General features: G+C 71.2%; 54 protein-coding genes, 1 tRNA gene and 2 pseudogenes (2 of these 57 cut by a window edge). 27 read left to right on the forward strand and 30 right to left on the reverse strand.

Going from position 1 to position 55,907, the window contains the following annotated elements:
- A protein-coding gene (locus AQJ58_RS03655) for an alpha/beta hydrolase (RefSeq protein ID WP_067244667.1) crosses the window boundary here: on the reverse strand, positions 1-806 show its 5' portion. Its footprint begins 412 nt before the window's first position; only the first 806 of its 1,218 coding nucleotides appear in the window; it begins with the start codon at positions 804-806; its stop codon lies beyond the left edge, outside the window.
- Between the two features lie 92 nt (positions 807-898).
- Positions 899-1,546: a TetR/AcrR family transcriptional regulator gene (locus AQJ58_RS03660; RefSeq protein ID WP_067244669.1), complete on the reverse strand. Its 648-nt coding sequence runs from the start codon at positions 1,544-1,546 to the stop codon at positions 899-901.
- A 66-nt stretch (positions 1,547-1,612) separates the two neighbouring features.
- Between AQJ58_RS03660 and AQJ58_RS03665 the strand changes: the two genes are divergently transcribed.
- Positions 1,613-3,232, forward strand: coding sequence for an MFS transporter (locus AQJ58_RS03665; RefSeq protein WP_067244670.1), 1,620 nt, complete (start codon positions 1,613-1,615; stop codon positions 3,230-3,232).
- A gap of 273 nt (positions 3,233-3,505) precedes the next feature.
- Positions 3,506-3,802, forward strand: a complete 297-nt coding sequence (locus tag AQJ58_RS03670) for a small hydrophobic protein (protein WP_067244672.1) — start codon at positions 3,506-3,508, stop codon at positions 3,800-3,802.
- A gap of 82 nt (positions 3,803-3,884) precedes the next feature.
- Here the strand turns inward: AQJ58_RS03670 and AQJ58_RS03675 are convergent, their stop codons facing one another.
- Complete coding sequence (locus AQJ58_RS03675) at positions 3,885-4,655, reverse strand: potassium channel family protein (protein WP_067244673.1); 771 nt, start codon at positions 4,653-4,655, stop codon at positions 3,885-3,887.
- Between the two features lie 71 nt (positions 4,656-4,726).
- Positions 4,727-7,474, reverse strand: coding sequence for a pyruvate dehydrogenase (acetyl-transferring), homodimeric type (aceE, locus tag AQJ58_RS03680; protein WP_067244674.1), 2,748 nt, complete (start codon positions 7,472-7,474; stop codon positions 4,727-4,729).
- Between the two features lie 354 nt (positions 7,475-7,828).
- On the opposite strand from aceE, the gene AQJ58_RS03685 reads away from it, so the two are divergent.
- The 6 genes from AQJ58_RS03685 to AQJ58_RS03710 all read left to right on the forward strand — a co-directional run bounded on the left by AQJ58_RS03685 (position 7,829) and on the right by AQJ58_RS03710 (position 12,386).
- The gene (locus AQJ58_RS03685) at positions 7,829-8,266 is read left to right on the forward strand and encodes a DUF3052 domain-containing protein (protein ID WP_067244676.1); all 438 of its coding nucleotides are present in this window, start codon (positions 7,829-7,831) and stop codon (positions 8,264-8,266) included.
- A 111-nt stretch (positions 8,267-8,377) separates the two neighbouring features.
- Entirely contained in the window at positions 8,378-8,836 is a 459-nt protein-coding gene (locus tag AQJ58_RS03690; RefSeq protein ID WP_067244678.1) for a peroxiredoxin, read from the forward strand.
- A 121-nt stretch (positions 8,837-8,957) separates the two neighbouring features.
- On the forward strand, positions 8,958-9,533 hold the full coding sequence (locus AQJ58_RS03695; protein ID WP_067244680.1) for a calcium homeostasis/redox stress adaptation protein: 576 nt from the start codon (positions 8,958-8,960) through the stop codon (positions 9,531-9,533).
- A 118-nt stretch (positions 9,534-9,651) separates the two neighbouring features.
- Complete coding sequence (locus AQJ58_RS03700; RefSeq protein ID WP_067244682.1) at positions 9,652-10,227, forward strand: TerD family protein; 576 nt, start codon at positions 9,652-9,654, stop codon at positions 10,225-10,227.
- Positions 10,228-10,355: 128 nt separating this feature from the next.
- Positions 10,356-11,504 (forward strand): DUF475 domain-containing protein, encoded by a 1,149-nt coding sequence (locus AQJ58_RS03705; protein WP_067244684.1) that lies wholly within the window; start codon positions 10,356-10,358, stop codon positions 11,502-11,504.
- 144 nt (positions 11,505-11,648) lie between these two features.
- Entirely contained in the window at positions 11,649-12,386 is a 738-nt protein-coding gene (locus tag AQJ58_RS03710) for a TerD family protein (protein ID WP_067244686.1), read from the forward strand.
- A 68-nt stretch (positions 12,387-12,454) separates the two neighbouring features.
- Here the strand turns inward: AQJ58_RS03710 and AQJ58_RS03715 are convergent, their stop codons facing one another.
- Positions 12,455-13,201, reverse strand: coding sequence for a TerD family protein (locus AQJ58_RS03715; protein WP_067244688.1), 747 nt, complete (start codon positions 13,199-13,201; stop codon positions 12,455-12,457).
- A gap of 186 nt (positions 13,202-13,387) precedes the next feature.
- Here AQJ58_RS03715 and AQJ58_RS03720 point away from each other — a divergent pair, with 186 nt between their 5' ends.
- From AQJ58_RS03720 to AQJ58_RS03730, 3 genes are read left to right on the forward strand one after another with little or no spacing between them, the layout of a single operon-like run.
- A complete protein-coding gene (locus tag AQJ58_RS03720; protein WP_067244690.1) occupies positions 13,388-14,554 on the forward strand; it encodes an HpcH/HpaI aldolase/citrate lyase family protein in 1,167 nt (388 codons plus the stop codon).
- A gap of 29 nt (positions 14,555-14,583) precedes the next feature.
- On the forward strand, positions 14,584-17,037 hold the full coding sequence (locus tag AQJ58_RS03725; protein ID WP_067244692.1) for a phosphoribosyltransferase: 2,454 nt from the start codon (positions 14,584-14,586) through the stop codon (positions 17,035-17,037).
- Positions 17,037-17,849, forward strand: coding sequence for an HAD family hydrolase (locus AQJ58_RS03730; RefSeq protein WP_067244693.1), 813 nt, complete (start codon positions 17,037-17,039; stop codon positions 17,847-17,849). Before AQJ58_RS03725 ends, AQJ58_RS03730 begins: the two co-directional genes overlap by 1 nt.
- A 6-nt stretch (positions 17,850-17,855) precedes the next feature.
- On the opposite strand, the gene AQJ58_RS03735 is transcribed toward AQJ58_RS03730, so the two are convergent.
- Entirely contained in the window at positions 17,856-18,077 is a 222-nt protein-coding gene (locus AQJ58_RS03735) for an FmdB family zinc ribbon protein (RefSeq protein ID WP_067244695.1), read from the reverse strand.
- 289 nt (positions 18,078-18,366) lie between these two features.
- On the opposite strand from AQJ58_RS03735, the gene AQJ58_RS03740 reads away from it, so the two are divergent.
- The 3 genes from AQJ58_RS03740 to AQJ58_RS03750 all read left to right on the forward strand — a co-directional run bounded on the left by AQJ58_RS03740 (position 18,367) and on the right by AQJ58_RS03750 (position 23,149).
- Positions 18,367-20,544, forward strand: a complete 2,178-nt coding sequence (locus AQJ58_RS03740; RefSeq protein WP_079078726.1) for a transglycosylase domain-containing protein — start codon at positions 18,367-18,369, stop codon at positions 20,542-20,544.
- 44 nt (positions 20,545-20,588) lie between these two features.
- Positions 20,589-21,869, forward strand: a complete 1,281-nt coding sequence (locus AQJ58_RS03745; protein WP_067244697.1) for a polysaccharide deacetylase family protein — start codon at positions 20,589-20,591, stop codon at positions 21,867-21,869.
- Positions 21,870-21,976: 107 nt separating this feature from the next.
- Complete coding sequence (locus tag AQJ58_RS03750; protein WP_199844520.1) at positions 21,977-23,149, forward strand: amidase domain-containing protein; 1,173 nt, start codon at positions 21,977-21,979, stop codon at positions 23,147-23,149.
- On the opposite strand, the gene AQJ58_RS03755 is transcribed toward AQJ58_RS03750, so the two are convergent.
- Both AQJ58_RS03755 and AQJ58_RS03760 read right to left on the reverse strand, forming a co-directional pair.
- Positions 23,137-23,712: a DUF4383 domain-containing protein gene (locus tag AQJ58_RS03755; protein WP_067244699.1), complete on the reverse strand. Its 576-nt coding sequence runs from the start codon at positions 23,710-23,712 to the stop codon at positions 23,137-23,139. The two genes, AQJ58_RS03750 and AQJ58_RS03755, sit on opposite strands and share 13 nt — an antisense overlap.
- A gap of 97 nt (positions 23,713-23,809) precedes the next feature.
- Entirely contained in the window at positions 23,810-25,180 is a 1,371-nt protein-coding gene (locus AQJ58_RS03760; RefSeq protein ID WP_067244701.1) for a hypothetical protein, read from the reverse strand.
- A gap of 167 nt (positions 25,181-25,347) precedes the next feature.
- On the opposite strand from AQJ58_RS03760, the gene AQJ58_RS03765 reads away from it, so the two are divergent.
- The 3 genes from AQJ58_RS03765 (at position 25,348) to AQJ58_RS03775 (ending at position 26,624) form a co-directional block, all read left to right on the forward strand.
- A tRNA-Val gene (locus AQJ58_RS03765) sits at positions 25,348-25,422 on the forward strand.
- Between the two features lie 75 nt (positions 25,423-25,497).
- Positions 25,498-25,887: a DUF6153 family protein gene (locus tag AQJ58_RS03770; RefSeq protein WP_324613729.1), complete on the forward strand. Its 390-nt coding sequence runs from the start codon at positions 25,498-25,500 to the stop codon at positions 25,885-25,887.
- A gap of 89 nt (positions 25,888-25,976) precedes the next feature.
- Positions 25,977-26,624: a DUF305 domain-containing protein gene (locus AQJ58_RS03775; RefSeq protein ID WP_067244702.1), complete on the forward strand. Its 648-nt coding sequence runs from the start codon at positions 25,977-25,979 to the stop codon at positions 26,622-26,624.
- Here the strand turns inward: AQJ58_RS03775 and AQJ58_RS03780 are convergent.
- The 8 genes from AQJ58_RS03780 to AQJ58_RS43725 form a co-directional block, all read right to left on the reverse strand.
- Positions 26,621-26,965 carry a hypothetical protein gene (locus AQJ58_RS03780; RefSeq protein WP_067244703.1) on the reverse strand — a complete coding sequence of 115 codons (345 nt, stop codon included), beginning with the start codon at positions 26,963-26,965 and terminating at the stop codon, positions 26,621-26,623. The two genes, AQJ58_RS03775 and AQJ58_RS03780, sit on opposite strands and share 4 nt — an antisense overlap.
- Positions 26,966-27,051: 86 nt before the next feature.
- Positions 27,052-27,894: a serine hydrolase domain-containing protein gene (locus AQJ58_RS03785; protein ID WP_234359944.1), complete on the reverse strand. Its 843-nt coding sequence runs from the start codon at positions 27,892-27,894 to the stop codon at positions 27,052-27,054.
- An 8-nt stretch (positions 27,895-27,902) separates the two neighbouring features.
- Positions 27,903-28,322: a thiol-disulfide oxidoreductase DCC family protein gene (locus AQJ58_RS03790; RefSeq protein WP_067244707.1), complete on the reverse strand. Its 420-nt coding sequence runs from the start codon at positions 28,320-28,322 to the stop codon at positions 27,903-27,905.
- A 151-nt stretch (positions 28,323-28,473) separates the two neighbouring features.
- Positions 28,474-29,472 (reverse strand): HTTM domain-containing protein, encoded by a 999-nt coding sequence (locus AQJ58_RS03795; RefSeq protein ID WP_067244709.1) that lies wholly within the window; start codon positions 29,470-29,472, stop codon positions 28,474-28,476.
- Complete coding sequence (locus AQJ58_RS03800; protein WP_067244710.1) at positions 29,469-30,107, reverse strand: DUF5819 family protein; 639 nt, start codon at positions 30,105-30,107, stop codon at positions 29,469-29,471. The genes AQJ58_RS03795 and AQJ58_RS03800 overlap by 4 nt, the downstream gene beginning before the upstream one ends.
- A complete protein-coding gene (locus tag AQJ58_RS03805) occupies positions 30,104-30,424 on the reverse strand; it encodes a hypothetical protein (protein ID WP_067244712.1) in 321 nt (106 codons plus the stop codon). The genes AQJ58_RS03800 and AQJ58_RS03805 overlap by 4 nt, the downstream gene beginning before the upstream one ends.
- Positions 30,425-30,533: 109 nt before the next feature.
- Entirely contained in the window at positions 30,534-30,902 is a 369-nt protein-coding gene (locus tag AQJ58_RS03810; protein WP_159056209.1) for a hypothetical protein, read from the reverse strand.
- 114 nt (positions 30,903-31,016) lie between these two features.
- Positions 31,017-31,355 (reverse strand): helix-turn-helix domain-containing protein, encoded by a 339-nt coding sequence (locus tag AQJ58_RS43725; protein ID WP_079078727.1) that lies wholly within the window; start codon positions 31,353-31,355, stop codon positions 31,017-31,019.
- A gap of 206 nt (positions 31,356-31,561) precedes the next feature.
- Here AQJ58_RS43725 and AQJ58_RS03820 point away from each other — a divergent pair, with 206 nt between their 5' ends.
- The gene (locus AQJ58_RS03820) at positions 31,562-31,789 is read left to right on the forward strand and encodes a DUF2277 domain-containing protein (RefSeq protein WP_067244715.1); all 228 of its coding nucleotides are present in this window, start codon (positions 31,562-31,564) and stop codon (positions 31,787-31,789) included.
- Between the two features lie 51 nt (positions 31,790-31,840).
- Here the strand turns inward: AQJ58_RS03820 and AQJ58_RS03825 are convergent, their stop codons facing one another.
- The 5 genes from AQJ58_RS03825 to AQJ58_RS03845 all read right to left on the reverse strand — a co-directional run bounded on the left by AQJ58_RS03825 (position 31,841) and on the right by AQJ58_RS03845 (position 37,809).
- Positions 31,841-32,452, reverse strand: coding sequence for a DedA family protein (locus AQJ58_RS03825; RefSeq protein ID WP_067244717.1), 612 nt, complete (start codon positions 32,450-32,452; stop codon positions 31,841-31,843).
- A 198-nt stretch (positions 32,453-32,650) separates the two neighbouring features.
- Entirely contained in the window at positions 32,651-33,106 is a 456-nt protein-coding gene (locus AQJ58_RS03830; protein WP_067244719.1) for a DoxX family protein, read from the reverse strand.
- Positions 33,107-33,219: 113 nt separating this feature from the next.
- Positions 33,220-35,103 (reverse strand): FAD/NAD(P)-binding protein, encoded by a 1,884-nt coding sequence (locus AQJ58_RS03835; RefSeq protein WP_107121948.1) that lies wholly within the window; start codon positions 35,101-35,103, stop codon positions 33,220-33,222.
- Between the two features lie 208 nt (positions 35,104-35,311).
- Entirely contained in the window at positions 35,312-37,060 is a 1,749-nt protein-coding gene (locus AQJ58_RS03840) for an alkaline phosphatase D family protein (RefSeq protein ID WP_067244723.1), read from the reverse strand.
- Between the two features lie 104 nt (positions 37,061-37,164).
- On the reverse strand, positions 37,165-37,809 hold the full coding sequence (locus AQJ58_RS03845; protein ID WP_067244725.1) for an HNH endonuclease family protein: 645 nt from the start codon (positions 37,807-37,809) through the stop codon (positions 37,165-37,167).
- A gap of 390 nt (positions 37,810-38,199) precedes the next feature.
- Here AQJ58_RS03845 and AQJ58_RS03850 point away from each other — a divergent pair, with 390 nt between their 5' ends.
- Complete coding sequence (locus AQJ58_RS03850) at positions 38,200-38,781, forward strand: TMEM165/GDT1 family protein (protein ID WP_067244727.1); 582 nt, start codon at positions 38,200-38,202, stop codon at positions 38,779-38,781.
- Between the two features lie 310 nt (positions 38,782-39,091).
- Positions 39,092-39,745 carry an HAD family hydrolase gene (locus AQJ58_RS03855; protein WP_067244728.1) on the forward strand — a complete coding sequence of 218 codons (654 nt, stop codon included), beginning with the start codon at positions 39,092-39,094 and terminating at the stop codon, positions 39,743-39,745.
- 44 nt (positions 39,746-39,789) lie between these two features.
- Here the strand turns inward: AQJ58_RS03855 and AQJ58_RS03860 are convergent, their stop codons facing one another.
- A complete protein-coding gene (locus tag AQJ58_RS03860; protein WP_067244730.1) occupies positions 39,790-40,869 on the reverse strand; it encodes a peptidoglycan-binding domain-containing protein in 1,080 nt (359 codons plus the stop codon).
- Positions 40,870-41,022: 153 nt separating this feature from the next.
- Here AQJ58_RS03860 and AQJ58_RS03865 point away from each other — a divergent pair, with 153 nt between their 5' ends.
- Entirely contained in the window at positions 41,023-43,089 is a 2,067-nt protein-coding gene (locus AQJ58_RS03865; RefSeq protein WP_079078728.1) for an MDR family MFS transporter, read from the forward strand.
- Here AQJ58_RS03865 and AQJ58_RS03870 read toward each other — a convergent pair.
- On the reverse strand, positions 43,082-43,573 hold the full coding sequence (locus AQJ58_RS03870; protein WP_067244734.1) for a GNAT family N-acetyltransferase: 492 nt from the start codon (positions 43,571-43,573) through the stop codon (positions 43,082-43,084). The genes AQJ58_RS03865 and AQJ58_RS03870 overlap by 8 nt on opposite strands.
- A 185-nt stretch (positions 43,574-43,758) precedes the next feature.
- Here AQJ58_RS03870 and AQJ58_RS03875 point away from each other — a divergent pair, with 185 nt between their 5' ends.
- Positions 43,759-44,397, forward strand: a complete 639-nt coding sequence (locus tag AQJ58_RS03875) for a hypothetical protein (RefSeq protein WP_234359945.1) — start codon at positions 43,759-43,761, stop codon at positions 44,395-44,397.
- Between the two features lie 6 nt (positions 44,398-44,403).
- Positions 44,404-44,973 (forward strand): hypothetical protein, encoded by a 570-nt coding sequence (locus AQJ58_RS03880; RefSeq protein WP_067244736.1) that lies wholly within the window; start codon positions 44,404-44,406, stop codon positions 44,971-44,973.
- Here the strand turns inward: AQJ58_RS03880 and AQJ58_RS03885 are convergent.
- A complete protein-coding gene (locus AQJ58_RS03885; RefSeq protein ID WP_067244738.1) occupies positions 44,937-45,380 on the reverse strand; it encodes a DnaJ family domain-containing protein in 444 nt (147 codons plus the stop codon). The genes AQJ58_RS03880 and AQJ58_RS03885 overlap by 37 nt on opposite strands.
- Before the next feature lie 123 nt (positions 45,381-45,503).
- Between AQJ58_RS03885 and AQJ58_RS03890 the strand changes: the two genes are divergently transcribed.
- Positions 45,504-45,896, forward strand: a complete 393-nt coding sequence (locus AQJ58_RS03890) for a hypothetical protein (RefSeq protein WP_067244739.1) — start codon at positions 45,504-45,506, stop codon at positions 45,894-45,896.
- A gap of 23 nt (positions 45,897-45,919) precedes the next feature.
- On the opposite strand, the gene AQJ58_RS03895 is transcribed toward AQJ58_RS03890, so the two are convergent.
- On the reverse strand, positions 45,920-46,591 hold the full coding sequence (locus tag AQJ58_RS03895; RefSeq protein ID WP_067244741.1) for an O-methyltransferase: 672 nt from the start codon (positions 46,589-46,591) through the stop codon (positions 45,920-45,922).
- Between the two features lie 118 nt (positions 46,592-46,709).
- Positions 46,710-48,008 (reverse strand): DUF2330 domain-containing protein, encoded by a 1,299-nt coding sequence (locus AQJ58_RS45820; RefSeq protein ID WP_067244743.1) that lies wholly within the window; start codon positions 48,006-48,008, stop codon positions 46,710-46,712.
- A 379-nt stretch (positions 48,009-48,387) separates the two neighbouring features.
- On the opposite strand from AQJ58_RS45820, the gene AQJ58_RS03905 reads away from it, so the two are divergent.
- Together AQJ58_RS03905 and AQJ58_RS44210 are read left to right on the forward strand one after the other, a co-directional pair.
- Positions 48,388-50,439, forward strand: a complete 2,052-nt coding sequence (locus tag AQJ58_RS03905; protein WP_067244745.1) for a bifunctional glycosyltransferase 87/phosphatase PAP2 family protein — start codon at positions 48,388-48,390, stop codon at positions 50,437-50,439.
- A 240-nt stretch (positions 50,440-50,679) separates the two neighbouring features.
- Positions 50,680-50,919: pseudogene (locus AQJ58_RS44210) on the forward strand (hypothetical protein); the annotation flags it as partial.
- A gap of 1 nt (position 50,920) precedes the next feature.
- On the opposite strand, the pseudogene AQJ58_RS03910 reads toward AQJ58_RS44210, so the two are convergent.
- The 4 genes and pseudogenes from AQJ58_RS03910 to AQJ58_RS03925 all read right to left on the reverse strand — a co-directional run.
- Positions 50,921-51,571: pseudogene (locus tag AQJ58_RS03910) on the reverse strand (site-specific integrase); the annotation flags it as partial.
- Between the two features lie 515 nt (positions 51,572-52,086).
- Entirely contained in the window at positions 52,087-52,440 is a 354-nt protein-coding gene (locus AQJ58_RS03915) for a hypothetical protein (protein WP_067244747.1), read from the reverse strand.
- Positions 52,437-52,916 (reverse strand): hypothetical protein, encoded by a 480-nt coding sequence (locus tag AQJ58_RS03920; RefSeq protein WP_067244749.1) that lies wholly within the window; start codon positions 52,914-52,916, stop codon positions 52,437-52,439. Before AQJ58_RS03920 ends, AQJ58_RS03915 begins: the two co-directional genes overlap by 4 nt.
- 603 nt (positions 52,917-53,519) lie before the next feature.
- The gene (locus tag AQJ58_RS03925; protein ID WP_067244750.1) at positions 53,520-54,689 is read right to left on the reverse strand and encodes a steroid 3-ketoacyl-CoA thiolase; all 1,170 of its coding nucleotides are present in this window, start codon (positions 54,687-54,689) and stop codon (positions 53,520-53,522) included.
- A 173-nt stretch (positions 54,690-54,862) separates the two neighbouring features.
- On the opposite strand from AQJ58_RS03925, the gene AQJ58_RS03930 reads away from it, so the two are divergent.
- Positions 54,863-55,907, forward strand: partial view of a cytochrome P450 gene (locus AQJ58_RS03930; RefSeq protein ID WP_067244752.1) — the 5' portion only. 191 nt of this gene lie beyond the right edge of the window; 1,045 of the gene's 1,236 nt are visible here — the first part of the coding sequence; it begins with the start codon at positions 54,863-54,865; its stop codon lies beyond the right edge, outside the window.

The raw sequence follows: 55,907 nt of genomic DNA on the forward strand, positions 1-55,907 counted from the left end.
CAGAACAGGGAGACGGGCGAGGTGCCCGGCAGGGCGCGCAGCAGGGCGGTGAGCCGTACGGCGCCGTTCTCGGCGCGCATCGCGGTCGCCGAGTCGATGCCGAGGCCGTCGGGGGCGGTGTAGTCGGCCCAGGCGATCACGGCGGTCCGGGTCGAGGGGCTCGCCTCGCGCTCGGCCGTGTACAGCGCCTCGGCCATGCCGACGGGCGCCGCATACCTGCGGTTGGTGCGCTGGAAGGTGAGCAGATCGGTGTCGACGCCGGGGACGACGACGGAGATCCGCTCGGCGGTGTCCAGGTCGCCGAAGACCTCGGCGGCCCGGCCCGAGCCCTCCGGGTCGAAGGCGAGGATGTGCCGGGCGGGGTCGCTCAGCGACTCGTAGCGGTGCATGCGCCGCCCGGCCTCCTGCTGTCCGGCGGGCGTGAGCCGGCTGTCGTGCATCCGCCGGCGCTCGACACGGGTCTGCTGGTGCAGCGCGATCCGGTTGGCCCGGTAGCGCAGCTGCACGGGGGCGCCGTTCATGTTGCCCACGGCGAGCGCGTAGTCACGGGCGAGGCCGGTGCGCTCGGCGGCGGTCAGCGAGGCGAAGAAGCGGGAGATCCGGCCCGGTGCCGTGTCCGGGTCGGGCAGGGCGCGGCCGTCGATCCGGCCGTGCTCCCAGGCCGAGCGGGAGGCCTTCAGCGCGGTGGTCCCCTGGTGGTGGCGTACGGCGGTCCAGCCGGTGGTCGCCAGCATCACGAACACCACGGCCAGGGCGGGGAGAGCGCGCCAGAGGCTCAGTTGCGGGGAGGTGTCGAAGGAAGTCACTGGGAGGACACACTAGGAGAACGGGAGGATCTCAGGTTAATAAAGTGGCGGGGATCACGTTTCGACCGGCGTGTCGAGGGTCATAGGACCTTTCAGCCCTTTCGCCAGTCTCCCAGCAGAGCCGGTCCGACCTGGTCGAGGCAGCGGGAGATCACCGTGTGGATGCCGGCGAGGCTGAACTCCCCCTCCGCCTGGGCCACCCACTGCCGCTCGGCCATCCGCATCACTCCGCTGAACACCGCCACCGCGAGCCGCGGCCGCGGATCGGCGTCCACGTCCAGGCCCTCCCGCCCGGCGATGACGCGGGCGAGGGTCTCCTCGACCTCGGTCGACCGCCGAAGATACGCGGCGAGCAGCACCGGCGTCGACTCGATCACCCGGTACATCCGCAGATACAGCTCCACGGGTACGACGGTCTCCACGACCTCGTGGAGGGAGGACCAGCCGTCCAGCACGGCCTGCCGCAGCGCCTCCAACGGCGGCTCGTGCGCCGGACGCTCCCGCACGGCCTGCACGAACCGCTCCACGGTCAGCTCCGCCAGGCCGAGCGCGGCCTCCTCCTTGCCGGCGAAGTAGCGGAAGAAGGTGCGCGGGGAGACGTCGACGGCCTCGGCGACCGCGTCGACGGTGGTGTGCTCGTACCCGCGCGACACGAACAGCTCCACGGCGGCCCGCAGCAGCGCGTCCCGGGTGCGCCGCTTCTTGCGCTCGCGCAGCGTCTGTTCACGCGGTGTCTGCATAGGTGTCAGTTACTGACTTGTGAACTCGTTTGTCAATTGTCAGCGGCTGTCCCTAGCCTCGGGCGCATGACTAGTCAGACCACCATCGACGCGACGGGGTCGGGGGACAAGGCGTCAGCGGCCCCGTCGGACCCGCTCCCGGCCCGGGGGCTGCGCGGCCATCCGTGGTTCACCCTCATCACCGTCGCCGTCGGCGTCATGATGGTGGCCCTCGACGGCACCATCGTGGCCATCGCCAACCCGGCCATCCAGAAGGACCTGGGCGCCAGCTTCGCCGAGGTGCAGTGGATCACCAACGGCTACTTCCTCGCCCTCGCGGTCTGCCTGATCACCGCGGGCAAGCTCGGTGACCGGTTCGGCCACCGCCAGACCTTCCTGATAGGCGTCGTCGGCTTCGCCGCCGCCTCCGGCGCGATCGGCCTGTCCGACAGCATCGCGCTGGTGGTCACCTTCCGCGTGCTCCAGGGCCTCTTCGGCGCGCTGCTGATGCCGGCCGCGCTGGGCCTGCTGCGGGCGACCTTCCCGGCCGAGAGGCTCAACATGGCCATCGGCATCTGGGGCATGGTCATCGGCGCCTCCACCGCGGGCGGCCCGATCCTCGGCGGCGTCCTCGTCGAGCACGTCAGCTGGCAGTCGGTGTTCTTCATCAACGTGCCGGTCGGCCTGGTCGCCCTGGTCCTCGGCGTGCTGATCCTGCTCGACCACCGCGCCGAGAACGCGCCCCGCTCCTTCGACCTGCTCGGCATCGCGCTGCTGTCGGCCGCGATGTTCTGCCTGGTCTGGGCCCTGATCAAGGCCCCGACCTGGGGCTGGGGCGACGCCAAGACCTGGGCCTTCGTCATCGGCTCCGTCGTGCTGTTCGCCGCCTTCGCCCTGTGGGAGACGAAGGTGAAGGAGCCGCTGATCCCGCTGGCGCTGTTCCGGTCCGTCCCGCTGTCGGCGGGCGTGGTCCTGATGGTCCTCATGGCCATCGCCTTCATGGGCGGCCTGTTCTTCGTGACGTTCTACCTGCAGAACGTGCACGGCATGAAGCCCATCGACGCCGGTCTGCACCTCCTCCCGCTCACCGGCATGATGATCGTCGGCTCCCCGCTCGCGGGCGCGATGATCACCAAGCTGGGCCCGCGCATCCCGCTGGCCGGCGGCATGGCGGCCACCGCCATCGCCATGTACGGCATGTCCACCCTGGAGACGGACACCGGCAGTGCCGTCATGTCCCTCTGGTTCGCCCTGCTGGGCCTCGGTCTCGCGCCGGTCATGGTCGGCGCCACCGAGGTCATCGTCGGCAACGCGCCCATGGAGCTGTCGGGCGTGGCGGGCGGCCTCCAGCAGGCGGCCATGCAGATCGGCGGCAGCCTCGGCACCGCCGTCCTGGGTGCCGTGATGGCGTCCAAGGTGGACGGTGACCTGCCGGGCAACTGGACCGCGGCGGGCCTGCCCGCACTCACCCCCGCCCAGCTCGACCAGGCCTCCGAGGCGGTCCAGGTCGGGGTGGCGCCGGTGACGCCGGAGACGCCGGCCGAGGTCGCCGCGAAGATCACCGACGTGGCGCACGACACCTTCATCTCCGGCATGAGCCTGGCGTCCCTGGTGGCGGCCGGGGTCGCGGTCGTCGCCGTGTTCGTCGCCCTGCTCACCAAGCGCGGAGAGAACGCGGAGGCGGGCGCCGGGGTCGGCCACATCTGAGACCGGGCCGGACAGGGGAGATCCGACGGCGGAGATCTGACGGAACTTCAACAAATTTCCCCTATCCGGGTGATGAGGCTAAAGGTGCCTCGCCTCCGGAACGCGCCACAGGTCACAGTTAGTCAAGCCCTCCGGATGGGAGGGCGGCAAGGGCCGCGACGCGCTGCCGGAGGGGGACGGCGCGCCGCGGCCCTGGTCCGCGTCCGGCGGGCATGAACCGCGAGCAGTGGGTACCCGGACATCGAAACATCCCCGGAAACCAGGGAGTTGACGATGGCCGGCTTCGGACACGGCACGCGCAGGTACCCCCGCTCACCTGGCCGCACGAGGTCAGGGACCGGGCCGGATCGCGCGACGCTCGGGATCGTCGGCCTCGTCTGCGCGGTCGCCGGTTTCTTCACCCTGGGCATCGTCCTGGGGCCCGCGGCGATCGTGTGCGGCCGGCTGGCCATGGGCCGCGGGTGGTCGGGTTCCCGGCCGACCCCGGCCCTGGTCGCCGTCGTCCTGGGTGCGATCGACACCCTGCTGGCGATCATCTGGCTGGCCGGGGTGGCGACACCGGGGCTGTGACGCGGGAGCCCGTGGCAGGCCGCTCGCGCTCCTGCCCGCAGGTGCCGAGGGACTCGGCGTCCTCGACGCCGTGGCGGCGCACTCACCCGCCCGTGACCGTGTCGCCCGTGAGGGCCTCGTGCTCCCGCGTTCCGTGCCGGAGTCCCGCCACCTCGGCGCGGAGCGCGCGGACCTCCTCCGTCAGCGCGAGGATCGCCGCCGTCTGGGCCCGCTCCTCCACGTCGTCCTTCTCGAAGCGCTCGATGAACCAGGCGGCGATGTTGGCGGTCACCACACCGAGCAGCGCGATGCCGGACAGCATCAGCCCGACCGCGATGAGCCGGCCCATCCCGGTGGTCGGCGCGTGATCGCCGTACCCCACGGTCGTCATCGTGGTGAACGACCACCACAGGGCGTCACCCAGGGTGCGGATGTTCCCGTTCGGTGAGTCCCGTTCCACCGACAGCACGGCGAGCGAGCCGAACATCAGCAGCCCGACGACCACCCCCGCGACATACGTCGTCACCTGGATCTGCGTGGCCATCCGCGCCCGCCGCCCCAGCAGCAGAAGCGTGGAGACGAGCCGCAGCAGCCGCAGCTCCGCGACGAGCGGGAGCACCACCGCGCACAGGTCCAGCCAGTGGGTGCGCACGAACGTCCGCCGGTCGGGCGTCAGCGCCAGCCGCACCAGGTAGTCCGTGGCGAACGCCCCCCACACCACCCACTCCACCACGGTGCAGCCGGACGTCACCGTGTGCCCGGCCGACGTGTCCACGATCGGCACGGCGTAGGCGACCGCGAACACCAGGGCGAGAGCCAGCAGCGGCCGTTGGCTCAGCTCTTCCCAACGCTCCTGCGCCGTTCGTTCGTGCATGCTCGCATCGTAAAGAAAGCGTAAGGGGTGGTGGAGCCATCGGCCCCACCACCCCTCACGGGCGCCGCACGCTACGCGTCGCCCCCGGCAGCCCCCGGGTCCGCCGCAGCCACGTCGAGGAGCTGGTAGCGGTCGATGGCCTGCTTCAGCACCGACCGGTCGAGCTTGCCCTCCCGGGCCAGCTCGGTGAGCACGCCCACCACGATCGACTGCGCGTCGATGTGGAAGAAGCGCCGCGCCGCACCCCGGGTGTCGGCGAAGCCGAAGCCGTCCGCGCCCAGCGACTGGTACGTGCCCGGCACCCAGCGCGCGATCTGGTCCGGCACCGCCCGCATCCAGTCCGAGACGGCCACGAACGGCCCCTCGGCCCCGGACAGCTTGCGCGTCACGTACGGCACCCGCTGCTCCTCCTCCGGGTGGAGCAGATTGTGCCGCTCGACCTCGACGGCCTCGCGCCGCAGCTCGTTCCAGGAGGTCGCGGACCAGACGTCCGCCTTGACGTTCCACTCCTCGGCGAGGATCTTCTGCGCCTCGACCGCCCACGGCACGGCCACACCCGAGGCGATGATCTGCGCCGGGACCGAGCCCGCCGTGCCCCGGCTCATCCGGTGGATGCCCTTGAGGATGCCCTCGACGTCCACGTCCTCCGGCTCGGCCGGGTGCTGGATCGGCTCGTTGTAGACGGTGAGGTAGTAGAAGACGTCCTCGCCGTGCGGGTGCTCCGCCGAGCTGCCGTACATCCTCCGGAGCCCGTCCTGCACGATGTGCGCGATCTCGTACGAGTACGCCGGGTCGTACGCCACACAGCCCGGGTTCGTCGAGGCGAGCAGCTGGGAGTGGCCGTCCGCGTGCTGGAGACCCTCACCGGTCAGGGTGGTGCGGCCGGCGGTCGCGCCCAGCACGAAACCGCGCGCCAGCTGGTCCGACATCTGCCAGAACTGGTCGCCGGTGCGCTGGAAACCGAACATCGAGTAGAAGACGTAGACCGGGATCAGCGGCTCGCCGTGCGTGGCGTACGACGAACCCGCCGCGATCAGCGAGGCCGTGCAGCCCGCCTCCGAGATGCCGTCGTGCAGCATCTGGCCGGTCGGCGACTCCTTGTAGGCGAGCAGCAGATCGCGGTCGACCGACTCGTACTGCTGGCCCAGCGGGTTGTAGATCTTCGCGCTCGGGAAGAACGAGTCCATGCCGAAGGTGCGGTACTCGTCGGGCGCGATCAGCACGAACCGCTTGCCGAGCTCCTTGTCCCGCATGAGGTCCTTGAGCAGTCGGACGAACGCCATGGTCGTCGCGATGGACTGCTGCCCGGACCCCTTCTTCACACTCGCGTACGTCTTGTCCGCGGGCAGCGGGAGCGGCTTGGAGCGCACCACCCGGGTGGGTACGTACCCGCCCAGCGACTGGCGCCGGTCGTGCATGTACTGGATCTCCTCCGAGTCGCGGCCCGGGTGGTAGTACGGCGGCAGGCCGGACTCCAGCTCCCTGTCGGAGATCGGCAGGTGCAGCCGGTCGCGGAAGCCCTTGAGGTCCGCCACCGTCAGCTTCTTCATCTGGTGCGTGGCGTTGCGGCCCTCGAAGTTCGGGCCCAGCGTCCAGCCCTTGATCGTCTTGGCGAGGATCACCGTCGGCTGGCCGGTGTGCTCCACGGCCGCCTTGAACGCCGCGTAGATCTTCTTGTGGTCGTGGCCGCCGCGCCCCAGGTGCAGGATCTGGTCGTCGGTCATGCCCTGGACCATCGCCCGCAGCCGCTGGTCGTCGCCGAAGAAGTGGTCGCGGATGTACGCGCCGGACTCGGTGGCGTACGTCTGGAACTGGCCGTCCGGGGTCGTGTTCATCTTGTTGACGAGGATGCCGTCCCGGTCCTGCGCGAGCAGCGGGTCCCAGGTGCGGTCCCAGATCAGCTTGATCACGTTCCAGCCGGCGCCCCGGAAGACCGACTCCAGCTCCTGGATCACCTTGCCGTTGCCGCGCACCGGGCCGTCGAGCCGCTGGAGGTTGCAGTTGACCACGAAGGTCAGGTTGTCCAGGCCCTCACGGGCGGCCAGGGAGAGCTGGCCGAGCGACTCCGGCTCGTCCATCTCGCCGTCGCCGAGGAAGGCCCAGACCCGGGACTTCGAGGTGTCGGCGATCCCGCGCGCGTGGAGATAGCGGTTCATCCGGGCCTGGTAGATCGCGCCGATCGGGCCGAGGCCCATGGACACGGTCGGGAACTCCCAGAAGTCCGGCATGAGCCGCGGGTGCGGGTACGACGACAGGCCGTACGGTGCCTTGGACTTCTCCTGGCGGAACGCGTCCAGGTTCTGCTCGCTGAGCCGGTCGAGCAGGAACGCGCGCGCGTAGATGCCGGGGGAGGCGTGCCCCTGGAAGAAGACCTGGTCGCCGCCGTCGCCCTCGTCCTTGCCGCGGAAGAAGTGGTTGAAGCCGACGTCGTAGAGGGACGCGGAGGACGCGAAGGTGGCGATGTGACCGCCCACGCCGATGCCGGGCCGCTGGGCCCTGGACACCATCACCGCCGCGTTCCAGCGGGTCGCGTTGAGGATCCGGCGCTCGATCTCCTCGTTGCCGGGGAAGAACGGCTCGGCCCTGGTGGGGATGGTGTTGACGTAGTCCGAGCTGCGCATCTCCGGCACGGCCACGCGCTTCTCGCGGGCGCGCTCGATCAGCCGCAGCATGAGATAGCGGGCCCGCTCCCGGCCGCGCTCGTCGATCGCGGCGTCGAGGGAGTCGAGCCACTCCTGGGTTTCCTCGGGATCGAAGTCAGGAACCTGACTCGGAAGGCCGCCAATGATGATCGGGTTGCGATCGGATCCGGAAGCCACGCTGTTCCTTACTCTCGCTGTTAATCTCGCTGGTTCTCCAGTATCTGCACCGCCCCCATCGTGTACCTCGGAAGTCCAAACGTCATCTCTACCCCGGGGTAACCAGTGTCTGTTCGAGTCTCGTACCCTTGGATGGTTCTCAAATACGCAAACGGGGCAGATAGGTGTGGTGTACGTCACCATCCGTCCCGATCTCGTGCCTGGAGTTGCGTCGACACGGCCAGGATCGTCACCGTTTCGGCGGTCTGAACCGCCGGGTACTTGCGCGATCCGCCCCGCCCGTGTGGACTACGGCCAATGCTTCGCGCACGCGCGTGGCTGAGATATTCCCAAGACATGATCAGGAGGCAACCCGTGAGCGCGACCGCGGACCACGCGGAGGAGCGGACCAACCCTGCCGTCAGGCTGGGTTTCCAGCCCGAGCAGGTGGTCCAGGAGATCGGCTACGACGACGACGTCGACCAGGAGCTCCGCGAGTCCATCGAAGACACCATCGGCAGCGAGCTGATGGATGAGGACTACGACGACGTGGCCGATGCCGTGGTGCTGTGGTTCCGCGACGAGGACGGCGACCTGACGGATGCGCTGGTGGACGCCACCACGTACATCGAAGAAGGCGGCTCGATCCTCCTCCTCACGCCGAAGACCGGCCGTGACGGCTACGTGGAGCCGAGCGACATCTCGGAAGCCGCGACGACGGCGGGCCTGTCCGCCTCCAAGAGCGTCAGCGTGGGCAAGGACTGGAGCGGCAGCCGGCTGGTGACGCCCAAGGCCGCGAAGTCCAAGAAGTAGTCCGTCCCCGGACGGGCCGAGCCGTCGGGCTCGGCCCGTCCGTCGAGCGCGGGCGGCGGCTGCGTAGGGTGGTCTCACCCAGACAGCCCCACCCGAAGGGACATCCACGCGATGGCGATCCAGGTCGGCGACAAGGCCCCCGACTTCGAGCTCAAGGACAACCACGGCTCCACCGTGAAGCTCTCCGACTTCCGCGGTGAGAAGAACGTCGTCCTGCTCTTCTATCCGTTCGCGTTCACCGGCGTGTGCACCGGCGAGCTGTGCGAGGTGCGCGACAACCTGCCGAAGTTCGCCGACCGCGACACCCAGGTGCTCGCCGTCTCCAACGACTCCATCCACACCCTGCGGGTCTTCGCCGAGCAGGAGGGCCTGGAGTACCCGCTGCTCAGCGACTTCTGGCCGCATGGCGAGGTCTCCCGCGCCTACGGCGTCTTCGCCGAGGACAAGGGCTGCGCGGTGCGCGGCACCTTCGTCATCGACAAGGAGGGCGTGGTCCGCTGGACCGTCGTCAACGCGCTGCCGGACGCCCGCGACCTCGGCGCGTACGTCCAGGCGCTCGACACCCTCTGATTCGCCGGCTCCAGGGCATGCGTGGGCCGGGAACCCGTCACTAGGATCGACTCGTTGATCCGATAGATCCTTATCCACGCACGGTGGGGCGCCCTGCCCCCCGGACACCAATGGAGGACTCGTGGGAGTCAGCCTCAGCAAGGGCGGCAACGTATCGCTGACCAAGGAGGCCCCTGGCCTGACCGCGGTCATCGTCGGTCTGGGGTGGGACGTGCGCACCACGACCGGCACCGACTTCGACCTGGACGCGAGCGCGCTGCTGCTGAACAACGCCGGCAAGGTCGCCAGCGACGCCAACTTCGTGTTCTTCAACAACCTCAAGAGCCCCGACGGCTCGGTCGAGCACACCGGTGACAACCTCACCGGTGAGGGCGAGGGCGACGACGAGGCGATCAAGGTCAACCTGGCCACGGTCCCGGCCGACGTCGAGAAGATCGTCTTCCCGGTGTCGATCTACGACGCGGAGAACCGCCAGCAGTCCTTCGGCCAGGTGCGCAACGCGTTCATCCGCGTGGTGAACCAGGCCGGCGGCACCGAGATCGCCCGCTACGACCTGAGCGAGGACGCCTCGACGGAGACCGCCATGGTCTTCGGCGAGCTCTACCGCCACGGCGCGGAGTGGAAGTTCCGCGCCATCGGCCAGGGCTACGCCTCCGGCCTGCGCGGCATCGCGCAGGACTTCGGCGTCAACGTCTGAGCCGCAGGGCGCCCGAAGGATTCACCCTCGTCCGGCGCCGCACCGTTTAGGGGCGGCGCCGGACGCGCAGGACAACCGAAGAAGCACCACGTGGCAGTACCAGGGGAGGACCAGCAATATGGGCGTCACGCTCGCCAAAGGGGGCAACGTCTCCCTGTCCAAGGCCGCGCCGAACCTCACACAGGTGATGGTCGGGCTCGGCTGGGACGCGCGCTCCACCACCGGAGCCCCCTTCGACCTCGACGCCAGCGCGCTGCTGTGCAACAGCGGCCGGGTGCTCGGGGACGAGTGGTTCGTCTTCTACAACCAGCTCAAGAGCCCGGACGGCTCGGTCGAGCACACCGGTGACAACCTCACCGGTGAGGGTGAGGGCGACGACGAGTCGGTGCTGGTGGACCTCGCGAAGGTGCCCGCCCACTGCGACAAGATCGTCTTCCCGGTCTCCATCCACCTGGCCGACGAGCGCGGCCAGACCTTCGGCCAGGTGTCCAACGCCTTCATCCGCGTCGTCAACCAGGCCGACGGCCAGGAACTCGCGCGCTACGACCTCAGCGAGGACGCCTCCACCGAGACCGCGATGATCTTCGGCGAGCTCTACCGGTACGGGGGCGAGTGGAAGTTCCGGGCGGTCGGACAGGGGTATGCGTCAGGGCTGCGGGGCATCGCCCTGGACTTCGGGGTCAACGTCACATAACGCGTTATGAGCAAAAGCCGGTCCCCCCTGGGCCACGAAGGGGACGGGACTAGACTTCGGCTTCAAAAGTTCGTAAAGAGCCGAGTACGGCGCGGGGGAGACCCGTACACACAGGGATTGGGTAGCCAGTGCTTCTGAAAACCTTCGGATGGTCGTTCGCGGTCACCGCGCTCGGTCTGGCCGCTGCGGTCTTCTACGGGGGGTGGGAGGCCCTCGGCATCGTGGCGATCCTCTCCGTCCTCGAGATCTCGTTGTCGTTCGACAACGCGGTGGTCAACGCCGGAATCCTGAAGAAGATGAACGCCTTCTGGCAGAAGATCTTCCTCACCGTCGGCGTCCTCATCGCGGTCTTCGGCATGCGGCTGGTCTTCCCCGTCGTGATCGTCGCGATCAGCGCCAAGATGGGCCCCATAGAGGCCGTCGACCTCGCGCTCAACAACAAGGACCGCTACCAGGAGCTCGTCACCGACGCGCATCCGTCGATCGCCGCCTTCGGTGGCATGTTCCTGCTGATGATCTTCCTCGACTTCATCTTCGAGGACCGGGACATCCTGTGGCTGCGCTGGATCGAGCGCCCGCTCGCCAAGCTCGGCAAGGTCGACATGCTGTCGGTCTGCATCGCCCTGATCGTCCTGCTGATCACCTCCTTCACCTTCGCCACCCACGCCCACCAGCACGGCGGCGGACATGTCGACAAGGCCCAGACCGTCCTGATCTCCGGCATCGCCGGTCTGATCACCTACATGGTCGTCGGCGGTCTCTCCGGCTACTTCGAGGACAGACTCGAGGAAGACGAGGAACGCGAGCACGAGGAGGAGGAAGAGGCCGCGCGGAGCGGGAAGCCGAAGTCCGCGGTGCTGCTGGCCGGCCAGGCCGCGTTCTTCATGTTCCTCTACCTGGAAGTGCTGGACGCCTCCTTCTCCTTCGACGGCGTGATCGGCGCGTTCGCCATCACCAACGACATCGTGCTCATGGCCCTGGGCCTCGGCATCGGCGCCATGTACGTCCGTTCGCTCACGGTCTACCTGGTGCGCCAGGGCACCCTGGACGACTACGTCTACCTGGAGCACGGCGCCCACTACGCGATCGGCGCCCTGGCCGTGATCCTGATGGTCACCATCCAGTACGAGATCAACGAGGTCATCACCGGTCTCGTCGGCGTCGTCCTGATCGCCTGGTCGTTCTGGTCCTCCGTCCGCCGCAACAAGGCACTGGAGGCGGCTGAGGGAAAAGCTGAGGGCTCGGACGAGAAGACCGAGGTCTCGTCCGGGGTCTAGGCGTGGTCCAGGCGGCACCCTGGGTGGAGCCCGGCCGTGTGAACCGGGGTGCGCCGAGGAACGCTCTTTGCGGGGCGGTCGGTGAGGACGCTGTCCTCCACGGCCGCCCCGCCGGTATGTCGTGCGAGAAACGTGGGGGCGGGAATGGGCTTCTTCGACGGGCTTCTGGGCAGCCGTACGGCCGAGTTCGACTCGGGCAGCGCGGCGACCAACGCGATCGAACTGACCAAGCGGCATCACTATGTCTCCCTGACCAAACAGGGTGCGGCCACGGGGAACCTGCGGGTCAACCTGACCTGGCGGATGCGGACGTCCGACATCGGCGGGCCACAGCGGGAGAGTCTGCTGCGGCACCCCTTCAGGGCGCTCAAACCGCCGGAGGTCATCGGGCACAGCCAGAGCATGGTCAACGTCGACCTCGACCTCGGCTGTCTGTACGAGCTGTCCGACGGCACGAAAGGGGTCGTACAGCCGCTGGGCGGCCTGCTGGGCGACGTCAACGCACCGCCGTACGTGAAGCTCAGCGGGGACGACCGGTTCGGGTCGGCGTCGGGGGAGACGATGTACGTCAACCTCGACCACCGGGACGCCATCAAGCGGCTGCTGGTGTTCGTGTACATCTACGACCAGACGCCGGCCTTCGACCGGACGCACGCGATGGTGACGCTGTACCCCAGCAACGGGCCGCGGATCGAGATAGGCCTGGACGAGCGGCATCCCCAGGCCCGGTCGTGCGCCGTGGTGATGATCGAGAACGTGAAGGGGGAGCTGGTCGTGCGCCGGGAGGTGCGGTTCGTGTACGGGTTCCAGGCGGAGCTCGACCGGTTGTACGGGTGGGGGCTGCAGTGGGGGCGGGGGTACAAGACGAAGGTGGAGAAGTAGGGCGGGGCGCCGGGCACCCCGCTTTTCCGTGGTGTCCTCCCGTCACCGCCTCCCGCCGGCGCCTCCCGTCACCGCCCGATGAACTGGGGCCCTTGCGGCGGCAGCTGGAAGGAACCGTCCGGGTAGGCGTAGCCGTGGGTCGGCAGGTTGTTCGGGTAGCCGTAGGCCGGCTGCTGGGGAACCTGCGCGGTGGGCTGCTCCGGCGGCAGGGGCTGCGACAGGCTCGGCGTGGGCGGGAGCGGCGCCGGGTCCACGGCGCCGGCGGCCGCCTCCTCCGACTCGTCCACCGAGATGCCGAAGTCCGTCGCCAGGCCCTTCAGGCCGTTGGAGTAGCCCTCGCCCAGGGCGCGGAACTTCCACCCCTCGCCGCGGCGGTACAGCTCGCCGCAGATCAGCGCGGTCTCCTCGCCCGTCTCGGGGCGGATGTCGAACGTGGCGATCGGATCACCGTCGGTGGCCGCGTCGTACAACAGGATGCTGAGCGCCCGTACGGCGTCGAAGGTGGCGCCGTCCGCCGACGCGACCAGGAGAATCTGACCGACACCGGGCTCGACACCGGCCAGATCTGTCTGGATGGTGTCGGTGAGGCCCTCGGCGCCCCGCTTCTTGCCGAGCCGCCAGACCTTCCCGGACGGGTGCCGGGGCTGGTTGTAGAAGACGAAGTCCTCGTCGGAGCGCACGCGGCCGTCGGGGCCGAGGAGCAGAGCGGAGGCATCGACGTCCGGCACCCCTTGCCCGGGCGTCCAGCGCAGTACAGCGCGTACCGTGGTTGCCTTGAGCGGGACGTTGGACCCCTTCAGCATCGCGTGCGTCATGCGGTCATCCTGCCCTCTCGGTCCTGATCACGACAACGCGGGGTACACGGGACACACAGCGGAACCCACACGGGCGAGTTACCTGAAATTCATGCCCCGAGGGAACCCCTGACATGGACCTCTACGTACTATTACCGGCCACCTCATGTCGAATCCACAGCCTGACCTGCAACACGGGGGAGTTCTATGCGTCATTTCGGTCACCTCGCCCCCGAGGTGCGGCAGCGTCTCTTCCACCGGGAGCCCTGTGTCTTCGACGCCGACTCCCCGGCCCGGCTGCTCGCCGCGGCCCTGGGCGCCACGCTCTACAGCCCGGCCACCCGCCCCCGGCTGGCCGACGACGTCGTCAAGCAGACCGCGCGCGGCGTGGTGTCGATGGTGCTGTGCCTGGAGGACTCCATCGGCGACGAGGACGTCCCGGCGGGCGAGGAGAACCTCGTCCGCCAGTTCGCCGACCTCGCGGGCCGCGCCGACCAGGACCGGCCGCTGCTGTTCATCCGGGTGCGCACGCCCGAGCAGATCCCCGACCTCGTCCACCGCCTCGGCCCGCACGCGAGCCTGCTGAGCGGATTCGTGTTCCCGAAGTTCACCGAGGAGCGCGGCATCCCCTTCCTGGAGGCCCTCACCGCCGCCGAGAACGCGAGCGGCCGCCGGCTCTTCGGCATGCCCGTCCTGGAGACCCCCGAGCTGATGTACCGGGAGTCCCGGGTGGACGCCCTGGAGGGCATCGCCCGCGCGGTCGACAAGTACCGGGGCCGGGTCCTGGCGCTCCGCCTCGGTGTGACCGACTTCTGCTCCTCGTACGGCCTGCGCCGGGCGCCCGACATGACCGCCTACGACGTCCAGATCGTCGCCTCCGTGATCGCCGACGTGGTGAACATGCTGGGCCGCGCCGACGGCACCGGGTTCACGGTGACCGGGCCGGTGTGGGAGTACTTCCGGGTCCCCGAGCGCATGTTCAAGCCGATGCTGCGGCACAGCCCCTTCCTGGAGGGACAGGCTGTGGAACTGCGCGAGAGACTGATCGAGCACGCCATGGACGGGCTGCTGCGCGAGATCTCCCTCGACCAGGCCAACGGTCTGCTCGGCAAGACCTGCATCCACCCCTCGCACGTCCCGGCCGTACACGCGCTGTCCGTCGTCAGCCACGAGGAGTACAGCGACGCGGCGGACATCCTGCGGCCGGAACGCGGCGGCGGGGGTGTGCTCAGGTCCCAGTACACGAACAAGATGAACGAGGTGAAGCCGCACCGCGCCTGGGCCGAGCGCACCATGCTCCGGGCGGAGGTCTTCGGTGTGGCCAACGAGGACGTCAGCTTCGTCGACCTGCTCGCCGCCGGCATCCCCGGCTGACGGCTCACCACCTCACTCTCTAGGGACGCATGAACAACGCAGTGAACAACGGGGTCTGGTCCGGCAGCTGGGTCGCCGAGCGGCTCGGGGTCGGGATCTCGGGGGACGACACGCTGACGCAGATGCTGGGACTGGCCCTGCGCCGCAACCCCAAGCGGGCCCACCTGCTCGTCTCCCACGTGCTGGGCAAGCACGTCCCGCAGCTCCCGTCCGTGGTGTACGGCCACGGTCTCGCCCTCGGCCGCAGGGTGCGGGACCTGCTCGGCGAGGCGGACAGCGGCCGGGCGGTCGTGCTGGGCTACGCCGAGACCGCCACGGGCCTCGGCCACTCCGTCGCCGACGGCCTGGGCCTCGCCCCCTACCTGCACTCCACCCGCCGGCCGGTGGCCGGTGTCGCCCCCGCGGGCGGCTTCGAGGAGTCCCACTCCCACGCGACGTCCCACCTGCTCCTGCCGGAGGACGCGACGCTGCTGGTCGGCACCGGCCCCCTGGTCCTCGTCGACGACGAGTTCTCCACGGGCAACACCGTCATCAACACCATCAGGGACCTGCACGACCGCTACCCCCGCGGCCGGTACGTGGTGGTGGCCCTGGTGGACATGCGCTCACCGGCGGACGCGGCCCGCCTGGAGGCCTTCGCCCGGGAGATCGGCGCGCGGGTGGACCTGGTGGCGGCGGCGAGGGGCACGGTCAGCCTCCCCGAGGACGTCCTGGTCAGAGGCCGGGACCTGGTGACCGCGCACGAGTCGGCCGACCCGGGGGCGCGGGGGCTCGCGCGACCCGACCCCACCGGCCGGCAGCCGGCACACCACCGGGTCGACCTCCCCTGGCCCCCCGGTCTCCCCGACGGCGGCCGCCACGGTTTCACCCCCGCGCACCGGACCCGCCTGGAGGCCGCCCTCCCGGAGATGGCCGCCCGCCTCGCGGAGGCGATACCCGAGGGCGCCCGCAGCGCCCTCGTCCTCGGCTGCGAAGAGCTGATGTACGCCCCCCTGCGCCTCGCGCAGGCGCTGGAACCGCTCACGGACGCCGACATCCGCTACAGCACCACCACCCGCTCCCCGGTCCTCGCCGTCGACGACCCCGGCTACGCCATCCGCAGCCGTCTCGTCTTCCCCGCGCACGACGACCCGGCCGACGGCCCCGGCGACCGGTACGCGTACAACGTGGCGGGCGCCGGGTTCGACGCCGTCGTGGCCGTCGTCGACTCGGCCGCCGACACCCCCGCGCTGCACGCCCCCGACGGCCTGCTGGCGCAGCTCGCCGCACACACCCCGCACGTGGTCCTGGCGGTCATCCCCTCGTACGTCCCCGAAAGGCTCCCCATGCTGCCCGAGCCCCTCCGCGGCCCCGCCTTCTCCTCGTACGCGCCCGAGGAGGTCGGCTGGCTGCTCCAGGACCTCTCGGACGTGACGCTGGAGGCACCGACCGAGGAGCGGGAGGAGGCCATCCAGAGCGGTGGCGCGCACTACGCGGAGTCGCTGCCGGTGGAGTACCAGCCGAGCGCGCAGTACCAGGAGCTGTTCCAGGCGGCGCTTAAGACCTCGGCCGCGCGGATCGCGCAGGCCGTGGGTGTCGTCACGGAGACCGTGATCGCCGAGCGCTCCCCCCGGCCCGTCCTCGTCTCCCTCGCCCGGGCCGGCACCCCCGTGGGCGTCCTGATGCGCCGCTGGGCCCAGTTCCGGCACGGCCTCGACCTGCCGCACTACGCCGTGTCGATCGTGCGCGGCCGGGGCATCGACGCCAACGCGCTGCGCTGGCTGGCCGCCCACCACGACCCGCGGGACGTGGTGTTCGTCGACGGCTGGACCGGCAAGGGCGCCATCACCCGGGAGCTGGCCGCGGCGATCGAGGAGTTCGAGGCGGCGGGCGGCGCCGCCGGGTTCGACCCGGAGATCGCGGTGCTGGCGGACCCGGGCTCGTGCGTGCGGACGTACGGCACCCGGGAGGACTTCCTGATCCCCTCGGCCTGTCTGAACTCGACGGTCTCGGGGCTGATCTCACGGACGGTGCTGCGGGCCGACCTGGTCGGTCCGGACGACTTCCACGGCGCGAAGTTCTACCGGGAGCTGGCCGGCGCGGATGTCTCCGTGGCCTTCCTGGACGCCGTCGCCGCCCGCTTCGGCGAGGTCGCGGAGGCGGTGGCCGCCGCGGCGAAGGAACTGCTCGCGAGCGACCGTACGCCCACCTGGGAGGGCTGGGCGGCCGTCGAGCGGATCAGCGAGGAGTACGGCATCCACGATGTGAACCTGGTCAAGCCGGGCGTCGGCGAGACCACCCGGGTGCTGCTGCGCAGGGTGCCCTGGAAGATCCTGGCGCGGGCCGGGGCGGGCGCCGATCTGGACCACGTACGGCTCCTGGCGGAGCAGAGAGGGGTGCCCGTGGAGGAGGTCGGCGAGCTGCCGTACACCTGTGTGGGGCTGATCCATCCGAAGTACACGCGCGGGGCGACCGGCGCCGACGGCAAGGCGGTGGCACTCTGATGGGCGTGCTGGTGGCGAGCGACCTCGACCGTACGCTGATCTACTCCTCCGCGGCGCTGGCGCTGACCATGCCGGACGCGCGGGCACCCCGGCTGCTGTGCGTGGAGGTGCACGAGGCCAGGCCGCTGTCGTTCATGACGGAGACGGCGGCCGCTCTGCTCACCGATCTCGGGGACGCGGCGGTGTTCACGCCGACGACCACCCGGACGCGCAAGCAGTACCTGCGGATCAATCTGCCGGGGCCGGCCCCGAAGTACGCGATCTGCGCCAACGGCGGCCACATCCTGGTCGACGGGGTCACCGACCAGGACTGGCACGCGGGGGTGCTCGCGCGGCTCGCGGAGCAGTGCGCGCCCCTGGACGAGATCCGGGCGCACCTGGAGGCCACCGCCGACCCGCTGTGGGTGCGCAAGCACCGGGTCGCCGAGGACCTGTTCGCCTATCTCGTCGTGGAGCGCGAGCTCCTGCCGGAAGAGTGGGTGAAGGAGCTGGCGGCCTGGGCGGAGAACCGGGGCTGGACGGTGTCGTTGCAGGGCCGCAAGATCTACGCGGTGCCGAAGCCGCTGACGAAGAGCGCGGCCGTGCGCGAGGTGGCCCGGCGCACCGGCGCCGAGCTGATCCTGGGCGCCGGCGACTCCCTGCTCGACGCCGATCTGCTGCTGGCCGTGGACCACGGCTGGCGGCCGGGCCACGGCGAGCTGGCCGACACGCAGTGGACGGCCCCCGGGATCACCGCCCTGCCCGAGCGGGGCGTCCTCGCCGGGGAGCGCGTCCTGCGGGAGTTCCTGAAGGCCGTCGGAGGGCCGCGGTAGCGGCGGTCAGCCGCAGCAGCCGCCGCCGCAGCAGCCGCCACCCCCGCCCCCGCCGCCCGCCCTGGGCGCGGGGGCGTTCGCCGTGCCGCCGACGGCGACGGCGGAGAGCAGTTTCACCGTGTCGTCGTGGCCGGCCGGGCAGGCGGCGGGGGCGGCGGACTCCGCCATCGGACGGCTCAGTTCGAACGTGTCGCCGCAGGTCCGGCAGCGGTACTCGTAGCGAGGCATGCCGACAGGTTAATGCTCATATGCCGGGCAGACCCCGTCACAGTTTTCCCTCTGTTTGCTTCTGTCGATTTCTTATGTGGAGAACTTGCGAAGGGCGCTGGTAATTTGAGGGTGCCGCGATGAACCGCGAGGTCGGGGGGATTCAGGGTTTGCAGCCGAGTCCACGGCAACCATGTCAGACCCTCGTACGTCTGTACGTCTGCCTGTGCGAGCAACACGAAGGTGCGGAGGGAGACGCGTAGTGGACCAGGTGGGGCAGGGGGAGGAGCCCCAAAGGCCGGACGAGACCATGCAGTTGAAGCTCCCCGCCGCTTTCCGGGCGGACGAGACCATGCAGCTGCGGGTGTCGGACATTCCTCAAGTTCCTGATGCCTCCGGGAGTGCGGAAAAGTCGCGCACTTCGGGAAATCGCCGCAAGGCCCCGCGTCCCTCCGTGTTTGCCCGAATATCCACGGTTCTGCGCGCCTGGCTGGCTCCCCTCGCCGCGATACTGGGCCCCTATGTGACTCGTGTCACTCCCTATGTCCGCAGGCTCCGCCCGCAGTACCCGCGCCCCGGCCGCAGCGGCTGGCGGCGCTGGATACCCTCCTGGCGGCAGAGCCTCGGAGGCTTCTTCGCCTCCCTGGGGCTGAGCACCTTCCTCCTCGTCGTCGCCTACGCGGCCACCGACGTCCCGCAGAACCTCAACTCGTACGCCACCCAGCAGGACAACGTCTTCTTCTGGTCCGACGGCACGCCCATGGCCCGCACCGGCTGGGTGCAGCGCCAGGCGATGCCGCTGAAGGACATTCCCGAGGACGTCCGCTGGGCGGTCCTCGCCGCCGAGAACGCGAGCTTCTACAGCGACCCCGGCATCTCGGTCAAGGGCATCGGCCGAGCCCTGTTCCGCACCGTCGGCCAGGGCGACACCCAGGGCGGCTCGACGATCACCCCGCAGTACGTGAAGAACGTCTACCTGAACCAGGAGCAGACGCTCGGCCGCAAGTTCACCGAGGCGATGATCTCCCTCAAGCTGGACGACCAGATGAGCAAGGACGACATCCTCGAGGGCTACCTCAACACGAGCTGGTTCGGCCGCGGCACCTACGGCATCCAGCGTGCCGCCCAGGCCTACTACGGCAAGGATGTCGGCGAGCTCAACGCCAGCGAGGCCGCGTTCCTCGCCTCCCTGCTCAGGGGCGCCGGCCTCTACGACCCGACCCTGTCCGGCGCCAACCGCGCCCGCGCCGTCGAGCGCTGGGGGTGGACCCTGGACCGGATGGTCAAGATCCACAAGCTGTCGAAGGCCGAGCGGGCCACGTACACGAAGTTCCCCGAGCCGCTGAAGAGCAACCCGCTGTACGACACCGGTGAGCAGAGCGACTACCTCGTGGAGCTCGCCACCCAGTACGCCAAGAAGTCCGCGGGCATCTCCGACAAGGACTTCGACCTGGGCGGCTACCAGGTCTACACGACCTTCGACAAGAAGCGCGAGGACAAGCTCACCAAGGCCGTCACCGCCGCCCGCAAGAAGGCCCTCGAGGACGACCCGAAGAACGCGAAGGCGGCCCACTTCGGCGCCGCCTCCGTCACCTCCGACGGACGGATCCTCGCCGTCTACGGCGGCCCCGACCACCGTACGCAGGGCTACAACGAGTCCAACGCCACCACCGTCCCGGCCGGCTCCGCCTTCCTGCCCTTCGTCTACGCCGCAGGGCTGGAGAAGGGCATCCACAAGACCCGCGACGGGGACGCCGCCACCGTCACCGGCGACTCGCTCTACGACGGCAACGACAAGGTCCTGCTGACCACCCCCGAGGGCTACTACTGGGACCGCAGCGGCAAACGCGTCGCCGCCGAGAACGACGGCGGCAGGTCCTACGGGCAGATCTCCCTGCACCGCGCGCTGGCGCTGTCGGTGAACACGCCGTTCATGCAGCTCGGCATGGACACCGGCCTGGACACGGTGCGCCGGACCGCGGAGGCCTCCGGCTTCCTCCCGTCCAGCATCGGCGCCCTGGTGCCCGCGCTGTCCCTGGGCAGCTCCACGCCCAGCGCGATCCGGATGGCGAGCGGCTACTCCACCTTCGCCGCGGACGGCAGGCACACCGAGCCGTACTCGGTGCTGCGGATCACCCGGAACGGCTCCGACATGCCCCTGGACACGCCGAAGCCCAAGCGGGCCATGCGCACCGCGGTGGCCGAGGAGGTCACCTCCGCGCTCACCGACTCCTTCCGCACCGCCCACCCGTCGGACGTGCCCCTCTCCTCCGACGGGTCCGCACCGGCGGGCAAGGCCGGCACCACCGCCAAGGACACCGCGGCCTGGTACGTCGGTACCGCCAAGAAGGTGTCCACCGCGGTCGTCGTGTACCGCATCGACCTCACCAAGAGCCTGGAACCGCTGCCTCTGGCGGGCATCGCCGGAACCACCGGCGACAGCGTCCCCTACGGCATCTGGTCCAGTGCCATGCGCCCGCTCGGCTGACCACCGAACGGGCCCCGCGTCCCCAACCCGAGAATGAGCCGCACATGAAGTCACCGTCGGGCCGCCGCCGCAAGGCCGTGGAACCGCGCCGCACCGCCGCCGCGCACCCAGGGTTCCTCACCCTGGCGGCGCTTCTCGTCGTCGCCTCGCTGATGGGCGGCTACCTGGTGCTCGGCCGTACCGGCAACACCCAGCCCACGGCGTCCTCGGGGGACACCAAGAAGGCGTCGGCGAAGGCGACCAAGGAGCCGGAGTGGGACGGCAAGACCCATGTCCTGGGGGACGGCTCCACCTCGTACACCGGTCCGCAGAAGGACCAGTTGAAGGCGGTACCCCTCAAGCCCGGTGAGCAGCCGCCCCAGTTCGTCGTCCTCTCCTGGGACGGCGCGCTCGCGGGCGACGACGGGCTCTTCGAGCACTACCGCGAGATGGCCAAGCGGTACGACGCCCACATGACCTTCTTCCTCACCGGCATCTACCTGTTGCCCAAGAGCAAGCGCGACCTGTACTCCCCGCCGATGCACGACAAGGGCGCGGCGGCGATCAGCTTCGCCACCGACGAACACATCCGCACCACGCTCGGACAGCTCTCCAAGGCCTGGCTGGAGGGCAACGAGATAGGCACCCACTTCAACGGGCACTTCTGCGGGGCCAAGGGCGGCGGCGACTGGAGCGTCGCGCAGTGGAAGAGCGAGATCGACCAGTTCTACGCGTTCGTGGAGAACTGGAAGACCAACACCGGTGACAAGGACATGGCCCCGCTGCCCTTCGACTTCAAGAAGGAGGTCACCGGCGGCCGGGCGCCGTGTCTGGAAGGGCAGGAGAACCTGCTCAAGGCGGCCAAGAGCTACGGCTGGCGCTACGACGCCTCCAACCCCGGCGGTCTGCAGGTCTGGCCGACGAAGAAGGACGGCCTGTGGGACTTCCCGCTCCAGGGACTCCCCTTCGGTGACATCCAGGCCCTGTCCATGGACTTCAACTTCCTCTACAACCAGTCGAACGGCGAGACCGAGGGCGACCCCGCCAGGTACGCCGAGTGGCAGCAACAGACCATCGACTCCTACATGTCCGGCTTCAACCGCGTGTACTACGGCAGCCGCGCACCGCTGTTCATCGGCAACCACTTCGAGAACTGGAACGGCGGCATCTACATGAAGGCCGTCGACCACGTCATCGAGAACGTGTGCACCAAGAAGGACGTCAAGTGCGTGTCCTTCAGGGAGTTGGCCGACTGGATGGACGTGCAGAAGCCCGAGACGCTGGCGGCGCTGCGCAGCCTGGACCCGGCCCAGTCGCCGGCCGACTGGTCGACCGTCGTGAAGTGACTGCGAAGTAACCAAACCTCAACCGAACCCCTCTTCACATCACCCACACACGCCGTGCAAAGATGCCCTCCCCGGCATCCCTCCGCCGGGCAAGAGGGGAAACATCAGTGAAGTCAAGGAAATTGAGCCGTTCGAGGCGCCGCGCCACGATACTCGGGGCGGCCGCCGCCTCGGTCGCGGCGGGGGCGGCGCTGCTCCCGAACTGGTCCGCGGGCGCCGCGGTCGTCGACGACCCCACGGTCGACGCGAAGACGAAGGCCACCTTCCAGCGGCTGGCCGACGCGGTCTTCACCGACCGCACCGATGCCCTGGTCACCGGCAAGCAGGGTGACCGCGAGACGCCGCTGACCGACGGCTTCTCCGGCAGCGTCAAGCTGTCCGCGGGCACCGCCCGCAAGGAGGACGCCGCCCTGTCCTCACTGGGGCAGCGCAAGGACAAGCTCGCCAAGGTCGGCGAGAAGTACAGCAAGGCCGCCACCACCGTCACCCTGAACGCCACGCGCGTGACGGGCCGTACGGCGAAGGCCGCGGTCACCGAGACCACGACCCTGACCTACGCGCACGCCACCGCCGGCCAGCCGCGGACCACCGGCTTCCAGGCGCGGCACGAGCTGACCTTCACGGCGGACCGGCGCGGCAACTGGCAGCTCACCGGCATCGCGGACACCGACCAGGGTGGCCTCGCGGTGAACACGCTGGCCAAGCCGGTGGCGTCCGTCAAGGTCACCACGGCCGACGACACCATGCCGAACGCCGCGCGCGCGGCGACCACCTGGAACCCGCCCGCCGTGCCGAAGACGGGCACCACGTACGACTACAAGGCCATGGCGGCCTACGCCGAGAAGTACGTGTTCAGCTACAACAAGGACTACCCGGACTACAACAACCACACCGCGGGCGGCGACTGCACGAACTTCGTCAGCCAGTCGCTGAAGGCGGGCGGCTGGAAGCACGTCCCGGGCTACGTCTACGACTACACCAAGTGGTTCGGCAACGCCGACATCCAGTCGGACTCGTTCGTCGGCGTCAACGAGTGGTCGTGGTTCGCGCAGAACTCCAAGCGGACCACCGCGCTGGCGAACGTCTACCAGCTGGAGGTCGGCGACGTCCTCCAGATGGACTTCGACCGGGACGGGTCCAAGGACCACACCATGATCGTCACGTCCAAGGCCAACGGCATCCCGTACGTGACGTACCACTCGAACAACACGTTGCGCCGGTCGGTGGCGAGCATCGTCGCGTCGTACCCGAACGCGTACTACTACGCCTACCGCACCTGATCGGACGACGGGGGCGATGACGGGGGCCAGTTCTCCCTGAGCTCCCGGTGGCGGTCCCGCTCCTCCGCGTACTCGGGGTGGCGGGCCCGCCAGTACGGGTTGTCGTGCGGCAGGGCCGATCCGACTCTGCCGTACATCCCGAAGACCAGCAGCAGGATCCCGATCACGAAGCTCAGCATGCAGTTCTGGATCTTGAACGCCAGGAAGTTGTAGTCCGTCTCCAGCAGCGCCATGTTCAGGAAGCCGCTGAGGATGAACAGGATCCCGAAGGTCATGTTGAGGGTGGACGCGAAGTTGCCGCCGATCACCATGCCCACGAAGAGCAGCAGTCCGACACCGATCGACAGCCAGCTCAGCGCGCCGTTGGTGTTCAGCCCCCAGACCTGGTCCCCTCCGGTGTCGAAGGTGCCGATCGCGTCGAGGACGCCGAAGATCCCGAAGACGACGAGCCCCAGGCCCATCAGCCCGGCCCCGATCCGGTAGACCAGGTTCAGCCGGTGGTCGACCGGCAGGTGGTCGTCGAGCCTGATCCGCCGACGGGCGTGCAGTGCGTGTGCGGCCATCTCCGCCTCCTTGCGCGTGGATGTGCCGGAAGAGGCCCTGTACGTACCCCAATATCCGCCCGCCCGGCCCCGGCGGCAAACGTCGGCGCGACGGCCCTCAGTGGCCCGCGCCGCGCTCCTCGCGGATCCGGGCCACCACGGCGGCCACCGCCTGACGCACCCCCTCCGTCTCGGTCAGGAAGTGCCAGTAGTCGGGGTGGCGGCCCTCCAGGGTGCCGATCGCCCGCTCCAGCCGCGCCACCGCGTCGTCCAGGGGGCGCGCGTCCCGGGGATCGGGCGTGTTGCGCCCGGCCATCGCCAGCCGCTGCGCGTCCCGGATCGCGAACCGGGTCCGGTCGATCTCGGCCTGCGGGTCCTTCTGCACGGCGTTCAGCCGGTTCAGCCGGTCACCGGCCGCGGAGACCGCCTCGTCGGTGGTGTTGAGCAGCGCCCGTGCCGTGGACAGCAGCGAGGCGGCGTCCGGCCAGCGCTGGGCGTCCCGCGCCGCCTGCGCCTCCCGCAGCCTCGCCTCCGCCTGCCGTACGTTCTCCGCGGCCTGCTCGGGCACCCGCTGGAGGTCCTGCCAGCAGGCCGCCGAGAACCGCCGCCGCAGCTCGCTCAGAATCGGGTCGACCTGGCCGGCGCGGGTCGTGAGCGCCTGCGCCCGCGTCCGCAGCGACACCAGCCGGTGGTCGATCTCCGCGGCCTTCTCCGGCAGCCGCTCCGCCTCCGCCCGGACCGCTGCGGCCTCCCGGGCCACCCGCTCGGCCCGCTCCAGCGTCTGCGGCACGCCGTGCTGTCCCGCGCCCTGGTTCATCCGGGTCAGCTCGGGCCCGAGGGCGGCGAGCCGGGCCGCCAGGTCGTCCGCCGTCAGCCCCGTCCGCCGTACGGCGTCCAGCGCGTCCGACGCGGCCAGCAGCGCCTGCCGGGCCCGCTCCACGGCGGGCGCCAGCCGGGCCAGCTGGGTCTCCGCCTTGCCCAGCAACGGGCCGAGCCCCTCGGCGAAACGATCCAGCTCCTTCTTGACGTTGCCCAGCTCGTCCTTGGCCCGGGTCAGCTCGGTGCGCGCCCGCGCGGCCGCCGAGGCCTCCAGGTCGTCCCGGTCGAGGTCATGGGCGTCGACCGCGTCGATGTACCGGCTGCTGGCCTCGTCGATGCGCCGGCCGATCTCCTCGAAGCCGGAGACCGCGCGCCGGGCCGCCGGGCTGTCGTCCACCGCCGTGATCGTCTCGATGGAGATCCGCAGATCCCGCTGGGCGGTGTCCAGCTCGTAGAACGCGGCCGCCGCCGCGTCCTTCGCGGCCTGCGCCTCGGCGCGCTGTCCCTCCGCCCGCCCGCCGAACCAGCGCCGGGTGCCGCCGCCGGCGAACGCGGCGGGCACCGCGAGCGCGACGACGAGCGGCAGGGCGAGCAGGGTGAGGGCGTCCCGCACCGGGCGGTGTGCGCGCGGCCCCAACGGCGAGTACGGCTGCGGTGGTGTCGCCGTCACATCCCTCTCCCGTGCTGTGATGCGCCTGAACCGGTGTTCATTCTCCCACCGGTTGAAGACGAACACACGGGCCGGTCAGTTCACCGTGCGGACCGGGACTTTCCCACCGGCGCCGATACATGTTTGCGGGACACGGCCCGGGGCAATGTAGGCTGTCGACTCGTCCTGGGTGCGTAGCTCAGGGGTAGAGCGCCTGCCTTACAAGCAGGATGTCGGCGGTTCGAAACCGTCCGCGCCCACCAGGAGACCGAAGGGCCCCCGGAGAGATCCGGGGGCCCTTCGCGTGCCCGGGGCGCGCTGTGTCTAGGATGGCCGCTGTGAACGGACTGTGGCGGCGGGCGGTGTGCGTGCTGGGGCTCCTCGTGGGCCTGCTCGGCATGCACGGGCTCGCGCCCGGGGGAGCGGCGTCCGCGCACGCGGAGCCGCGCCTGATGACGGCCGTCGCGGCCGTGGTGTCCGTCGCCCCCGCCGAGGGCCACGACGGCTGTGCGGGGGACGAGGGCCACTGCGGTGGCGGACACATCCGGCACGCCGACTCCACCTGCGCCTCGGCCGCCGTGAGCGGGGGACCGGTGCTGCCGGGCCTGCTGCCCGACCCCGTCCCGGTCGCCGGGGCGGACGAGACGCCCTGCTCCTTCGCCGTCGCGGCTCCCGACGCCGCCCGCGCGCCACCCTCCCTGGCGGAACTCCAACTCCTGCGGATCTAGACACCGCTGCGCGCACCCACGCCCCCTGTGACGGGCCGGCGGGGTGCGCCGACGTGTCCACGCACCCTTTTCTTCCCAGGAGTTCCCGTATGACCAGCACCACCCGCAGCCCGATCCGCCGTGCCGCGCTGACGGCCGTGACCGCGACGGCCGCGCTGCTCCTCACCGCGTGCGGCGGTGACGGCGAGTCCGCCTCGTCGTCGTCCGCCTCCTCGCCCTCCGCCTCGGCGGCGGTCTCCGGCGGCGAGCACAACGCCCAGGACGTCACCTTCGCGCAGGGCATGATCCCGCACCACCGGCAGGCCCTGCAGATGGCGGAGCTCGCCGCCGACCGTGCCTCCTCCGCCCGGGTCAAGGACCTCGCGGCCCGGATCGAGAAGGCCCAGGACCCGGAGATCGAGAAGATGACGGGCTGGCTGAAGGCCTGGGGCGAGGACGTGCCCGCGGAGGGCGCGTCGGCGGACGACTCCATGCCCGGCATGGACCACGGCTCCGGCGGCATGGCCGGGATGATGGACGACGCCCAGATGAAGACGCTGGAGAAGGCGTCCGGGGCGGCCTTCGACAGCGCGTTCCTGACGCTGATGGTCGAGCACCACGAGGGCGCCGTCGCGATGGCCGGAACCGAGCGGGACAAGGGCCGCTACCCGGCGGCCAAGGACACGGCCGACGACATCGTCACCGGCCAGACCGCGGAGATCGCCGAGATGAAGGGGCTGCTCGCCGGGAAGTCCTAGTCCGCCTCGCCGGGTGGGGTGTCGTGCACGTGCTTGAGGCGCGTGCGGGCCTCCACCCGGTCCTCGGCGGCGACCTCCGACCAGAAGCGGTGGCAGCTCACGAACACCGCGAGCTCGTGCTCGCGCCGCCGCAGCTTCTCCACCTCGGCCTGCTCGTCGGCCGTCCAGCCCGGGGACGCGGGGCGCTCGATCTTGCGCCAGCCGCCCGCGTCACTGAAACCGTCCAGGGGCTCCACCGACCAGGGGAGCCGCTTCAGCAGGGCCGAGAGCTCGGCCCGGACCTGATGCAGCTCCTCCTGACCGGCGCGCAGGTCGCTGGGAAAGTCATAGGTCTTAGCCACACGGCAATGGTACGCCTGTTCGATTTTGCGGGGCGAGCTCCTTCGGGGGGTTCCTGTGAACGTCTGTTCGACTAAGGGGCCGGGGGTCAGGGACCGGCCGTGCGGTCCCGCTTGAGGGCGGCGACGCCCATTCGGTCCGTGGCGTCCACGGCCCCGTTGAGGCGGTGGACCACCACCCAGGTGCCGTCCGGCAGGGCCCCGGCGAAGACCGAGGCACGGCCCACCGCACCGTTGTGCCAGAGCAGCTGCCCGGCCGTCTGCCAGCTCGGCGCGGGGTCCCCCAGCCGGCGCTCCACGAGCAGCCGTACGACCAGGTCGGCGGTCGCCCGGGGGGTCGCCCACAGACCGCCCCCGGGCAGCATCGCGCCGGTCATCGTCCAGGGCCGCCGGGTGCGGCCGAACCGTCCGGGAGCGAGCAGCCGCCGCTCCGGAGCGGGACGCGCGCTCACCTCCGTGACGTCCAGCGGGCGCAGCACGTGCTCCGTCACCAGCTCCTCGTACGACGCCCCGGACGCGGCGGCGGTCAGCACCGCGCCCAGCACCGCGTACCCGAGGTTGGAGTACTCCTCCGCCTCGCCCGGGGGACGGGTGACGAGCGTGTCCAGACGGCGGACGAGGGCGTGCAGCGCGGGGCCGTCGAAGGCGGCGTACGGGTCCCGGCGCGGGAGCGGGACGGGGGGCAGCCGGGGGAGACCGGAGGTGTGCCGGGCCAGGTGCAGCAGGGTGATCCCGGTCGCGGGGGCCTCGGGCAGCCACCGTTCGAGCGGGTCGTCCAGGGACAGCGCCCCGGCCGCCGCCATCCGGGTCAGCACGGTCCCGGTGACGGCCTTGGTGAGCGAGCCGATCTGGACGTACCGGTCGACGGCGTGCCCGTCGGAGAGGGCGGGCGGGGCCGCGGAGGTCAGGACACAGGTCGGGACACGAGACACGACGGGCCTCATTTTCCGCGCGGCGGTACCGCGCAAGCGGGCGTTCCGCCGGGCAGACGGTGACGGTTGACGGAGACCCAGCGGTAGACCGCCCGGGCGCAGGAGCGGATGCCGGGCAGCCGGACGACGCCGGCGAGTATCCGGTACGCCGCTGAGGGCGAGGTCGCCGTATAGCGGGCCAGGGCGTCGGCCCCGCCCGCGAGGACCGTGCCGCTCCGAAGCAACAGGACCTCGTGTTCGAGGCGTTCGCGGTGTGCCGAGGTCACCGAGGAGGGCAGGAACTGCCACGGAACGGCTTCCACCGTCGGCGCGGCGAGGGCGCGTAGGCGGTCGATCGACGTCTGGCAGAAGCCGCAGTCCCCGTCGTAGGCGAGCACCGGGCCGGGGCGGAGCGGGGGTGCTGACGCCGGGGCGCCGGGATGAGTCACGGGTTTTCCGTCCACTGGTGCGACAGGGCCTCTCGTTCGGCGGGGCGCGGGGCGCGGGGCGCGCGAGCTCGGGAACGACCCGGCCCGCGGTCGTCCGCGCCGGAACGTCCCCGGCCGTCCCGTGTCCTCGATTGATCGGCTCCTCGCGTGCTCAACCGGTATTCTCCCGCAGCGGCAGGGGAACCCTGTCCCTTTTCGGCCACCCCAGCCGGCCCTGGACGTGGCGCGACAAGGAGGAAGCGCACCGGGTCGCCAGGCTCAGCGCCTCGCTGATGCCCCGGCTGAGGAAGATGAGGTCGCAGGCCACCATGGTCAGCGCGAAACCCGTCAACCCCATGAAGACCGCGATCGAGAGATGGAAACCGATCGACACGACCGCGGCCCAGGGGCGAAGCTTCGGCACGAGGATGCCCAGGGGGAAGTACACGAGGAAGGCGACGGTGGCGTACGTGCCGCTGAAGACCAGGAACTCGTTGTCGTAGACGATCTCCGAGACGCCGGGCAGGGTGAACTCGGGGACACGCATGACGTAGAACAGGGCGGTGCCGTCCTGCCAGAGCCGTCCCTGCACTTTGTACAGACCGCTCGTCACGTACACCAGACACATCTGTACGGCGACGGAGAGGACACCGAGATTGTGCAAGGGGGTGGCCATGGCCCTGAGTACGGCCGGCACACGTGCTGCGAGGGTCCGGGCCAGGCCGGTCGGCAGCGAGAAACGGCTGTAGCAGCGGGTGAGCAGCAGCATTGGTATGACGACGTAGGCCAGGTTGTCCCCGCCGTCCAGGATCGTTATCTGGCGTTGGTAGACCGACCAGAGGAAGATCCAGTGAACGAGCAGGACGGCACGTCCGCCGATGCCGACGGTGACGGCCAGGGCGGCCAGCATGCCCAGGTGGAACACGGTCTCGAACCACACCGTCGAGTCGCTGACGGTGTACAGGCTGAACGTGCCCGACTCGTGGACCTGATCCACGAAGTCCTGCCAGGGCAGGACGCCGTCGGGACCGAACATGTACCGCCGGTCGCTGTAGTCACCGGCGTAGAACATGAAGCCGACGAACCCCAGAAGCACCCGGGTTCCCGACACGCCGACCAGGCTCAAGGGGCGCGTGGTCAGGGCGTCGACGCGCGAGAGAAGATTGTTCACCGCAGATCCTCTGCCTTCAGCCATTCAAGATCCTGAGCGGAGACCTTTCCGCCGGTGAGCGGTCTATTTCGCTGCGACCACGGCGGCATCTCGTGGTAATAGACACGGACTTGGATGCTTTCGGTCCCGTCGGCGCAGGCCTGGGGCATCTGCGTCAGTGAAAAGCGGGCAAGGAAGCGCGCCGCATCGTCGCGCGAGGTCCGTTCTATGGGCAGCAGGGGGAGAACCGGGCTTTTCTTCTGCTTTTCGGCCTCACGTATGCGGCTCAGGACGGGGTCCGACTGGGTGAGTTGTTGGAGGGTGCTGGAAATCAAGCGGGCCGTGCGCGGGGGGAAGAACCGGCTGTCCTGCGTGCTCTTGATGGTGGGCGTCGTGACGTCGTAGTAGGGCGTTACGCTCCCGTCCCCGCAGCGGGCTCTTGCCAGAATCCCCCGGTCGTCCGTCAGGGGATCGGGGGCGAAGAGCATCCAGTTCTGGGTGAAATATGGATGCAGATAGCGGGTCATTGCGTCGTAATAGCGGAGCTTCGGCGGGGACAACGGGGCCTGGGAGAACGCCGCGACGAGGAAGTGGAAGCCCAGGAGGGCGGCGCCGACGAGCAGCACCGCCCTCCTGGCAGCGACGTGCTGCGTCACTTGTCGAAGATCCCCTCGGCCGACCCGGCCGGGGCGCCGGGACCGTCCTTGGGCGCCGAGCCGAGGCTGGCGATCACGGAGGCGTGCTCGAGGGCGTTGTTCACGGCGGAGCTGCTGATGGCGGCACGCGCGTGGACCGCCGCCCGCGCGACGGCCGACCTGATGATCGCGGGCTGCTTGTCCGAGTCGACGGCAGTCGTCTTCTGGGAGACGACGACCGGAGCCGCGGTCCCGGCCTGGGCCGCCCCCTGGGTCGCGAGCACGATACCGGCGCCGGCCAGGGCGGTGCCCACGGCGATGATGGCCTTGCGATTCATATCCGTCCAATCTGCGAGACGGCAGGGGTGAGCCCTGCCGTGTCGTCGGCGAGTCGACTGAGTTCGGCCGCGGTGGAAGAACGCGGCTGACGGGGGTGTCGCGCGGGGCTCAGCGATCGAAGATCGATGCGGCCGGGAGGGAGCCCGAGTCGGGGGAGACCGCAGTGGCGGAGCCGAGGCTCGCGATACGCGCGACCTGCGTCACGTCGCCGGCCGCCTGGCGGACCGCGGAGGTGCCCGCCGCGGCGGTGACATGCACGGCGGCCCGTTCGGCCGCGGAGACGGCGCTGCTCGCCACCCTGGCCGCGACGGACCTGATGACCTGCGGCTGATCCGCGGGGGCGGTGGAGGTCGCCTGAGGGGAGGTCGCCACCGGAGCGGCGGACGGAGTGCCGGCCTGTGCGGGGCCCTGAGTGGCCAGCATGATGCCGGCGCCGGCCACGGCCACGCCGACGACGGATAATGACTTTCTGTTCATTGAGTGGGTCCGATCTGCCTTCGCGCGGGGCGTGAAGGCTGGATGTCTCGGCTGACGGGGGAATTCCCGACGACCTCAACTATCCTGGCGGGAAGGCAGATCGGCCATTGTCACTTACGGCATGACCGCATCCGGCATCACCACATCAGGCATTGCCACTTCCGGCATCACCACATCAGGCATCACCACATCCGGCATTGCCACTTCCGGCATTGCCGCATCCAGTGGCGAGGCCTCCGGGAATGTCGTGTCGGACGCCAGTCGGACGCGGTTCCGGTCGCCCACTAACGCTGCTTCCGTTCGTGACTGAAGTTCCAGCTTGCGAACGATGCTGAATATGTGTGCTCGAACGGTACGTTGGGCGATTCCGAGCCGGTTTGCCAGGCCTTGGTTGGTCAGACCGTCGGCCAGCAGCAGGAGGACCTCCCGCTCACGCTTCGTGAGCTGGTCCATCCCCTTCGGCAGGCGATCCACCGGTCGGGTGGATCGGTGGCTGCATAGGGTTCCTGCGCGCATGAATCCCTCCGTTGTTTTGTTCCCCCTTGGACGACTCGAACATAACGCAAAAGTTCGATCACGTTCAGGGGAAAGGAGTCGTCGCCGAGGGGTGGGCCGACGCCGTCCGCCCGCAGCCGCGCGACAAGAGGGAGACTGGGGACATGTGCCGGAGCATCAAGACGCTGCGTCCGCCCGCGTTGCCCGAGCAGGCGACCCCGGAGGACATCCACGCCGCCGCCCTGCAGTACGTCCGCAAGGTGTCCGGGTTCCGGGCGCCGGCCGCCCACAACAGGGAGGTGTTCGACCACGCCGTGGAGGCGATCGCCGAGGTCACGGCCCAGCTGCTCGGCGGCCTGGAGGTGCGGGGCGCGGCGAGCCGGGCGTCCTGAGAGCTGAGCCCGCATCCGGCGCGCGGCCCGTCGTACCGGGCCGCAGCCCGGCTACGCCGACGGGCGGCGCATGACGTACGCCGCTCCCGCGCCCGCCCCGAACAGGGCCAGCACGGAGACCCCCGTGGCCAGCCAGCCGGCGCCCAGCCAGTGTCCGCCGAAGTAGCCGAGGGCCACGCTGTACGCGGTCCAGGACAGTCCGGCCAGCGCGGACCAGGGCAGGAAGTCACGGGCCCGGCGGTGCGCGGCACCGGCGATCAGGGAGACCACCGAGCGGCCGGCGGGCGCGAACCGGGCGAGGACGACCAGGGCGCCGCCGCCCCGGGCCAGGGCGTCGCCGAGACGTTCCTGCGCGGTGGTCAGCCGCCGGGAACGGGAGATCGCCCGGTCCAGGCGCTCACCGCCCCGCCAGGCCAGCCGGTAGGCGACCAGATCGCCCAGCACGGACGCGGTCGTCGCGGAGAGGATCAGGGCCAGGATGTCGGGCACCTCGTGCGGCACCCGGCCGGTCGCCGCGCCCGAGCCGGCGGCCGCCGCGGTGGCCGCCGTGATGACCAGCACCCCGCTCGGCAGGACCGGCAGAAACACGTCCAGCAGGACCGACAGGCCCACCAGCGCGTAGATCCAGGGGCTGCCCAGCAAGGCCCCCACACTCTCGAACACCGTTCGCTCCCCCGTGACAATGACAGCCATACAGCGTACGCGGGGGAGGTGACAGAAGGGTCACGAGGGGTGTTTGTGTTCGCAGCGCGCATTCACTCCCGGACCCGCTCGCAGTCCTCGGCGGCCGCGCCTGTGAACACGGGTGCCCTCCCGGTCGTCGTGGCGAGGGCACCCGGCGCACGGCGTTCTGTTACGGGGTCAGGCCGTGACGGTGGCCTGCTGGGCGGACGGCCCGCGCTTGCCGGGCGAGCGCCTGGTGATCAGCCCGTCCAGGCTCAGCGCGCCGGAGCCGGTGAAGACCAGCAGCAGGAAGGCCCAGCAGAACATCGCGGAGGGCTCGCCGCCGTTCTCCAGCGGCCACAGGGCCCCCGGCTGGTGCACCTTGAAGTACGCGTACGCCATGGAGCCCGAGGCCAGGAACGCGGCGGCCCGGGTGCCGAGGCCGATCAGCACCAGGACGCCGCAGACCAGCTGGATCGTGGCCGCGTACCAGCCGGGCCAGGAGCCCGTTTCGACGGTGCCGCCGTCCGTGCCGACGGCGCCTCCCAGGATGCCGAAGAGGGAGGCGGCGCCGTGGCAGGCGAACAGCAGGCCCACGACGATGCGGAACAGCCCTAACGCGTAGGGCTGCGCGGTGTTGAGGCGAGCGGACATGGTGGGGGGCGCTCCTTCGGTGTCGGATCGGTGGGACCGTCCTGATGGGGCAGGGGGAGGACGGTCCGTCGGTGGGGCGGCGGTACCGAACGAAAGATCAACGCTAGGCGCACCTAATCAATGCTTTCAAGTTCAACATTGAGCCACGACCCGGGCTCCGTCCGGGGCCCCGACTCCGCCGTCGCCGCACGTAGGACGGCTCTCGCCACCGCGTCCGCGTCCGAAAGCATGACCGAATCCACGCCCGGACGGGCTCCCGCCGCCGTCACCCAGTGCACCCCCTCCGTGGGCACCCCGAAGGCGAACCGCCTTGTGTGCGGCCTGCCTTGACGGTCTATCAGGTGATAAGGCCGTGGTGTCACATCCAGTCCGCCGGTGACATGCCCGTCGACCGCGTGGGGCCGGCACCGCCCGGTCTTCAGCAGCCGGGCCAGCAGGACGTCGGCGGTGCGGCGCAGCTCCGGTTCCGGCAGCCGGGCCTCGACCAGCGTGGTCACCCGGACCGCCGAGCCCGGAACCTCCGGGGAGCGGGCGACCCAGGCCCCGCCCTCCTCGCGCACCTCCAGGCGCGGGCCGAGCACCTCCACCACGCCCGCCTCGATCAGCGCGGTCAGCTCCTCGATGCGGCGCCGGGGCGGGCCGATGGACAGGAAGGCGTTGAGCGGGGTGTACCAGCGGTCCAGGTGGTCCCGGCGGGAGGCCCCGGCGAGCCCGCCGTGGTCGACGACCAGCCGCAGCTCGTTGCGCAGATCGCGCAGCACGTCCAGGGCCGCCTTCAGCGGGCCCGCCACGTTCCCGCGCGCCGCTTCCCGTGCGTCCCGCCGCAGATGGGCCAGCAGCCACTCCCGCCACTGGCCCGGGTGCGCGAACCGCCGTTCCGCGTACGGCCGTGAGATCCGGTCCCAGCTCCAGCGGTCGCCCTCCGCCACACCGAACGCGTCCAGGACGCGGGCCTCCTCGGGGTGCCGGTGCGGCACGGCCAGGAAGCGGTCGGCGAACTCCGCCCGGCCCGTCAGGGCCGTGTAGTACACCGTCTCCACCTCCTTGGCCACCAGCGGCCAGACGTCCGCCAGGAAGTCGGGCGCCTCTCCGGAGTCCGCCCGCTTGCGCAGCCCCGCGATCACCTCCGGCGTCAGCACCAGCGGGAGATGCCGCCCGTAGGGCCCCTTCGCGTTGTCCCCCCGCGCCTGGTACGGGACCCCGCGCCGCGAGCCGGCGTGGATCCGGGGCTCCCGGCCGGACGGCACGTAGCGCAGTCCGACCGCGCCCGGGGCGGCCCGCTCCGCCCGGACGAAACGGCCGCCCCGCCCCGTCGTCAGCAGGGCCATGTGGTCGAAGAAGTTGAGGCCCAGGCCGCGCAGCAGGACCGGTTCGCCGGGGGCGACGGCGGAGAGGTCGACGTCGGCCGGGTTGGCGGGGGCGACATGGCGCAGACCGTGCCGTTCGGCGTAGGCCGCGTGGCGCTGTTCGGTGCCGTCGGCGACCAGCGGCAGGTGGCCCTGGGCCAGGACGACGGCAGCGAGGCCGAACAGGACCCGGCCGTCGTCGAGGGTGAGGACCTGACGGCCGTCGGCCGCGTCGTCCAGGCGCACGGCACGGGCCGCGTGCGTCTTCACGCGCACCGAGGGCGGCGCCTCGCGCACGGTCCGCGCGAACACCCACTCCAGGTAGCGGCCGTAGTGCGCGCGGGTCGGATACGCGTCCGGGTCCAGCGTGCCGCCCGCCCATTCGTGGAGGCTGGGGCCGGGGCGGATCGGGCCGGCGCAGTCCACGCTCTCGTCGGTGAACAGCGTCACCTGGGAGGCCACGGTGTTCATCAGCAGCTCGGGCGACTGCGTGGTGCGCCACACCCGGCCGGGCCCCGGCGGATCGGGGTCGACGACATGGACCGTGAGCCGCACCCCCGGCGGGAGGAGGTCCGGCGCGGACGCGCAGAGACGTTCCAGGACGCTGGTCCCGCGCGGCCCGGCGCCGACCAGGGCGAGGGAGACGGACACCGTCGGCGCTTGCGCTTCCGCGTTCACTGATGGCAAAGGGGTGACTCCCGGGCGTGTGGGGCGCGATGGAGTGGACCGTCCGCGTGCGGTACTGGAGGCGGACGGTCCGCCTCATCATGCCTCCCCCAAACTCTTCGAGCACGGGGGGACCCCCACCGTCACAGAAGCCAACGCGGGCCCCACCAGCCCCAGTTGTCGCGGTTGACCCTCATCTGAGGGTCAAGTCGGACTCCTCCACGGTGGTCAACCCGCCCTTCGCGCGCGCCTGTTCCAGCGTCAGCCGGGCCGAACGGCCGTGCAGGGCCAGGGTCATGAGCTGGTTGCCGAACCAGGGTCCGCCCGTCTTCCGCCAGGAGACCGGCGGCCGGGCGCAGCCGCCGTGCCCGGCGAACCGCCGCCCGAGCGCCCGGGCCACCGCGCTCCAGCCGATCCGGAAGCCGACCCGGATCGACAGCGGGATCGAGTTGTGCACCGGAGAGCAGGTGAGCTGCAACACCCGCGCGTCCGGGCCGCTGCTGTTGCTGCTGCTGCTGCCGCCGCCGCTGCCGCCGCCCTTGCCGTTGCTGCTTCCGCCGCTGCCGTCGCCTCGGCCGCCGCTGCCGCTGCCGTCGCCTCGGCCGCCGCCGCTGGTGCCGGGCCACCGCGGCTCGGCCACGTACGCGTGGTGCACATCACCGGAGAGGACCAGCACCGTCGCCGGCGCGTCCGGACCCGAGCCGGCCTCGGCGATCAGTTCCGCGAGCGCGGCGAAGGACCCGGGAAAGGCCGCCCAGTGCTCCAGATCCGCCGCCCGTCGCAGCCGCTCCCCGAACCGCGCCCAGCGCGCACCCCGTTCGCCCCGGCACAGGGCCGCGTCCCAGGCCTCGGCGTCGTGCACCAGATGCGGCAGCAGCCAGGGCAGCGAGGTGCCGATGAGGAGATGGTCGTAGGAGCCCCGGTCCTGGAGGGCCTGCTCACGCAGCCACCGGGCCTCCCCGGGGCCGAGCATCGCCCGCGCGCCCTCCTCCAGCACCCGGGCGGCCCGGGTGTCCACCATCAGCAGCCGCACCCGCCCGAAGTCCCGCCGGTAGCTCCAGCGCACGGACGCCGGGTCGGCGTCGGCACGGCAGGCGAAGGCGCGCAGGACGTCGGTGGCGTCGGGGGTGGCGCGTACGGCGGCGTAGAGCGGGTCGGCGGCCAGTTCGGCGGGGGAGAGGTTCCCCAGGTGCTGATGGACCCAGTACGACATCAGGCCGCTCAGCAGCCGCTCCCGCCACCAGGGCGTGGCCCGCAGGTCGGCGAGCCAGGCGGCGGAGGTGTTCCAGTCGTCGATGACGTCGTGGTCGTCGAAGATCATGCAGCTGGGCACGGTGGACAGCAGCCACCGCACCTCGGGGTCCAGCCAGGACTCGTAGTACAGCCAGGTGTACTCCTCGAAGTCCGCGACCTCGGCGCCGGGCGCGTCCGCGAGGCCCCGGCGGGCCCGTATGCGCTGCCTGACGGCGTCGGAGACCTCGTCGGCGTACACCTGGTCGCCCAGCAGCAGGAGCGCGTCCGGCCGTTCGGCGGCGGGGTCGGCGGCGAGCCGGGCGGCCAGGCTGTCCAGGGCGTCGGGGCCGACCGGGTCCTCCGCGCCGGCCGGGGGCGCCGCCCAGCGGCAGGAGCCGAAGGCGACCCGGACGGTGCCGCCGCCCCCGGCCGGGGTCCGGATGACGGAGGGCGGGAAGCGGGAGTCGGGCGGCGGCCACACGGTGCGGCCGTCGAGGAGCACCTCGTACGCCGTCGTCGTCCCCGGCGTCAGACCGCCCACCGGGACCAGGGCGTAGTGATGGCCCGCCACCTGGAAGGTGCGGGCGGTGCCGCCGGCGCCGTCCGCGCAGCGCACCTCGGCGGCGCACGGACGGCTCGCCTCGACCCAGACGGTCGCGGACGAGGGGTCGGCGTATCTCAGCAGGGGGCCAAGCCGCAGTCCGGCCACGGGATCACTCTCCTCCGTCGCCCCGTACGGTACGCAGCGACGGAGGAGTGTGGGGAGGGCCCGGCACCGGTCGTCCGGTCGCCGGCCCGCCGCGCGGGCGCGCGTCAGCAGCTCGCGAGGTAGCTGGTGAGCGCGGACTTCTCGGCGGAGTCGACGGACAGGCCGTAGTAGTACTTCACCTGCACCCAGGCGCGCACGTAGGTGCAGCGGTAGGAGGTGAGGGACGGCATCCACTCGGCCGGGTCCTGGTCGCTCTTCGACTGGTTCACGTTGTCGGTGACGGCGAGGAGCTGCGGGCGCGTGATGTCGTTGGCGAACGCCTGGCGCTGGGCGGTGGTCCAGGCGCCGGCGCCGGAGTCCCAGGCCTCGGCGAGCGGCACCAGGTGGTCGATGTCCAGGTCGGAGGCGGCGGTCCAGGTGGCACCGTCGTAGGGGGAGTACCAGCTGCCGCTGGTGGCGGTGCAGGCGGAGTTGGTCACGACGTTCGTACCGTCCCGCTTGAGGATGTACTCGCGGGTGTTGCAGGTCCCGCTGATGGTGATCCAGGTCGGGAACAGGTCGCGGTTGTAGCCGGTACGGTTCTCGGCCGCGACGGTGAGCGAGGCGAGGTAGCTGCGGGCGGTGGCCGCGCTGACCGGGGTGGGGAGCGCGGCGGAGGCGGTGGGGGAGTCGAACAGCGCGGCGGAGGCCAGGAGACCGGTGAGTGCCGCGAGTATGCTCAGGCGTCGACGCGCGTAGAACTTGGGCATGCGAACTCCCTTGAGGAGCGGGGGTGTTGGGGCGCGGGCGAGGGGAATGCTCGTCGCGCCGCATTGCGCGGAGATGTGTGCGCGGTAAGAAGTTAGTGACGCGTACATGACATGACAAGGTGCACGGCGAAATGATCTCTGCCGCTTTCTCGTACACTGGGGGGAGCAGAAGGGGAGTAGCTCTTCGCCGGACCGTCGACATACTGCTCAGCTCGTCTGAGCCGGCGCCCGGAGGCAGGCCCGTTCCCGGGCCGGCCAGCGAGACCTTCGGCAAAGCAGTGCACATCCGTGCCCCACGGCACGGATGCCGTGTGCTGCCGTGCCGAGGTGTCATTGCTCGCGAAGTGCGCGGAACTCTCGGTGGGGCAGCCCCCGACCGATTGAGGAACCTTGATCAGCTTCACCGTCACGGCGCTCGTCTTCGGCGTCGTCTTCCTGGCCGAGCTGCCCGACAAGACCGCGCTCGCCGGTCTCGTCCTCGGCACCCGCTACCGGGCCTCCTACGTCTTCGCGGGCGTCGCCGCCGCCTTCGCCCTGCATGTCGTCCTCGCCGTGGCGGCCGGCAGCGTGCTCACCCTGCTGCCGCAGCAGATCGTGCACGCGCTGACGGGCGTGCTGTTCCTGGGCGGCGCCGCGGTGCTGCTGTTCAGGAAGGACGAGAGTGAGGAGGAGGTCCGGCGACCGGAGAACCAGTCGTTCTGGAAGGTCGCGGGCGCCGGGTTCATGCTGATCCTGGTCGCCGAGTTCGGCGATCTGACCCAGATCATGACGGCCAACCTCGCCGCCCGCTACGACGACCCCCTCTCCGTCGGCCTCGGCGCGGTGCTGGCGCTGTGGGCGGTGGCCGGACTCGGGATCGTCGGCGGGAAGGCGCTGATGAAGCGGGTGCCGCTGAAGCTGATCACGCGGATCGCCGCGCTGCTGATGCTGGCGCTCGGCGTGTGGAGCCTGTGGGAGGCGATCGCGGGCTGAGGCGGGTCCGCCGGGCGCCGGGCGGGGGCGGGGCCCCTCCGCGCCGTCCCCCACGTCCGGGCCGTCCGGGCCGTCCAGGCCGTCCAGGCCGTCCAGGCCGTCCGGGCCGTCCGGGCCGTCCGGGCCAGGGCGCCGGGGCGGATGTCGGCCCCTGCGTCGAGCTGAACGCTCGGTGAACGCTTTCCGGGGCGGGTGGCGGTGGACGCCCCTTGTTTTGTACCGTGGGTGAACAAAGTGGCTCCCGCCCGTTTTCCCTGACCGGCGGGCGGGGCCGCCTTGGCTCGTACGACGCTTTCGTGGGGAGCTGCTCATGCCGGTCCTGTCCGCCCGTGCCCTTCTGCTCGACATGGACGGCACCCTGGTGAACTCCGATGCCGTCGTCGAGCGCATCTGGCGGCGCTGGGCCGAGCGGCACGGGCTGGACGGCGACGAGGTCATGCAGGTGGTCCACGGCCGCCAGGGGTACGCCTCGATGGCCGTCCTGCTGCCCGGCCGGCCCATGGAGCAGAACTTCGCGGACAACGCGCGCATGCTCGCGGAGGAGACCGCCGACCTGGACGGTGTGGTGCCGGTGCCGGGCGCGCCGGAGTTCCTCGCCTCCCTGATCGCGCAGGGCGTGCCGCACGCGCTGGTGACCTCGGCGGACGTACCGCTGGCCACGGCGCGGATGGCGGCGGCGGGGCTGCCGCTGCCCGCGCTGCGGATCACGGCGGAGTCGGTGGGGGCGAGCAAGCCGGACCCGGAGGGCTTCCTCAAGGGCGCGGCCGAACTCGGGATCGCGCCGGAGGACTGCGTGGTGTTCGAGGACTCCGGGGCCGGCATCGAGTCCGGGCGCGCCGCCGGGATGCGCGTCGTGGGCGTCGGCGCCCGGGCCGGACTGCACGGACCGGACGCGGTGGTGCGCGACCTGCGCGAGGTGCGGGTGGAGACGGTGGCGGGCGGAGTGCGGATTCACGTGGGGTAGGGGCGCCGGCCCCTGCTGCCGGTCACCGCCGCGGCCCCGCCGCTCTACGGCTCCTTGGTCTCCGACTCCAGGCTTGCCCTCGTTGCCGCGCCGTAGACGCCCGGCTCGTCCTCCTGGAGGCCGCGGGCCCACTGGTAGGTGCGCACGGCGGTTTCCACTTCGCTGGTGAAGGTGCCGTTCGCCTCGCCGTCGTAGAGGGACAACTGGGCGAGCCGGAGCTGGAGTTCGGTGACCTCGTCACCCTTGTCGCCCAGCCGCAGGACGGGCGTGGCGATGGTCTGGCGGCCGCCGTCGGCCCGACGGTCGGTGCCGATGGTGGCCGTGGCGGGGGCCGTGGGGACCGTCGTGCTCGCCGTGGCCGACGGTGCGGCCGAGGGTGAGGCGCTCGACTCCGCGGGGGTCGGTGAGGGGCGTTCGCCGTGCGCGGCGGGCGGTGGCGGGGCGCTCGACTCCGAGGGGGAGACGGTCTCGCGCGGGGCGGACGCGGAGGCCGCGCTGGCCGAGGAGTCGGGGACGGAGGCCCGTACGTCCTTCGGGGCGGCCCCGTCCCGCGTCGGCTTCTCGTAGGTGAACAGACCGCTCGCGAACCCGGCCGCGGCCACCACCGCCACGGCGGCACCGGTGGCCGCGATCACCAGGACCCGCCGTCGCAGCCCCCGCACCGGCTCCGCGTCCCCAGGACCGGGCCGGCCCGCCGCCTCGGCACGGCCGGGCTCACCTGCCGACGGACCCCGCCGGAACGGCCGTGGCACGGGCGGGACCCGCGGGAGCCGCATCGTCGCGTCGGAGGCAGGCGAGGCCCCCGGCGGCGCGGTCGCCTCCGCGCCGGGCACCGCCCGCAGGGTCATGGTCGCGTCGACGGCGTTCCCCGTCCCGGCGCCTCCGGCCCCCGGCCGACCGGCGGCAGGCGTTTCCTCCAGCTCGACGTACGGCCGTATCCGCAGGGGGTCGAAGTCCTCCGCCGCGGCCGCTTCCGCCGTACGGGTGTCGCGCAGGGCGTCGGACGCACGCCGGGCGCAGGTGCAGGACGGGGTGTTGTCGGCTGCGCGCAGCGCCCCGCACTCGGGGCACGGATGCCCGTGCGGCGGCCCCGGTCGCCCCGGCCAACCCGTCCGATCGCTCACGTGTTCGTCCCTCCCCCTGAGAACTCCCGAGTCTATGCAGATCCTCCACACGGCCGACGCGCCCCGCCCGGGAATGCCGCGTGCCGTCGGGTTTTCCCTCGGTGCCCGCGAGGACTCGGGAGGCCATAACCGGTCACACCGATCACGATGGACATGGCACGACAGCCTCAGGAGGTATCCATGGCCTTGGACGCGCACAGCAGGACCGCGGATCCACGTGAGGAACACGTGTCCGGAAACGTCCTCGTCTCCATCGGCGCCCTCCTGCTCGGCATGCTCCTCGCCGCCCTGGACCAGACGATCGTGTCCACCGCCCTGCCCACCATCGTCAGCGACCTGGGCGGTCTCGAGCATCTGAGCTGGGTCGTCACCGCGTACATGCTCGCGTCGACGGCCGCGACCCCGCTGTGGGGCAAACTCGGCGACCAGTACGGGCGCAAGAAACTCTTCCAGGCCGCGATCGTGCTCTTCCTCATCGGCTCGGCCCTCTGCGGAATGGCGCAAAACATGCCCCAGCTGATCGCCTTCCGGGCGCTCCAGGGGCTCGGCGGCGGCGGGTTGATGGTGCTGTCGATGGCGATCGTCGGCGACATCGTCCCGCCCCGCGAACGCGGCCGCTACCAGGGCCTGTTCGGCGCGGTGTTCGGCACCACCAGTGTCCTCGGCCCGCTGCTGGGCGGCCTGTTCACCGAGCATCTGAGCTGGCGCTGGGTGTTCTACGTCAACCTGCCCGTCGGCGTCGTCGCGCTCGCCGTCATCGCGACCGTCCTGCACGTCCCTCGCCGGGGGACCCGGCACGTCATCGACTACCTCGGCACCCTCCTCATCGCCTCCGTCGCCACCTGTCTGGTCCTGGTCGCCTCGCTCGGCGGCACCACCTGGGACTGGGCCTCGCCGCAGATCGCCGGACTCGCGGTGCTCGGCGTCGCCCTCGCCACCGTGTTCGTGACCGTGGAGCGGCGGGCCGTCGAACCCGTCCTGCCGCTCAAGCTGTTCCGCATCCGCACCTTCACGCTCTCCGCCGTCATCAGCTTCATCGTCGGCTTCGCGATGTTCGGCGCGCTGACCTATCTGCCGACCTTCCTCCAGGTCGTGCACGGCGTCTCCCCGACCATGTCCGGGGTGCACATGCTGCCGATGGTGGCCGGCATGCTGCTGTCGTCCACCGGCTCCGGACAGATCGTCAGCCGCACCGGCCGCTGGAAGGTCTTCCCGGTCCTCGGCACCGGCGTCACCACGATCGGCCTCCTCCTGCTGCACCAGCTCGACGAGAACAGCTCCACGGGCGAGATGAGCACCTGCTTCTTCGTCTTCGGGCTGGGGCTCGGCCTGGTCATGCAGGTCCTCGTCCTGATCGTGCAGAACGCCGTCGGCTACGCGGACCTCGGCGTCGCCACCTCCGGCGCCACCTTCTTCCGCTCCATCGGCGCCTCCTTCGGCGTCGCCGTCTTCGGCACGGTCTTCGCCCACGGCCTCGGCGACAAGCTCACCGACGCGTTCCGGGGCGCCGAGCTGCCCTCCGGTGTCTCGGTGCGGGGCCTCGAGTCCGACCCGCGCGACATCGCCGAGCTGCCCTCCTCCCTCCAGCCGCAGGCCCTGCACGCGTACGCGTCCGCCATCACCGACGTCTTCCTGTACGCCGCCCCCGTCGCCCTGCTCGGCTTCGTCCTGGCCTGGTTCCTGAAGGAGGACCCGCTGCGCGGCTCGGTCACCGCGCCCGACGTCACCGAGACCCTCGCCAGCAACCCCGTCGAACGATCCTCCTACGACGAGGTGTGCCGGGCGCTCTCCGTCCTCGGCACCCGCGAGGGCCGCCGCGAGGTCTACCGCACGATCACCGCCCGCGCCGGGCACGACCTCCTCCCGGCCGCGAGCTGGCTGCTGCTGCGGATGAAGCGGTACGGCAGCGTCGAGCCGGGTGTGCTCGCCGAGCGGACCACCGTCCCGTTCCCGGTGGTCATCGAGGCCGCCCGCCAGCTCGAGGAACGGCGGCTCGCCGTACGCCGGGGACTGGACCTGCAGCTCACCGCGCGGGGCCGGGAGGTCGCCGAGGACCTGGCCCGGGTACGGGAGGAGTCACTCGCGGAGCTGCTCGGCGACTGGTGGGGCCCCGACCGGCCCACCGACCTGGTGCAGCTGGTCAGGGAACTCAACGACGAGCTGTGCGGCTCCGACCGCGAGCAGCCGCACGAGGGACGGCCGGAGCCCGGGATCAGATGAGCCCCCTGGTGAACCAGTGCTCGGCGTACGGGTCGTCGTTGTGCCGTGCGGTCTCCGTGTAGCCCAGCCGCGCGTACAGGGCCCGTGCCTCGACCAGGTCACTGCGGGTGTCCAGGATCATCCGGGTGGCCCCGAGCGCGCGGGCGGCGTCCTCGGCGGCCCGCACCAGCAGCGGTGCCCCGCCCTTCCCGCGCAGCCCCTCCCGTACGAACACCCGCTTGAGCTCGGCGGTCGCCGCGTCGAGCAGCAGCACGCCCGCGCAGCCGCCCGGCTCACCGTCGTACCGCCCCACCAGCAACCGGCCGCCCGGCGGGGTCAGTTCCGCCCAGGTCCGGGCGGCGATCTCCCGCTCCAGCTCGCCGGGGTCGGTGCGGTGGCCCTCGTGCAGCAGGTACCAGCGGTCGCTGACCTCCGTGTAGTACTCCCGCCAGAGGGCGGCGGCGACGGCGGAGTCGGCGGGTTCCGGGGCTACGGTCCAGGTCATCCGCTCATCCTGCGGAGACCGTGGGCGGGGCGCGCAACCGGTTATGCGCGCTCCGGCCACGCCTCCCGTCGCCTTTCCCGTGTCCTGCGCGGCGGGCGCCCCGCCGCCGGACCCGTTTGGGAGGGGGCCCACGGGCAACCCGGAACGGGAACCGGCCCGAGGGGCCGACACACCGGAAGGCAACCATGTCCACAGGCGTGATCATCGCTCTGATCGTGGCCGCGGCGGCCGTCGTCGCCGTGGCGGCGATCCTGTTCGTGCGGGCCAGGGGCGCGCACGGCGGACGGAGCCTGAAGCAGCGCTTCGGGCCCGAGTACGACCGGGCCGTGGCCCGGCACGACGGAGACGTCAAGGCGGCCGAGCGGGAACTCGGCGGGCTCGTGGAGCGGCATGGCGGGCTGCGTGAACGGCCGCTGGAAGCCGCCGAGCGCGAGCGGTTCGAGAGCCGCTGGACGGCCGCGCAGGAGCGGTTCGTCGACTCCCCGCGGGAGGCGGTCGCCGAGGCCGACCGGCTCCTGGCCGAGGTGGCCGGCGCCCGCGGCTTCCCGGACGGCACCCGGTACGAGGACCAGCTCGCCGCGCTCACCGTCCACCATGCCGACCACGTCCACGGCTACCGGCGCGTGCACCGGGTGGCGGCGGGGGCGCGGGCCGGTGTCGGGAGCGGCGGAGGCGCCGCCGGAGCGGACCCGACGGCGGTCGAGCGGCTCGGCTCCGCGCCCGGCACGGAGGACCTGCGGGCCGCCATGGTCGAGGCCCGCGCCCTCTTCGACGACCTGCTGGGCCGGCCCCGCCGGCACCGGCGCCAGACGAAGGAAGCGTGAGACGCGATGACCGACATGAGCCGGGACGCCACCCGGGAAGCGCAGGACGCGCGGGACGCGCACGACGCGGAGAGCCGGCGGCCGCTCACCCCGCTGGAGAAGGCACGAGCGGCGGTGCGCTCCCGTACCACCGCGCCCGCCCCGGCGGGCCGGCCGTCCGAGACGGCAGTCGCGGGCGGGACGGCGGGGATGGCAGCGACCGCACGACCGCAAGAGACCTCGGGGATGGCAGCGACCGCAGGGACGGCAGAGACGACGAGGACGGCAGAGACGACGGGGACGGGAGCGACCACGGCGTTGCTGCCGCAGGAGGAGTGCGACGAGCTCGCCTCGCGGATGCGGCACGCCGTCGTCGGCTTCGTGGACGGACCCCGGGACGCCGTCGCGGAGGCCGACCACGTACTGGAGGAACTCGCCGAGCGCGTCACCGACGCCGTGAACCGCCGTCGCCGCACCCTGCGCGGCTCGTGGCAGCCCGCGGACCGGGAGAGCGAGGCGACCGCACCGGACACCGAACAGCTCCGGCTGGCCCTGCGCGACTACCGCGAACTGTCGGAGCGGCTCCTGCACGTGTGATCCGTCGCCGCCCGGCGCTCCCGCCACTCCCGTACGACCGCTTCCACGTCGTACGGCTTCATGCCCAGCGGGGGGCCGGGCGGTGGCTTGAACATCATGTCCCGGAGCTTGACGTTGACGTCCGTGATGATCTTCCGGACGATGCGCTCCGAGGGCGCCGCGTACGCCGCCGCGAGGGCGTCCTCCGCCTCCTTGCGCAGGGCGAGCGTCGGAGGCAGCACCGACAGCCCCTCCCGGGCCATCTTGGCCTTGATCCACCACAGTTCGTCGTACACGGTGTCGGTGCCCGGCGGCAACGGCTTCCCCGCGCCCGGCAGTTGATCGAACTCCCCACGCCGTTCGGCGTCACGGATCTGTTTGTCGACCCACGACTCGAACGGGACACCGGGTGGCTTTCGCTCGGTCATGCCTCCATTGTGCCGGACGTGACCGGGCCGGGCGATTTATCATGCCGCCGCTGTGCAAACACTGTTCAGCGGCTTTTCCAGTCGTCACCAGCCGTCGCGTCACGGCTTCATGAAGGAGCGCATGTGCTCGAACTCACCATGGCCACCGTCTCCGGGGCGGAAGAGGGTGCCACGGCCGGCATGCTCATGGCCGACGCGCCCAGTGACCCGGGCGCCGTGCTGCGGGTGGGCCGGGACAAGTCCGTGTGCCGTCTCGTGACGCCCGAGGACTGGCTGTTCGTCTCCCGGGTGCACCTGGAGTTCCTGTGCGGCCCCGAGGGCACCTGGCAGGTCTCCTGGCTGCGCGGCTCCCAGGACGAGCCGTCCTCCGAAGTGCGGCTGCTGGTCGGCGAGTACGCCCAGCAGGTCGCGTACGGCGGCACGGTGCCGCTGCCGCGCGGCGGCTCCGGTGAGATCGTCGTCATCGACCGCACCGGGCCTCGCAGCGTCAACGTGGGCTTCTACCACGAGATGTAGCCCGTCCCCGGCCGCCGGAGGGGCTACGCCAGGACGCGGGCCAGCGCGAAACCGTCGTAGCCCTTGGACCCCACCGTCTGGACCGCGGTCCCGCTGAGCCGGGGGTGGGAACCGATCAGTTCGATCGCGGCGCGGGTGCCCCGGATGTCCCCTTCGGTGCTGCCCGCGTCGACCACCCGGCCGCTGCGGACGACGTTGTCCACGACGATCAGGCTGCCCGTGCTGGTGAGTCTGAGCGCCCATTCCAGGTAGTGGGGGTTGTTGGCCTTGTCGGCGTCGATGAAGACCAGGTCGAACGGCGGCGGGTTCTCGTCGGCCAGCCGGGGCAGCGACTCCAGGGCCGCGCCGACCCGCACCTCCACCACCTTGTCCAGGCCCGCCCGGGCGATGTTGCGGACGGCTACCTCCGCGTGCCGGGGGTCGTACTCCAGCGAGATCAGCCGGCCGTCGGTGGGGAGCGCGCGGGCCAGCCAGATCGTGCTGTAGCCGCCGAGGGTGCCGATCTCCAGGATCGTCCGCGCGCCCTGGATCTCGGCGAGCAGCTGGAGCAGCTTGCCCTGGTTCGCCGTGACGTTGATCGCGGGGAGCCCGGCGGCCTCGCTGTCGCGCAAGGCGGCCGCGGTCACCTCGTCGTCCGGGGCGAGGTGGTCGGTGAAGTAGGCGTCGACGGCCTCCCAGACCTGCGACTCGCTCATGCGCTCTGCCTCCCGTGTGCCTGCGACCGGTCAGCACCGCTGACCGGTCCTGTCAACGCGCGCCGCCGCGCCCGGGTTCCCGCCCAGCGGACCGGCTCCGTTTTCCCGCCCCACGAATTCACCCGTTCGGCCCAGGCATCACGGGAAGGGTGAAGGGCTTCGGGGGCGCGGGGGAGTGCGGGGGCGTGCCGGGTGGGCGTGCGGCGGGGCTTTCCTGCACGGTCGGCGGCCGGAGCGGCGGCGGAGGAGGCGTCCGAGGGTTCTGCCGGCTCTGCCGGGTCTGCCCCGGAAGGACTCGTTGCGACCACTGCGACCACTGCGACCGACGCGACCGCTGCGGCCGTTGCGCGGACTGTGCGTGCCGCCCGGCCGCCCGGGGCTGCGGGACCGCCTGCGAGCTGGGCGGCATGGGCGGAACGGCCGGCACGGGGGGTGCGGCCGGCACGGGGGGCGCGTCCGGCATGGGGGGCGTGTCCGGCACGGGGGGTGCGTCCGGCCTCGGGGGCACACCGGTCGCGGTGGGGCGAGCGGTGGGCATGGGAGGCGTCTGAGGGGCACGGGCCGCGGTGGGGCGAGCGGTGGGCATGGGGGGCATCTGAGGGGCACGGGCTGCGGTGGGGCCTGCCGTGGGCGTGGGAGGCATCTCAGGGACACCGGTCGCGGTGGGGCGAGCGGTGGGCATGGGAGGCATCTGAGGGGCACGGGCCGCGGTGGGGTGAGCCGTGGCCATGGGAGGCACCCGAGGGACACCGGTCGCGGTGGGTCGGGTGCGGGGCACCGGAGGCACGACCGGGGCGGCCCGCCGCCACGACCACGCCCGAGCACCGCCCCACCACCGCGCCACCCGGCCCACCCCGAAACCGGCCACCCCACCCGTTTCTTCACCGGGCGCCCCGCCCGGATCCGCACCCTGGCGGGGGGATCGGTGGGGGTGACGTCTGTGGAGGGCCAAGGTGATCGACACCGCGGCGGTCGCGAGGAGGCCGGCGATCACCGTCAGGAGCCACACCGGTATGCCCCGCACCCTGAGCAGCCGGTCCTCGTGGATCGCCTGCCGGAACGTCGTGTCGGCGGACGCCCGGCGCAGCGCGTGGTCCCCGGAGATCGTCGCGGGGCGCGGGAACTCCTGGGCGACGGCCGTCCGGAACGGCGTGCCCCGGGCCAGGTCACCGAGCGGGCCGCCGGCCGAGGCGCCGACCCGGCCCGCGAAGGAGACGCGGGGCCGCTCGCCGCCGATCCGGGACGCCGGCTCCATGCGGTGCGCGGCGAGCGACCCGAGCTGGAGCGCCAGCAGCACCAGCAGCGCCAGGAGGACGGCGAGGACGCGCGCGTGCGGCCGTGCCCCGGCGCCCCGCCGCTCCGCGCGCGCTCTTGCGCGCTCCCTCGGTGAACCGATCGTGCCGACCAAGCCGCCCATGTGCCGCAGCCCCTCCGTGGGTCCGTCGACGTCCGTCGCCGTCCGCCGATGCCGGTCAATGCCCGCCGCTGCCCCTCTTCACCGCACGCAGCCGTCCCGCTGCCCTCAGTGTCGTACGGGCGTACGACGGTACGGCTGAACCGGCCGTTCCGTTCGTGCGAAGTGCCAGTTCCGGCCGTGCCGTGACCCACATCGCGCCCCGCGGAGGCAACCTCGCCCCCGGCGCACTATCGTCTTCCGGACAAAAGGAGAGTCGACGTCAGGTGAAGCGGGGATGGCCTGCGTCTCTCTCCGGGGGCGGCTCGAGCCTCATAGGGTTCGTTCAGGACACACCCACGCGAAGACGCGTGGGACGCACGGGGCGGGAGGCCGACGAGGCGTGGCGAATGCGGAGCACAGTGGGCGACCGGCGGAGGCCTTCGGGGCGACGGCGGTCGGCACGGCGAGGGCGGCACGGCTGCGCGTGGCCCGTCTGGGCCTCTGGATGCTCGCGGCGGTCCTCGCCGTACGCCAGGTGGCCGTCGTCCTCGGCACCCCGCGCGGGGAACGGCTGACGGACCTGGAGACCTGGGTCGGACCGAACGGCGTCCTGCACGTCAACGGCTCGCTCTACGACTCCACGCGCTTCACGGGCACCCCTTTCGGGGGACTCGTCCTCAAGCCGCTCACCAAGGCGGCGGAACAGGCCCTCGGCTGGGGCTGGACCTTCGGCACGCTGCTCCTGGTCGTCGCCCTCGGCCTGGTGGCCGCGCGCGCCCTGCCGCAGCCGGTGAGCAGACGTACGTCCCTGCTCGCCGCGCCCGTCGCGATCAGCCTGCTCATGCTGTCGCTGCCGGTGCGCAACACCCTCTGGCTCGGCCAGACCAGCATCATCCCGGTGCTTCTGGTGCTGCTCGGCTGCTTCGTCGTGCGGGGCCAGAAGGCGGGCGGCGCGCTGATCGGCGTGGCGGCCGCGCTCCAGCCCACGGTGCTGCTCTTCGCGGCCCTGCTGTGGTTCACCGGCCGCCGCCGGGCCGCCGCCGCGACCGGTGCGACGTTCGCCGGGCTCACCGCGCTCGCCTGGGCGGCGATGCCGCACGACTCGTACACCTACTGGGTGCACCACATGGCGGGGGTCGGCCTCGGCGGCAGTGCGGACGCCCTCGCCAACCAGTCCCTGCACGGCGCCCTGCTGCGCCTCGGCCTGACCGGCCCGCTGGAGATCGGCCTGTTCCTCGCGCTCGGCGCGGCCGTCGCCGTCCTCGGCGTGCGCCGGGCGGTCCGCTACGCCCGCGACGGCCAGCTCCTGCTGGCGGTGGCGCTCACCGGCTGCGCGGCGATCGCGGTCTCCCCGACGACCTGGCAGCACCAGCTGCTGTGGGTGCTGCTCGCGGTGGTGGGACGCGTCGGCAAGCGCGCCTCCGACCGGTACGTCTGGCCGGTCGCCGTCGTCCTCGTCATGACCCTCCCGGCGCGCATGATGCTGCCGAACATGTCGGCGCTCTACCCGCTGCGGGACAACGCCGTCCTGCTCGCGGCCGTCGCCGCGGCGACGGTGGTCCCGTTCCTCTCCCGGACCTCGCCCTACTACCGCGCCCCGATCCCCACCGAGTACGCGCCCCCGGTCCCCGCACGGCTGCGCGGGGTCCCGCTGCTGCCGTTCCTCAAGCGCGTCCTGACCCGTCCGAACCTCCTCCTCGAACTGCTGCTGATCCGTGTGACCTACGCGGCGTACCAGCAGGTCCGGCTGGCGGCGACGGGCGGCTCGAACTCCGCGGGCCGGGTCCGCGCGGAGGCTCACGGCCAGCAGATCCTCGACCTCGAACGCTTCCTGCACATCGACATCGAGCACACGGTCAACCACTGGGTGGTGGGCGTCGGCTGGCTCCGCGACTTCTTCGACTTCTACTACGAGTCCTTCCACTTCGTCGTGCCGCTGACCGTCCTCGCCGTCCTGTACTGGCGCCGCCCGGTCGACTACCGCTGGGCCCGCGCGTCCCTCGGCTTCGCGACCCTGCTGGCCCTGGTCGGCTTCTGGCTCTACCCGCTGGCCCCGCCGCGCCTGATGCCCGCGCTCGGCGTCATCGACACGGTCCACGGCGTCCAGGACTTCTCCAAGCCCGACTACGGCACTCTCACCGCCCTGACCAACCAGTACGCGGCGATGCCGTCCCTGCACTTCGGCTGGTCCCTGTGGTGCGGGCTCGTCATCGCGATCGTCGCCCCCCGCTGGTGGATGAAGGCCCTCGGCCTCCTGCACCCCTTCTTCACGGTCTCGGCGATCGTCGCGACGGGCAACCACTGGGTCCTCGACGCGGCGGGCGGCGCGGTGGTCGTCCTGGCCGGCTTCGGCCTGTCGTACGCCCTGATGGGCCCCCGCGCCCGCACGGCCGACCTCCCGGCCCGCACGGACGCGGTCCCGGCGACGAGACAACCGACCGCGAGCGGCTGATCTCGACGGGGCAGCACCCGCAGGAACCTACGGGGTCGGCGGACCGCTCGAGTGCGCCCCGTGATGATTGCTTGACTCAAGGTTAGAAGAGGGTTTGAATACGTTCGGATTTTGAAGATCTTGTGCGCCTGGAGCGGGGGGTCCGTGGTGTCGGTGCAAGGTGGCAGGAAGAAGCTGCCATGTCATGGGCATGACTGGAGAACGTCTGTAGTGGCCTTAACGGCCGGGTTCACCACAGTGATGGTCCTGCTGGTGGCACCTTCCTCCCAAGTGGCCGCTGCACCCGGTAAGTCTGATGCCCCGACCCTCACCGAGGCGCAACAGGCGCTTTCTGATGCACAGGAGTCCGGTGAGCGCGTGGAGGTGACGGGAGAGCGCACGGACCGGACCACGGTCTACGCCAACCCCGATGGATTGACCTTCACACTTGAGGAGTCGGTCGTTCCTGTGCGGGTGCCCAAGCCGGGTGGCGGCTGGCAGCTTTGCGGAGGCCGGTGCGCAGGGCAAGTGCGTACACCGCGTGCAGTCGATCGGTGCGGGCTGCAGCGAGGAACTGGCGGGCTTCGGCTGCGGTGAACGGTCGGAATCGCCGAGGACGAGGTGCGGTGGCCTTGACACACCGGGCGACGTTGCGGGGCAGATCGTCTTCGCGGATAGCGTGCTCCAGCGCCGACTTGAGCACCGAGTGCCCGTACGTCACGGTCAACGGGGACAGCCGCTTCTGGCAGCACTCGCCGACCGCGCAGCAGCTCTTCCGTTCGGCGTCCAGCCCTTGGGTGCAGCACTGGCACGTGGTGCGCAGGCGGTCGAGGAAGGTGCGCACGTCTTTGGCGGTCAGCCGTGCGACCTTCTTGGTGCCGAGGCCGGGCATGAGGTGGAGACGGATGCAGGCGGCGTATCGGGCGTGGGTGTTCTCCCGAAGCCGGTGGACAGCGACGCCGTTCAGCCAGTAGGTCAGGTAGTCGCCGACCGTGCTGTCGGCGGTGGCGACGGGGAGGCCGCGGCTGCTGGCGGCGATCTTTTCGGTGAGTTTGTCGGCCGCCTCTCTGCGGGTGGTGCGCTGTCCTGCCAGGCTGGCCCTGCGGTCTTGCGCTCCTTGTCCTGCCCGCCAGAGCTGGCCACCGTCGCCGATCGACCCGCCGTCGGGCGAGCAGCCGACGCCCGCGCGAGGCGCAGGCAGACGGCCAGACGCGGGCGCGAGCGGGAGCTGACTTGGTGCCGCCGGGCGCACGTTGTGGGCGCTGGAGCCCTTGACGTCGCACAGCAAGTTGTCGCCCACGACCGTCCTACGGCCGGATCGCAGGCACAGGGCCGGCCAGGGGGCCGACCATTCGCGTACATCGCCAGGCTCACCGAGGGCGGTGGCCGACGTTGCCTCTGGCAGGGGAGCGTGAAGCTCCCGGCCACTGGCCGTCGGCCGGAGGCTCTTCCGTCCCGACCCCCGCGCTGCCGGACTGACCGACGCACCAGCCCCGCCGCATGCCGACCGAGGGCCGCCCCGGAAGTCGAGCGCCGAGCCGCTGAAAGCCCCCGGACCGCCAACTTGCCCGGGGGCGGGGCCCGGGATCGGGCAGGCCACCGGCCCAAGGCCGCGCCAACACCCGCGCGGATCGTGGCTGCGGCAGGTGGACAGGAAGTGAAGGGGGATCAGTCGGTGGCTTTGGGGTGTCCGGTGCCTGCGTAGGTGATCCAGGCGGTTCGGTTGGCGTCGTCGACCAGGTACCAGATGCGGCCGCCGCCGGTGACCTCGTACTGCCAGCGCTCCAGCGTCTGTCCCTTCCACACCGTGTAGCCGAGCTTGCCCTTGAGGCGGTGGTGGCGCTCGGGGTCGTCGGCGGCGCGCGGAGCGGATCGGATCTTGTCGAAAGCGCGGCGGAGGTTGCCTGCGGCGTGGCGGGAGAGGTGGTCCCAGCCGTTGGCCGCCTCGGTGTTGGCGAAGCGTAGGTCGAATTCGTCGCCGATCGGGGGTGGGGCTGCGCGGTCACCGCGCTTGGGGCTCACTCGGCGGTCTTGCCTTCGGCTACGGGGACAGGGCCGAGGTCGCCTTCGGGCTCGCGGGTGAGCATGGCATGCAGGGCTGGGTCGGCGTAGATCTCGGCACTGTGCCGCCACTGGGCCAGCAGCAGTGCGATGGGCGCCAGGTTTTCCAGCGCGGCGGCCCCGCGGGCGGTGTCCACGAGTTCGCCGAGCATTGCCTCGACGTCGTCCTCTGGGAGGAAGACCGACCAGGGCAGGGCATCAGGCAGGGCCTGTCGCAGTGCGGCGGTGTTCTCGGTGCGGACCAGCCCTGCGAGCAGGCGGGCGGTGAAGTCGACCACGGTGGAGTCCTGCTCCAGCTGGTCGGCGCGGATGAGCGCCAGGTCGCCCGCGTCGCGTCGGCGTAGGCGCAGTGCGCGGACCGCGTCCAGGCGCCGGGCGGTGGCAGCGGGGTGGTGGAGCAGCTCGCTGAAGGGTACGTCCTCGTAGGCCGTCGTCATGACATCCACAGTAGCTCGGATGTCCTGGCTCGGACAGGGGGTAGCGGTCCGGGCGCTGCTCTACAGGTGACCAGAAACGGGCTGTCGGCGCGTCGCCTCCGACGGGGAGCGAAGCCTGCCCCTCCGAGCGGCGAACCCTTCCCGCCCCGCCCTGGCCCACACTGCCGGACCGGCGGACGGCCGAGCCGCCGCGAGGCCTCAGCCCTGCCACCAAGACCGTCGGTGTCCAGCGGCAGTCCACCGGCACGGCAGGGCGGATCGAGAGCGCCCAGGTCAGCGTGCACCTGTCCGACGGCTTCGTTGCCGGGGCCGCACACACGGCGCTGGGCCGAGCAGGGCACCTTGAACTTGGCCAGTACCGCACGCAAACGCTGGACCATGCGCTGGAAGGCCGCGCTCCATGCGATCCGGGCACAGTCAAGGCATGCCCGCTCCTCGATGGAGAGCAACTGGTGCATGTCCAGTTACAGCATCGACCGGGGCGGCGACCGCGTCGAGATCACCGGAGAACCCCCTCCGCCGTCGCCGCCCGCGACTCCACGAACCCGGCGGGCCCGGTCGTCGCGCCCGTGCTCGCCGGTTTTTCCGCCTTCCCCGCCCGGACTACAGCCGCTGGATGATCGTCCCCGTCGCCACCGCGCCGCCCGCGCACATCGTGATCAGGGCGAACTCCTTGTCCGTGCGCTCCAGTTCGTGCAGGGCCGTGGTGATGAGGCGGGCGCCCGTCGCGCCGACCGGGTGGCCGAGGGCGATGGCGCCGCCGTTGACGTTGACCTTGTCGAGGTTCTGGTCGAAGACCTTCGCCCAGGACAGGACGACCGAGGCGAAGGCCTCGTTGATCTCGATCAGGTCGATGTCCTTCAGTGACATGCCCGCTTTGCCGAGGACCGCGCGGGTCGCGTCGATGGGGCCGTCCAGGTGGAAGTGGGGGTCCGCGCCGACCAGCGTCTGGGCGACGATGCGGGCCCTCGGCTTCAGCTTCAGTGCCCTCGCCATCCGCTTCGACGCCCACATGATGGCTGCCGCGCCGTCGCTGATCTGGGAGGAGTTGCCGGCGGTGTGGACGGCGGTCGGCATGATCGGTTTGAGGCCGGCGAGGGCTTCGGCCGTCGTGTCGCGCAGGCCCTCGTCCCGGTCGACCAGGCGCCACATGCCCTGGCCGGACGCCTGTTCCTCCTCGGTGGTGGGGACCTGGACCGCGAAGGTCTCCTCCTTGAAGCGTTCCTCCGACCAGGCGACGGCCGCCCGCTGCTGCGACAGCAGCCCCAGCCGGTCGACGTCCTCCCGGGTCAGGCCCCGGTGGCGAGCGATGCGTTCCGCCGCCTCGAACTGGTTCGGCAGGTCGACGTTCCACTCCTCCGGGAACGGCTTGCCCGGGCCGTGCTTGGAGCCCGATCCGAGCGGCACCCGGGACATGGCCTCGACGCCGCAGCTGATGCCGACGTCGATGACGCCCGCCGCGATCATGTTCGCCGTCATGTGCGAGGCCTGCTGCGAGGAGCCGCACTGGCAGTCGACCGTCGTCGCCGGGGTCTCGTAGGGGAGGCCCATGGTCAGCCAGGCCGTGCGGGCCGGGTTCATGGACTGCTCGCCGGCGTGGGTCACCGTGCCGCCGACGATCTGTTCGACCGCGTCGGCGGGGATGCCGGTGCGGCCGAGGAGCTCGCGGTAGGTCTCGCCCAGGAGGTAGGCGGGGTGAAGGTTGGCCAGCGCGCCGCCGCGCTTGCCGATGGGGGTGCGGACTGCTTCCACGATCACGGGTTCGGCGGCCATGGGTGCGGATCCTCCTCCGAGGAACTAGTACGTGTTCTAGTTCTTCCGAGCAGTCTGCGGACGTGATGTGCGTCACCGCAAGGGTCTTGCAGCCTTCCGTGGTCTGAACTACCTTCTCGGCAATCTATTTCTGATGAACCGTCAGAAAAGCTGCCCTCTGGCTGGAGCCGCCGATGCCCTGTCCAGCGCTTCCCGACGGGTTCGACTTCACCGACCCCGACCTGCTGCAACACCGTGTGCCCCTGCCGGAGTTCGCCGAGCTGCGGCGCGCCGAACCGGTCCGCTGGATCCCGCAGTCGGGCAATGCCGCCGGTTTCCAGGACGAGGGGTACTGGGCCGTCACCCGGCACGCGGACGTGAAGTACGTGTCCACGCACCCCGAGATCTTCTCCTCCTACCTCAACACCGCGATCATCCGTTTCAACGAGCACATCCGGCGGGAGTCGATCGACGCCCAGCGGTTCATCATGCTCAACATGGACCCGCCCGAACACACCCGGGTGCGGCAGATCGTGCAGCGCGGGTTCACCCCCCGCGCCATCAGGGGGCTGGAGGACCGGCTGCGGCAGCGGGCCCGGGCCATCGCCGAGGGCGCCGGCGCCCACGAGGGCGCCTTCGACTTCGTCACTTCCGTCGCCTGTGAGCTGCCCCTGCAGGCCATCGCCGAGCTGATCGGCATACCCCAGGACGACCGGGCCAAGATCTTCGAGTGGTCCAACAAGATGATCGCGTACGACGATCCCGAGTACGCCATCACCGCCGAGGTCGGCCAGCAGTCCGCCGCCGAGCTGATCGCGTACGCGATGAACATGGCGGCGGAGCGGAAGCAGTGCCCGGCGCAGGACATCGTCAGCACGCTGGTGGCCGCCTCGGACGAGGGCAACCTCAACTCCGACGAGTTCGGGTTCTTCGTGCTCATGCTCGCCGTCGCGGGCAATGAGACGACCCGCAACGCGATCACGCACGGGATGCACGCCTTCCTCACCCACCCCGAGCAGTGGGAGCTGTTCAAGGAGCGCCGGCCCGGGACCGCCGCCGAGGAGATCGTGCGCTGGGCCACCCCCGTCGTCTCCTTCCAGCGCACCGCCACCCAGGACACCGAACTGGGCGGCAAGCAGATCAGGAAGGGCGACCGGGTCGGGATCTTCTACGCCTCCGCCAATCACGACCCGGAGGTGTTCGACCGGCCCGACGAGTTCGACGTGCTCAGGGACCCCA

This window comes from Streptomyces sp. DSM 15324, assembly GCF_001514285.1.
Lineage (GTDB): Bacteria > Actinomycetota > Actinomycetes > Streptomycetales > Streptomycetaceae > Streptomyces.

What these genes read in the sequence shown, in the direction of transcription:
- AQJ58_RS03660 (WP_067244669.1), bottom strand. Translation starts at nt 1,546, where the DNA reads ATGCAGACACCGCGTGAACAGACGCTGCGCGAGCGCAAGAAGCGGCGC.
- AQJ58_RS03665 (WP_067244670.1), top strand. Translation starts at nt 1,613, where the DNA reads ATGACTAGTCAGACCACCATCGACGCGACGGGGTCGGGGGACAAGGCG.
- AQJ58_RS03670 (WP_067244672.1), top strand. Translation starts at nt 3,506, where the DNA reads ATGGCCGGCTTCGGACACGGCACGCGCAGGTACCCCCGCTCACCTGGC.
- AQJ58_RS03675 (WP_067244673.1), bottom strand. Translation starts at nt 4,655, where the DNA reads ATGCACGAACGAACGGCGCAGGAGCGTTGGGAAGAGCTGAGCCAACGG.
- AQJ58_RS03690 (WP_067244678.1), top strand. Translation starts at nt 8,378, where the DNA reads ATGGCGATCCAGGTCGGCGACAAGGCCCCCGACTTCGAGCTCAAGGAC.
- AQJ58_RS03700 (WP_067244682.1), top strand. Translation starts at nt 9,652, where the DNA reads ATGGGCGTCACGCTCGCCAAAGGGGGCAACGTCTCCCTGTCCAAGGCC.
- AQJ58_RS03710 (WP_067244686.1), top strand. Translation starts at nt 11,649, where the DNA reads ATGGGCTTCTTCGACGGGCTTCTGGGCAGCCGTACGGCCGAGTTCGAC.
- AQJ58_RS03715 (WP_067244688.1), bottom strand. Translation starts at nt 13,201, where the DNA reads ATGACGCACGCGATGCTGAAGGGGTCCAACGTCCCGCTCAAGGCAACC.
- AQJ58_RS03720 (WP_067244690.1), top strand. Translation starts at nt 13,388, where the DNA reads ATGCGTCATTTCGGTCACCTCGCCCCCGAGGTGCGGCAGCGTCTCTTC.
- AQJ58_RS03725 (WP_067244692.1), top strand. Translation starts at nt 14,584, where the DNA reads ATGAACAACGCAGTGAACAACGGGGTCTGGTCCGGCAGCTGGGTCGCC.
- AQJ58_RS03730 (WP_067244693.1), top strand. Translation starts at nt 17,037, where the DNA reads ATGGGCGTGCTGGTGGCGAGCGACCTCGACCGTACGCTGATCTACTCC.
- AQJ58_RS03735 (WP_067244695.1), bottom strand. Translation starts at nt 18,077, where the DNA reads ATGCCTCGCTACGAGTACCGCTGCCGGACCTGCGGCGACACGTTCGAA.
- AQJ58_RS03740 (WP_079078726.1), top strand. Translation starts at nt 18,367, where the DNA reads ATGCAGTTGAAGCTCCCCGCCGCTTTCCGGGCGGACGAGACCATGCAG.
- AQJ58_RS03745 (WP_067244697.1), top strand. Translation starts at nt 20,589, where the DNA reads ATGAAGTCACCGTCGGGCCGCCGCCGCAAGGCCGTGGAACCGCGCCGC.
- AQJ58_RS03755 (WP_067244699.1), bottom strand. Translation starts at nt 23,712, where the DNA reads ATGGCCGCACACGCACTGCACGCCCGTCGGCGGATCAGGCTCGACGAC.
- AQJ58_RS03775 (WP_067244702.1), top strand. Translation starts at nt 25,977, where the DNA reads ATGACCAGCACCACCCGCAGCCCGATCCGCCGTGCCGCGCTGACGGCC.
- AQJ58_RS03805 (WP_067244712.1), bottom strand. Translation starts at nt 30,424, where the DNA reads ATGAATCGCAAGGCCATCATCGCCGTGGGCACCGCCCTGGCCGGCGCC.
- AQJ58_RS03810 (WP_159056209.1), bottom strand. Translation starts at nt 30,902, where the DNA reads ATGAACAGAAAGTCATTATCCGTCGTCGGCGTGGCCGTGGCCGGCGCC.
- AQJ58_RS43725 (WP_079078727.1), bottom strand. Translation starts at nt 31,355, where the DNA reads ATGGACCAGCTCACGAAGCGTGAGCGGGAGGTCCTCCTGCTGCTGGCC.
- AQJ58_RS03820 (WP_067244715.1), top strand. Translation starts at nt 31,562, where the DNA reads ATGTGCCGGAGCATCAAGACGCTGCGTCCGCCCGCGTTGCCCGAGCAG.
- AQJ58_RS03830 (WP_067244719.1), bottom strand. Translation starts at nt 33,106, where the DNA reads ATGTCCGCTCGCCTCAACACCGCGCAGCCCTACGCGTTAGGGCTGTTC.
- AQJ58_RS03845 (WP_067244725.1), bottom strand. Translation starts at nt 37,809, where the DNA reads ATGCCCAAGTTCTACGCGCGTCGACGCCTGAGCATACTCGCGGCACTC.
- AQJ58_RS03855 (WP_067244728.1), top strand. Translation starts at nt 39,092, where the DNA reads ATGCCGGTCCTGTCCGCCCGTGCCCTTCTGCTCGACATGGACGGCACC.
- AQJ58_RS03865 (WP_079078728.1), top strand. Translation starts at nt 41,023, where the DNA reads ATGGCACGACAGCCTCAGGAGGTATCCATGGCCTTGGACGCGCACAGC.
- AQJ58_RS03870 (WP_067244734.1), bottom strand. Translation starts at nt 43,573, where the DNA reads ATGACCTGGACCGTAGCCCCGGAACCCGCCGACTCCGCCGTCGCCGCC.
- AQJ58_RS03875 (WP_234359945.1), top strand. Translation starts at nt 43,759, where the DNA reads ATGTCCACAGGCGTGATCATCGCTCTGATCGTGGCCGCGGCGGCCGTC.
- AQJ58_RS03880 (WP_067244736.1), top strand. Translation starts at nt 44,404, where the DNA reads ATGACCGACATGAGCCGGGACGCCACCCGGGAAGCGCAGGACGCGCGG.
- AQJ58_RS03885 (WP_067244738.1), bottom strand. Translation starts at nt 45,380, where the DNA reads ATGACCGAGCGAAAGCCACCCGGTGTCCCGTTCGAGTCGTGGGTCGAC.
- AQJ58_RS03895 (WP_067244741.1), bottom strand. Translation starts at nt 46,591, where the DNA reads ATGAGCGAGTCGCAGGTCTGGGAGGCCGTCGACGCCTACTTCACCGAC.
- AQJ58_RS45820 (WP_067244743.1), bottom strand. Translation starts at nt 48,008, where the DNA reads ATGGGCGGCTTGGTCGGCACGATCGGTTCACCGAGGGAGCGCGCAAGA.
- AQJ58_RS03920 (WP_067244749.1), bottom strand. Translation starts at nt 52,916, where the DNA reads ATGACGACGGCCTACGAGGACGTACCCTTCAGCGAGCTGCTCCACCAC.
- AQJ58_RS03925 (WP_067244750.1), bottom strand. Translation starts at nt 54,689, where the DNA reads ATGGCCGCCGAACCCGTGATCGTGGAAGCAGTCCGCACCCCCATCGGC.